This window comes from Brucella lupini (assembly GCF_002252535.1).
Taxonomy (GTDB): Bacteria; Pseudomonadota; Alphaproteobacteria; order Rhizobiales; family Rhizobiaceae; genus Brucella; species Brucella anthropi.
Map to the genome: position 1 here is coordinate 571,215 of NZ_NNRN01000062.1, position 53,347 is coordinate 624,561.

Consider the following 53,347-nt stretch of genomic DNA (forward strand, 5'->3'; position numbering starts at 1 on the left):
TCCACTGTTGCCTTGTCGGTCATGACGGCTGCGAGAAGATCGTCCTCGCGCACGACATCGCCAACCTTCACATGCCATTCGACCAATTCGGCCTCGGCAACGCCTTCACCAACATCGGGGAGTTTAATTGTAAAATGTGCCATCTTTCCTCCCCCTCAAGCTTCCATGATGGATGTTAGCGCGCGGCCCACCCGGTCGGGTCCGGGGAAATAGGCCCATTCCTGCGCATGCGGATAAGGCGTATCCCAACCGGTAACGCGGAGGATCGGCGCTTCCAGATGATAGAAGCAATCACGCTGCACGAGTGCGGCAAGTTCTGCACCATAACCGCAGGTCAGCGTCGCCTCATGCACGATTACGCAGCGCCCGGTCTTCTTCACAGACGCCATGATGGTGTCCGTATCGAGTGGAAGCAGCGTGCGAAGATCGATCACCTCAGCATCGACGCCGGTTTCCTCGGCGGCGGCAAGCGCCACATGGACCATGGTGCCATAGGCAAGCACCGTCACGTCGCTGCCCTCGCGGCGAATGGCAGCCTTGCCCAGCGGCACGGTATAATAGCCTTCCGGCACATCACCGAGATCATGTTTCTTCCAGGATGTCACCGGACGGTCGTGATGCCCGTCGAAAGGACCGTTATAAAGACGCTTCGGTTCGAACATGATAACGGGATCAGGGTCTTCGATGGCCGCCAGCAGCAGTCCCTTGGCATCGGCAGGCGTCGACGGCATGACCGTCTTCAGGCCCGATACATGGGTGAAAAGCGCTTCCGGACTCTGGCTGTGCGTCTGGCCACCATAGATGCCGCCGCCGGAAGGCATGCGGATCACGATAGGACAGGTGAACTCGCCCGCAGAGCGATAGCGTAGGCGTGCGGCCTCGGAAACGATCTGGTCGTAGGCCGGGTAGACATAGTCCGCGAACTGCACTTCGATGCAGGGGCGAAGACCGTAAGCGGCCATGCCGATGGCGGTGCCGACAATGCCGAGCTCGCTGATCGGCGCGTCAAAGCAGCGTTCCTTGCCGTATTTCTTCTGGAGGCCAGCCGTACAGCGGAAAACACCGCCGAAATAACCAACATCCTCGCCGAACACGACGACCTTCTTGTCGCGTTCCATGGCGATATCGTGGGCGTTCTGGATCGCCTCGATCATAGTCATTTTGGTCATGAATTATTTCCTCCGCATTTCCGAACGGAAAACCGCTTCACACTTTTCCTGGAAATGCTCAAAACCCCGCCTCCTGACGCTGGCGGATAAGATGCGGCGGCGTTTCGGCATAGACATCCTCAAACATGTCGCGCATCGACGGCTTGCGACCGTCATGCAGAGTGCCAATGGCTTCCGCTTCGCGCTGTGCAGCCACCACCAGATCCATCACTTCGGCTTCGGCCTGCTTGTGACGTTCATCCGACCAGACGCCGCGCTTGATAAGATGGTTCTTGAGCCGCAGGATCGGATCGCCGAGCGGCCATGCGTCGCTTTCGGCCTTCGGACGATAGGCGGATGGATCGTCAGAGGTTGAGTGTCCGCCAGCGCGATAGGTCACATATTCGATGATGGTCGGTCCGAGATTGCGCCGGGCGCGTTCCACAGCCCATTTGGCAACCGCATGAACGGCCAGATAGTCATTGCCATCGACACGCAGGGCAGGAATGCCGAAGCCGTGGCCGCGTGCTGCGAAAGTGCCGGAGCCGCCGCGCGCAATGCCCTGAAAGGTGGAAATGGCCCATTGGTTATTGACGATATTCATCACCACCGGGGCTTTGTAGGTCGAAGCAAAAACCAATGCGGCGTGGAAATCGCTTTCTGCGGTCGAGCCATCGCCGATCCATGCTGCCGCGATCTTCGTATCGTGGCTGATGGCCGAAGCCATGGCCCAGCCGACGGCCTGCGTATATTGCGTCGCGAGGTTGCCGGAAATGGTGAAGAAGCCATGTTCCTGTGACGAGTACATCACCGGAAGCTGACGGCCTTTCAACGGGTCCTGCTCGTTGGAGAAAATCTGGTTCATCATCGTGACGAGCGGATAATCGTCGGCAATGAGCAGACCGGCCTGACGATAGGTCGGGAAATTCATGTCGCCTTTGCGCAATGCCTTGCGGAAAGCACAGCTGACCGCCTCTTCACCCAAATGCTGCATATAGAACGAGGTCTTGCCCTGACGCTGGGCCATCATCATACGCGCATCGTAGGCGCGCAGGATCATCATGTGACGAAGCCCGTCTTTCAACTCATCATCGGTCAAGGTGCCCGCCCAGGGGCCGACCGCCTCGCCTTCGCGGTTCAAAACGCGGATGATGCTGAAAGCCAGATCGCGCATTGCTTCCGGCTTTTCGTCGATTTCCGGCCTGCGAACGCTTCCCGCACGCGGGATTTTGACATGGGAGAAATCCGGTGCATCGCCAGGCCGCCACTCCGGCTCGGGAACATGCAGGGATAGTACGACATCATCACTCATGCGGGTAACCCTCGAAACTGGCCTCGCAACTGGCCTAGGGAACTTACAAAATGTCGAACGGGAGAATATCGGATTGGTTCCGTGCGTTTCGGAAACCCTATCGTCGGCGTTGTTGGTCACATCTGCCGACCTTGTTCCTCCCATGCGACATGGCGCCGATTTCCTCCTTCGGCACCATCCGTTTTCAGGGTGGAACGGGTTCAAAAATAAAGCAAGATTATTTTTCGGCCGCTTCGGCACTCTTTTGTGAAACGGGTTCGCTCGTGCTTTGGCCGCAGCTAAGGTGCACCGGACGAAACAAGCTTATTCCCGTGATTTCGATGGGATTTTAAGTGGAATGTTTAACTATCTAGTACCGCAATAATATTGCTTTTGATTGACGAGAACGTCAGTACTTATTGGTACTCTTTCGGCCCTTTCGAGCACGGTTTTCGTTTCTCACAAACTCAGCATGAGGCGTTTTGTCCATGTATCCCAGCGAGAATTACGTCCATCAAACGACGCCGATTCTCCAAAAAGAAAAGCCGCACCCGAGGGCGCGGCTTGTGGGTAAGGCTTGGTAAGAAGCTGCGAAATGTTCGGTTCAGCGGATCGCTTTGCCGTTCGCATCGAACCGATGCGTCTTGCTATCATCAGGCGTAATGAAGATCATGTCGCCTTCGTTGTAGTGATGTTCGCCGAAGAGCCGCACCGTAATCAGGCCTGCAGCTTCGGTTTCGACGTAAAGGATCGTATCGGCACCGAGATGTTCGGCGTGGATGACTTTGCCTTTCCATTTGCCGCTGTCGCGGCTGACGGAAATGTGCTCGGGACGGATACCGACCGTCTTCGCTCCTGTGTCGCCAACACGGGTGCCGTCCACGAAATTCATCTGCGGCGATCCGATGAAGCCCGCGACAAACAGATTGTCAGGCTTGTTATAGAGTTCCATCGGCGAACCGACCTGCTCGATGCGGCCGGCATTGAGGACAACGATACGGTCCGCAAGCGTCATGGCCTCAACCTGATCATGCGTGACATAGATCATCGTCGCCTTGAGCTCGCGGTGTAACTTGGCGATTTCAAGCCGCGTCTGCACGCGAAGTGCAGCATCGAGGTTCGACAGCGGTTCATCGAACAGGAACAGTTCCGGTTCGCGCACCAGTGCACGCCCGATGGCGACGCGCTGGCGCTGGCCACCTGACATTTCAGCCGGACGGCGCCCCAGATAAGGGTCAAGCGACAGCATTGCCGAAGCTTTCGAAACGCGTGTTTCGATTTCAGCCTTGGCCGTGCCTGCCTGCTTGAGGCCAAGCCCCATATTGTCCTTGACCGTCAGGTGCGGATAAAGCGCATAGGACTGGAACACCATCGCGATGCCGCGCTTGGAAGGCGGCGTGACGGTGACATCATCGCCATTGATGAGCACCTGGCCGGAAGAAACATCTTCCAGACCGGCTATGGAGCGCAGCAGCGTTGACTTGCCGCAACCGGAAGGTCCGACGAAGATGATGAATTCGCCGTCCTGCACTTCAAGATTGATATCCTGCAGAACTTCCTGTGCGCCGTAGCGCTTGTGTACCGATTTGAGTAGCAGCGATCCCACGTAACTAATTCCCTTAGAGCATTTCCAGCAAAAGTGCGAAGCGGTTTTGCGTAGGATAATGCGTGAAAACAAAGAGATAGAGCGGTTCCACGAATCCGTTTTAACTGGAACCGCTCTAATTTCTACCGGCTTACAGTTTGACAGGCTGGCCCGAGCGCACGCTTTCATCTGCCGCAAGGCAGATGCGCAGCGATTGCAGCGCGTCATCCATATGTCGGTTGAGATCGATATCTTCGCGAATGGCCTTCAGCATGTAAGCCTGCTCGCGTTCACACAATTCCTGATGTCCGGGCTCGTCGGCCATGGAGAGATCCGTATCCGGTTTCAGGAACTTTCCATCTGCTCCGCGCTCGGCGCGGTGAACACGGATGGTCGAAGTCTTGGTATGGGCGTCCACATCGTCGGACTTGGTCACGGCCTCGTTCATGACGATCGAGACGCAGCCGTTCGGCGAGATGACGTCCTTCACGAAGAAGGCTGTTTCCGACATCATCGGTCCCCAGCCCGCTTCATACCAGCCGACCGTGCCGTCATCGAACAACACCTGAAGATGGCCGTAATTATACATGTCCGGCTTGATCTCGTCGGAGAGGCGCAATCCCATGCCGCGCACTTCCACCGGCTTGGCGTCAGTGATCTGGCACATGACGTCCACATAATGCACGCCACAATCGACAATGGGCGACGTGGTGTTCATCAGGTTCTTGTGCGTCTCCCAGGTTGCGCCACTGGATTGCTGGTTGAGATTCATGCGGAAGACGTAAGGTCCACCGAGCTGGCGTGCCTCGGAAATAAGCCGCATCCACGACGGATGATGGCGCAGAATATAGCCGATGACGAGCTTGCGCCCGTTGGCGCGTGCGCAGTCGATTACCCGACGCGCATCCTCAACCGTCGTTGCCAGCGGCTTTTCCACGAACACATGCGCGCCCTGCTCCAGCGCCGCGACGGCATAATCCGCATGGCTTTCCGAATAGGTGGCGACACAGGCGAGATCGGGCTTCAGTTCCTTCAATGCTTCATGGAAGGAAGGATGAGTTTCATAGCCTGCCAGTTCATCCGGAACGGCAACCTTGGTGCGATTGACGAGGCCGATGACCTCGAAGCCTGGATTGCGGTGGTAGGCGAGCGCATGGCTGCGGCCCATATTGCCGAGCCCGGCGGAAAGAACACGAACAGGATTTTGCATTGCAGAACTCATTTTACAGCCCCCGCGGTGATGCCGCGGATCAGCTGCCGCGAGAATATGACGTAAAGGACGAGGATCGGGAACATCGCCAGCGAAAGCGCTGACAGAACCGCATTCCAGTTGGTGACGAACTGACCGATGAACAGCTGCGAACCGAGCGTCACCGTCTTGGTGGCTTCACTTGGCGCAAGGATCAGCGGGAACCAGAGATCGTTCCAGATCGGGATCATGGTGAAGACGGCGACCGTGGCCATGGCAGGCCTGATCAACGGCAACACCAGCTTGAAGAAGATCGCATATTCCGACATGCCGTCTATTCGCCCGGCATTTTTCAAATCATCGGACACGGTTCGCATGAATTCCGACAGGATGAAGATCGCAAGCGGCAGGCCCTGCGCGGTATAAACGAGGATCAGCGCCGTCAGCGTGTTGACCAGACCTGCGGCTACCATGCCTTGCAGCAGTGCAACCGTGCCGAGCCGGATCGGGATCATGATGCCGATGGCGAGATAAAGCCCCATCAGCGTGTTGCCCTTGAAGCGATATTCAGCGAGCGCAAAGGCTGCCATCGCACCGAACAGGATCACAAGGAAGATGCTCACCACCGTGACGATGGTGCTGTTCTGAAAATAAGTCAGGAAGGAGCCCTGTTTCAGAACCGTTTCATAGCCGATGAGGCTGAAACTTTCCGGTGTCGGAAACTGCAACGGCGTGCGGAAAATCGCATTACGATCCTTGAACGAATTGATCAGCGTCAGCGCCACCGGGAACACGGCGATCAGCATGTAGAAGATCAGGGCCGCATGAACGAGAGTGGTGCGAATGGGCGATGTGCGTGCTTTCGACATGGTCTCGTCCTTCAGAACTGGTAGCGGCGCATGCGACGCTGGATGCCGAACAGGTAGAGCGACACACCTGCCAGAATGATGAGGAACATCACGGCGGCGATGGTTGCGCCCATGGACGGGTTGCCAAGCTGCAGCTGGAAGCCGAAGAAAGTACGATAAAGGAACGTGCCCAGAATATCTGTCGACTTGTCCGGTCCGGCAAGCGCACCCTGCATCGAATAGACGAGGTCGAACGCGTTGAAGTTGGCAACGAAGGTCATCACCGAGATCAGGCCGATTGAAGGCAGGATCAGCGGCAGCTTGATCTTGAAGAACTGGCTCCAACCGGTGATGCCGTCACATTCGGCCGCTTCGATGATTTCATCGGGAATATTCAGAAGAGCTGCATAGATCAGCATCATCGGAATGCCGACGAACTGCCAGACCGAGACGAGCGACACGGTGACAAGCGCCGTATCCGCCTTGCCGAGCCACGGGCCAAACAGCCATTTGAGACCGACAAGGTCCATCATCCACGGTGCGACGCCCCAGATCGGCGACAGGATCAGCTTCCAGATAAAGCCCACGATCACGAAGGACAGCAGCGTTGGGAGAAAGATTGCCGTGCGGTAGAAGGCAGCAAAATGCAGCTTCGGCAGGGACAGCATGGCTGCCAGCAGAATGCCGATCGGGTTTTGAACAAGCATGTGAATACAAAAGAATATAACGTTGTTTTTCAACGCATTCCAGAAATCGCGTGACCAGTTCGGATCACCGAAAAGTGCCTGGAAATTGGCGAACCCCACAAAAGCGCGCTGTCCGTCGACGACATTGAAGAATGCCTGCCGAAGTGTCTCGATCAATGGCAGCACCATCACCGCCGTATAGATCAGGACGCAGGGCAGAAGAAATACAAGTATATGCCAACGCCTTGGGCGCTTGTGCACAATACCTGTCATGTCGGCAGATTGGCTCATATAGGCATTCGCTCTTCAAGAGCATTTCCAGCAAAGGTATGAACCATTTGCGTTCGGAAATGCATAAAACCGATGGTTAGCGTTCTCGTTCACGAGAATGCGTGCAAACCGGGAAACAATATTTCCCATCCCTGCCCGCTCGCGTCATTTTAAACTGACACGGAATGCACCGATTGCAAAACTGCATGTCGATGCGACAGACGAAAAGATATGGGCGGCGCGCCCCCGCGATCGCCGCCCATATTGTCCCGCGTTTTTACTTCGCAGGCTTGTACCAGCTGTCCAGACCTTCCTGCAGCTTCTTCGCGGCATCTTCCGGCGTCACAGTGCCGTTGATGACGTTGGCCGACTGAACCCAGGTTTCATTTTCGAGGTTCGGCGTGCCACGCGAGAGAATCTGGTAGGTCGAACGAATGGTTGGCTTGCACTTTTCGCGCCAGGAAACGAATTCCTGTGCCAGCGGATCGCTCATCTTCACAGCCGTCGAATTGAGGCTGAAGAAGCCCGGCAGCGCATTGGCATAGATTTCAGCGAACTCAGGCGAAGATACCCAGTTCAGGAAAACCTTTGCCTGTTCTGCGTGCTTGCTCGAAGCGTTGAGGCCGAGGCCGATATCGTTGTGGTCGGAGATGTAGCAGGTATCGCCTGCATTCTTGACCGGTGGCGGGAATGCGCCCATCTTGAATTGCGCCTGCGTATTGAACAGGCCGATTTCCCACGAACCAGCCGGATAGATGGCGGCGCGGCCAAGCGTGAACAGGTTCTGGCTGTCCGGATAAGTCTGCGCTTCGAAACCGTCGCCCAGATAATCCTTCCACTTGGCAAGAACCTTGAACGGTTCGACCCACTGCGGATCGGTGAGCTTTTCCGTACCGGCGATCAGCGCCTTGCGGCCTTCCTCGCCTTTCCAGTAGGTTGGTCCGATATTCTGGTAGCCCATGGTCGCGGCTTCCCACATATCCTTCGTGCCCATGGCCATCGGGATGTAGGTGCCGTCTGCCTTGATCTTGTCGAGAGCTGCGAAGAATTCGGCTTCCGTGGTCGGAGCCTTGAGCCCCAGCTTGTCGAAAGCTTCCTGATTGTAGATGAAGCCGTGAATAACCGAAGCCATCGGCACGCAGAAGGTCTTCGAACCGTCGTCGGTGCTCCAAGCGGACTTGGCAACGTCGGAGAAGTTCTTCATGCCTTCAAGATCGGTCAGGTCGGAGAGCTTGCCCTTGTTGAACAGTTCGAGCGACGTGTCGAACGGACGGCAGGAAATAAGGTCGCCGCCTGAACCGGCGTCGAGCTTGGCATTGAGGGCCGCGTTATATTCGGTCGGCGCGCTCGGTGCGAAATTGATCTTGATGCCAGGATTCTTGGCTTCAAAAGCCGGAATGATTTTTTCCTGCCAGATCTGCAGATCGTCGTTACGCCAGCTTTCAACCGTCAGCGTGACATCTTCGGCAAGCGCAGCCGATCCCGACGCCAGAAGCGTGGAACCCAGCAGCATGAGTTTCAACGTATTACGAACCATTTGACCTTCTCCCGTTTTTTAGCGCGGATGCGCAACAGAGGCGAAAGTACGCCAGACCGCTTCAGTACGATCGCTCCTCGCGTTGCGGGAAAAGTACCGGCCCCCGCCGGTGATCTCCATCCCTATTCCGCGTGCTCCTCGCCCTCAGCGGCATTGCGCTCCCCTTCTGTTGAAATTAATGCCAAAAACGTACCAATTGTCCAGAGAAGTTTACAACTTTCGCGCATAAAAATTTAAAACAGTCGTTTTTCTCAAATTTTATCAACGAATTAATCAATTTTTTCAAAAGCCGACAAATCTGCTTGGTTAATGGTATTTTTTTGGTATCTTCAAGCCGGAGGTATCTTCATGACTGAATTCTTCATTGGCGTCGATGGTGGCGGCACGGGATGTCGCGCCGTGGTGGCGGGTAGCGATGGTGCGATTCTGGGTTCGGGGCGCAGCGGCTCCGCCAATATCGTCACCGATCCGCGAACGGCGCTGATCAATGTGATCGCGGCGATCGATAACGCTTTTGATGATGCCGGGCTGGACAAGACGCATTATGCGACCAGTCACGCAGTTCTCGGTCTGGCAGGCGGCAATGTCGTGGGTGCAGGCACCCCGATAGAACGCGGCCTGCCCTTCGCGCACTCCAATGTGGAGTTTGACGGCGTGATCGCCCTGCAGGGTGCGCTTGGCGATCAGGACGGCATCGTTGCCATTCTCGGCACGGGCACGGCCTATATCACACGCCGGAGCGGTCGAATTCATTCAGTCGGCGGATGGGGTTTTCCCCTGAGCGATCTCGGCAGTGGCGCGCGGCTCGGTCAAAGCTTGTTGCAGGAAAGCCTGCTCGTGCATGACGGCATTCATCCACGCACGCGCCTGACGACGGACCTTTTGAACGAGTTCGACAACAATCCGGATAATCTGGTCGAATTTGCCTGGACTGCGAAGCCGGGCGACTTCGGCAAATATGCTCCACGTATTTTCCAGTATGCGAACGAGGGAGACGAAACCGCACGGATGTTGCTGGAGCGTTCTGCCAGTTATGTGAGTGAAACGCTTGACGTACTGATCAAACAGGGCGCCGAACGCATCAGCCTGCTTGGCGGCATGGCACCGCTTTATGTGGAATGGCTGCCGCCACACCAGCAGAAGCTTCTGGTCAAACCGGCGGCGGATGCTTTGACAGGCGCTCTGCAACTGGCCCTCAAGCGATATGGGTCGCAAAATGGAAAGGCGCGCGAATGAGCGGAAATTTCAGCGCTTTCCTGCCCAAGAACCTGCAGGGTTCTGCTCCCTCTTCTGGTGGCCCACTCTATATGCAGCTGCGTCAGTCACTGGAGACTGCGATCCGCGCCGGGCAGCTGGTTGACGGTGAAGCCCTGCCGCCGGAACGCGACATTGCTGAATATGCCAATATCAGCCGTGTGACGGTGCGCAAGGCGGTTGATGATCTCGTCAAGGCCGGGCTTCTCGTGCGCCGTCATGGTTCGGGCACGTTCGTTGTGCGCCCGAGCGAGCGCGTGCAGCAGTCGCTCTCGATGCTGACTTCATTTACTGAGGACATGGCGCGCCGCGGCATCACCACGCAATCCAGATGGCTGGAGCGCGGCCTTTACTACCCTTCGCCTGAAGAGATGATGAAGCTGGGCGTTTCCTCGGAAACCCGCGTTGCCCGCCTCGGTCGTCTGCGCATTGCGAGTGACATGCCGTTGGCCATCGAGCGCGCAAGTCTTTCAAGCGAAATCCTGCCCGACCCGGATGCGGTCAAGGGCTCGCTCTATGCCGAGCTGAGCCGCACCGGATTTCGCCCTGTGCGTGCGGTCCAGCGCATAGCAGCCTGCAACATCAAGGACCCCGACGCACGCATTCTGGGCGTCAAGGAAGGCGATGCGGGCCTGTCCATCGAACGGATTTCCTATCTGTCGTCCGGTCGGGTGGTGGAGTTTACAAAATCACTCTATCGCGGCGATGCCTATGATTTCGTAGCCGAGCTGACAATACCGCAGCCTTAGAGCGCGTTTCGATCTGATTGGATCAGATCGGCGCTCTAACTTCTTCTGTTTTAAGCATAATCTTCTCGATCCTCGTTTCACTCCGGTCGGATTATGCTCTAAGCGACCTCTATCGACGAAAACGGCCCGTTTCCGGGCCGTTTTTATTTCATGTCAGTGATGTTTCTTGCCTTCACGAGCCAGATCCGCTGTTGGATCGGCCGCGAGACGCTTGCGTGCCCGGTCATCCATCAGCTCATACCACATGGCGTTGAGCACGGCGAAAGCCGCAGCAAGCGGAAGCCCCAACAACCAGGAAAAATACCACATATCGCTTTCCTTTCTCGGTTGTTCCAAGCGCATCCTGAAAAGTGTGAAACGGTTTTCAGGATGCGCGTTGAAACGAAACTCATAGAGCGCCGATCTGATGCAATCAGATCGAAATGTACTCTAGTAAGCGTGATTGCTGTCGTCTTCGATCATGTCCTTGTCGACCTTGCCCCACAGGACCTTGTAAACCCAGGACGTGTAGACAACGATTAGCGGCAGGAAGATGAGCGTCACAACCAGCATGATGAACAGTGTCATATGGCTGGAAGACGAATCCCATACCGTCAGGCTTGAGCGCGGATCGAGCGACGATGGCAGAATGAACGGGAACATCGACACGCCGACCGACGAAATAATGCCGAAGATCGACAGCTTTCCGAACAGCAGCGGGGCTAATTCACGACGGCTACGCAATGCGATGAAGACCGCCAGTGCCCCCAAAATGCCGAGCGCCGGAGCGATCAGCAGGACAGGATAGTTCACATAGTTGGTGAACCATGCACCGTGATCCAGTTCCACAGTCTTGCGCAGCGGATTGGATGGCCCGTCAGTGACGATGGCGCTCGTGATCCGGTAGCCCGAAACCCAGAACCAGCTGACGACGCCAGCCAGCACATAGAGCACGACAGTCAGAAGAGCTGCGATGCTGCCGTAGGACCGGGCACGCGCCTGAATATCCCCGGTCGTCTTCAGCATCAGCCAAGAGGCGCCATGCATGCAGAGCATTGTCACCGAAAGCACGCCGCAAAGCAGTGCAAACGGATTCAGCAGACCGAAGAACGAACCTTCATAGAATATCTGAAAGTCGTCGGCAATACGGAATGGAACGCCCTGTAGGACATTGCCGACGGCAACGCCGAAGATAAGGGCAGGAACGAAACCGCCGATGAAAAGCGCCCAGTCCCAGCCTCTCCTCCAGGCCTCACTCTCGCGCTTGGAACGATATTTGAACCCGACCGGACGCAGGATGAGTGCGAACAGGATGACAAACATCGCCAGATAGAATCCGGAGAAAGACACCGCATAGAGCTGTGGCCAGGCGGCGAAAATAGCACCGCCCCCGAGGATCAACCAGACCTGATTGCCTTCCCAGACCGGGCCGATCGTGTTGATGATGATGCGTCGCTCGACATCGGTTTTGCCAACGACGGGCATGAGTATGTCGACACCGAGGTCGAACCCGTCCATCGCGGCAAAAGCGATCAGCAATACGCCGAGCAGCACCCACCAGATGAGACGCAGGGTTTCATAGTCCAACAAATCGCTGAGTATCATGATCCTTACTCCGCAGGTGCGATGCTGGCCGGAGCGAGCATTGCTTCCGGCTTGCTGTCGGGCTCAGGTCCAGCCTTGATAGCACGGATCATCAGGCCCATCTCGATGATGAAGAGAACCGTATAGATCGCCACGAAACCAAGTATGGTCAGCAGCACTGTGGATGCTCCGAGATTGGAAACCCCGACTGCCGTCGGCAATATGCCTTCGATGACCCATGGCTGGCGGCCAAACTCCGCGACGATCCAGCCCATTTCGGCTGCGATCCACGGTAGCGGTATCGCAAACACGGCAATCCGCAACAGGAACGGATAACGGTCGAGTTTACGACGCGCAGACAGCACGAAGAATGTGCCCGTCAGCAGGATCAGGAAGAAGCCGATGCCGACCATGATGCGGAAGGCCCAGAACAGGGGCAGGACACCGGGAACGGTATCGTTTGCGGCCTGTGTGATCTGTGCGTCGGTTGCCTGACGCGGATCGTCGACATAGCGCTTCAGCAGAAGCGCATAGCCCATCCACTGACTGTTATCGGCAAAGACGTCCTTCACTTCCTGCGGCACGGCATTCGTGTCGCCAGCCGCACGGATTTTCTGCAAGGCGTCATAGGCGACGATGCCATTGCGGATATGGTTCTCCGCACTTTCAACAAGATCGTTGATGCCCTGAATTGGGGTGGTGAGAGAACGCGTACCGATCAGGCCCATGACCCACGGAATATGCACCGCGAAGTGGGTTTCGCGTGCTGCCTGATCCGGGAAACCGAATACGGTGAACGAAGCCGGAGCCGGTTCTGTTTCCCACATGGCTTCAATCGCCGCGATCTTCATCTTCTGATGTTCGTTGGCCAGATAGCCGCTTTCGTCACCAAGGACGACGACGGAAAGTGTCGCGGCAAGACCGAACGATGCTGCAATGGTCATCGAGCGCTTGGCGAGTTCTACCGAGCGTCCCTTGAGCAGATACCAGGCCGAAACACCGAGGACGAAAACAGACGCGGTGACATAACCGGCAGAAACCGTATGCACGAACTTGGCCTGCGCGACCGGGTTCATCAGCACTGCGAAGAAATCGGTGATTTCCATACGCATGGTTTCGGGATTGAATGCCGACCCGACCGGATTCTGCATCCAGCCATTGGCGATCAGAATCCACAGTGCCGAGAAGTTGGAACCTGCCGCGACCGCATAGGTCGCCATGAGGTGCCCGACTTTCGACAGGCGATCCCAGCCGAAGAAGAAAAGCCCCACGAAGGTCGCTTCAAGGAAGAAGGCCATAAGGCCTTCGATGGCGAGCGGTGCGCCGAAGATGTCGCCGACATAGTGGCTGTAATAACTCCAGTTCATGCCGAACTGGAATTCCATCACGATGCCCGTCGCGACGCCCATGACAAAGTTGATGCCAAACAGCGTACCCCAAAATTTCGTCATCTGCCGCCAGATGAGTCGCCCCGTCATCACGTAAACGGTTTCCATGATGGCAAGCAGCACGGAAAGACCCAAGGTCAGAGGTACGAAGAGGAAGTGATAAAGTGCCGTGATTGCAAACTGCAATCGCGACAGGGAGACAATATCGAGTTCCATCTCTTTAAGCCGGTAACCCGGCCCTCCTGGTGTTATGAGCGGCGCTTCAGCGCGGCCCCCTTTTGAATGCGGCGGCTTCCTGGAAACCGTACTCCGCTTCAATTTCAAATATCGGTCCAGATATGGACACGGACTTCAAATCATTTCCATGTCCGCGCAGCTCACCTCATGGTTTCGAGGATTTCGCCGAAGCGCGGCGAACTCTTACCTACAGACTCAACTAGAGCGCCTTGATTTAAAACAATGATCCGTTCGCAAATTCGCGCTTCGCGACTGATATGCGTTGCGATCAGCAATGCGCGAGAACCTGCTCTCGCCTTGAGGCGATCGAGAACATCCTGTGCGGTTGCGTTATCGAGACCTTCGGTCGGTTCATCCAGTAGCCAGAGCGGCGCATCGGTCAGGAAAAGCCGCGCCAGGGCCAGACGACGTGCTTGCCCGCCCGAAAGCCCCAACCCGCCCTCGCCCAGCATTGCGTCCAGTCCGGCAGGCAATTCATCGATAAACGCGCCAAGGCCCGCAGCCCGCAAAGCGTCAATCAGTTCCTCATCGCTCGCATCGGCACGCGCCAGCCGGAGATTGTCGCGAAGACTATCCTGAAATAGCTCTGTCCGCTGCGTGAGAAGGCGCGCGGGCAAAACCGAAACGCTGCCCTGATCAGCCGGAATTTCTCCGGCAAGGAGATTGAACAAGGTCGATTTGCCTGCGCCGCTTGTGCCGACGATGGCAATACGCTCGCCCGCTGCAATATCGAGATCGAGGTTTTTGAGGGCATCGTGATCCGCGCCCTCGTGACGAACCGACACGTTTTTCAGATGAACCGCTACGCCATTCTCAGGTTTTTTGGGTGCCGTTAGTTCAGCGTCATCGTTCAGTTGAGGTGCAACCCGCCTGGCAGCAAGTATCGTGCGCCCGAGTTCCATCGCGCCGCGCCGCAATGCTGAAAACGGCTCCATCGCACCAAGAATGATAAGCATTCCGAGCGCTGCGACGGGCGCACCGATCATTCCTGACTGCATCAGCAAACCAACGGCGACAAGGCCACCTGCAAGCAACGCAGCGTGAACAATGCCGAAACCAGCCCCGGTAGCGATCTCTATGCGATTAAGCTTGCGATCCGAAGCGGCGACATAGCCGTCTGCACGGACCAAAGCCAGCTTCTGATCTTCGAGGCGCCCAGCCATAAGAAGTTCAGTCTGCCCGGCAACGAGATCGACGGTACGGGCGCGCAGCGCTTCCGTGCCTTTTGCTCGTTGTCGCATGGATTTTTCGGAACGACGAGCCGCAGCAAGCGGAAGGCCCAGACCGGCAACAAGCAGGACAAGAGCAACCAGCAACCCGAAAAGGGGGCTCATCAGGCCGAGAGCGATGCCAGCCACAAGCGCGGTAGCGAGTGCAGCACCGACAGGCACCACCACGCGCAGATAAAGCGAGTCGAGTGCATCAATGTCTGCCGTCAGGCGGAACAGGAGACGCGCAGGGCGCTTCAATAGCGCGTTTGCAGCGGTCGGGCGCGCCCAGCTACGGAACAGCTTTTCGCGCAGTGCGGCAAGGATCGCAAGCGTTGCATCATGGGTGACGAGCCGCTCCAGATAACGCGAACCGGTACGCAAGATCGCCAGCAGACGAATACCGGCTGCAGGAGCGAACACATCGAACACAACCGCCGTCGCCATGCTCAAGCCCGCAATCGCCGTTGCCGTTATGAACCAGCCTGACAGACCGAGAAGAGCGATGCCGGCAAGGACCGTTACAGTAGCCGTCGCGATACCGGCAAGAAGTGCTGTCCCCTTGGTGCGGAAAAAGAGGCGCAGGATCGGTTGCAACGATTGAAAACCGTTCATTCTGCCGCCCTCCTCTGCCAGACAGGATCGTTATCCACGCTGCCGTCCAGACGGACGATACGGTCCATCCTGAGGGCAAGGGTTTCGTCATGGGTAGCGACGATGAGCGTCTTGCCTTTGGCTAGCCTGAGAAGGCTGTCGGCAATGACCTTCGCGGTTTCCTGGTCAAGATGGGCTGTAGGTTCATCGGCCAGGATAATATCGGCATTGAGATCAACTGCCGCTCGAGACAGCGCCAGCCGCAGGGCCTCGCCACCGGATATTCCCGCACCGTTCTCGCCGATGAGACTGTTGCCGGTGACACCCAGAACATGACCGAGCGCCATGTCATCAATAATGGCTTTGGTGGTTTCCACATCGGCTTGCCGACCGAGCGTGATGTTCTGACGAGCAGAACCGGCAAAGATATGTGGCTTCTGTCCGATCCAGCTCATCCTTGAGCGAAGCGCCTCTGCCGTATCGTCGGCCAGCCCGATTCCACCGATTTCGATTTGGCCAGTTTGAGGAGCCGTCAGCCCGGCAACAAGAGCCAGAACAGTCGATTTTCCATAGCCGCTCGGCGCCAGCAGAGCCACGTGCTCGCCTGCCGCAATATCGAGATTGAATGCGGTGAGAACCTTGCCCCCAGCCCCATAACCAAAGTCGATATTGTGTAGAGTTACGGTAGGAGCATCACCAGTTGCTGCGTGGCTTCCAACCTTGCCGACAATTGGTATCGGATGTTCAGCCAGCTTTTCCAGTGCATCAATTGAAGCTTCGCCCGATGCACGGTCGTGCCAGACCGCTGAAAGATCGCGCAATGGTTCGAAGAATGCAGGAGACAGAAGCAGGACGAAAAGGCCTTCTGCCAAAGTCAGCTTATGGCCCCACGCTCCGAAGTTGAGCTGGCCCAGCAGATGGAAGCCGATATAAACCGCGACCATGGCAACGCCGATAGCAGCGAAGAGTTCAAGCACAGCCGACGACAGAAATGCGATGCGCAGGACAGACATCGTCTTGGACCGCAAGGTTTCGGCGTTCTGGCGCAGCCGGTTCGCCGTCGCGTCCACGGCATGGAATGTGCGAATGGTTGCAAGGCCGCGCAGACGGTCAAGCAGAAAGCCGTTCATTCCGCCAAGGGCTGTGAGTTGCTTTTCGCTGGCGGCCTTTGCACGCCAGCCGATCAATGCCATAAAGATCGGTATCAGCGGTGCGGCCACCATCAGGACAAGTGCTGCAGCCCAGGAATACCAGAGTACGACGGCAAGTATTGCGAATGGGATCAGCATCACGCGGATGCGGACCGGCACAAAGCGCGAAAGATAGGGAACGACCATTTCCGCCTGTTCGGCAAGAATGCTTGCCGCCTCACCGGATGACGGGCGCGTCACATCAAGCGGTGAACGTTGCGCAAGCGCTGAAACAGCATTGGTTCGAAGTCGGGAAAGTTCCAGTCGGGCGGCGTCGAAAGCTTTGGTAGCGCCTGCACTATCGAGAAGGCTGCGCAGACAGCCGAGAACGAATATGCCCGCCGCGCTGTAATAGATGGAATTATCGAAGCCAGTGTCGGCCAGTCGTCCGATTGCGTATGCGAGAATGCCCGCTTGCGGCAGCCACAAAAGTGCGGCTAACGCCTGAAGATATGCCCCCCGCTTCAGCAAAGACGGAACAGGACGACGCTGCGAGCGGCGCGAACCTTGTTGGTCGCTTGCCGCTTCGCCGTCTTCTGCCGTCAAAGTTTCCGTTCGGGGGACAACGGATGTCACTCTCTCTTAGGCTCCTTTTTGGCCGATGTTCGCCCGCGTCCGAGCGCCACGATCCTGTCCGTGGTTTCAAGGAAGCGGGTCACCTTGGCGCCAAGCGCCAGAAGACTTGTCAAACGGTCGGTATCGAGTCGCTTGACGTCGTCGTACCAGTTGGTCAGCCTTTCGATCAGGCCGTACATGTCCTTCATGCGATCCTGCGCATAAAGATCGCTGTCGCCTTTCGGCTGCTCCATCAGGATTTCACGCAGAACCGAGAGCGTGGGATCGATCTCGCGCTTCTTGCGCTCTTCAGCGAGCGTGCGCAGAATCTGCCACACATCGTCGGGCGTCGTGAAGAAATCGCGGCGATCACCGGGAATGTGCTTCAGCAGCACCAGATTCCAGCCCTGCAATTCACGAATACCCATGGACACATTCGAACGTGACACACCGAGAGCATCGACGATCTGGTCAGCGCAAAGAGGCTCAGGCGACACGTAAAGCAGTGCATAAATCTGCCCCACCGTGCGGTTGATGCCCCAACGGCTGCCCATTTCTCCGAAGTGGAGCACGAACGACTGAACGATTGGCGACAATTCCAAAATTCTCTCTCCCGTAAATTCTGAATTTTCAGAAATTACTGAAATTCAGATAATTCAAATGGCTTGAACCTTCAATCCGTTTGTCCCGGGCGAAAGCCCGAATGGACAATTGGCCGCAGCCCCGGACACTCCTCCAAATGCCCGAAAACACGATAGACCACCGCTTCCGCTCCGCAGTCGGTGGGCAGTCAGGCCAGAGATTCGGCAAATGGCAGATAATGTTTCCGATCGGCAGGATAGCCGGTCTTGAAGCGAACTCCAAAACAGGTCTCCGGTCAGCCCGGAAGCAACAGCCGCCGCTTCCATGACGGAGCAGCGAATTTCCCCATTTGGTGCGACGGAAAACGCAAGCTTTCCGCCCTCTCCGCACCCTCAAGCATGATACCTACAGACCTATAGCGGGTCGGAAGATGAAGGCAGCTCCTTGCTGTCCTGCGTTCTGTCGCGATGGATCACGGCGCGGCTGAGCAGCATGAGCGTTACCGGCGTTGTGATGACCACAAAGACGGTAATCAGCACTTCATGCAGAATCGGCTTCGATTGCAAGATGGAGAAAAATATGATCGAGGCGATCAAGATTCCGCCAGCACCAAACGACGAGCCAAGCGTGGGGGCGTGAACACGCTCGTAAAAGCTTTTGAAGCGGACGAGTCCGATGCATCCGACGAGTGTCAGGAAGGCGCCGGAGACCAGAAAAAACGCAATGATCACAGCGGCCCATACGGGAAGTTCACCTGCATTGATCATTCGATCACCTCCCCGCGCATGAGGAATTTTGAAAGTGCCACGGTGGCAACGAAACCCAGAAGAGCGATAATCAGCGCCGTCTCAAAATAGATGATGCTGCCCGTACGTATGCCGAACGTGATCAGGAGAAGCAGCGCGTTGAGGTAGAGCGCATCGGCCGCAAGAATGCGATCCTGCGCACGCGGGCCTACAAGCAGCCGATAAACTACACAAGCCAGAGCGCCAAGAAGCATCAGCTGAGCAGCAAGCAGGGACCAGAAGATAATGACTGCACTCATGCGGATTTCTCCTCTTCCATGACGTCCGCCGCTCCGAATATCTTGATGAGCGGCTGCTCATATCTTCCCTTGATCGTGTCCCGCCACGCCTGCGCATCATCCAGATCGAGTACGTGGATGGTCAGTTCGTGCCTTGCAGCGTTGTAATCCACCCAGGCCGTGCCCGGCGTCGCTGTGATTATGCAGGCGAGAACGGCAAGAGCGGTCCGGTTTTCCAGATCAAGCTGGATAACGACAAAGCCCGGACGTCGCTTACGCTTGCGTGACAGAATGATGCCAGCCACCGCGATATTGGATTGCAGGATGTCATAGCTCATGGTGCCGAACAGCAAGAGCATCGTCGGGATCGAACGAATATGGTTCTTCTGCGGTTGCAGGGCCGTCATGATGAGACAAGCCACGAGCGCGATGATCGCACCAAGCAGGAGCTGTGCCCGTGTGAAGCCGTTCAAAAGCAGCCAGAACAGAAGCAACGAGGCGAACAGAAGCGGGTAAGGCAGGATCTTTTTCACTGTGCCCCCTCCGTTTCGGTGCCTGCACGGGGCGCATTGAGGACACTGCTGATATAAGATGCGGGATTGTGCAGCGAACGCGCCGTTTCATCCATATAACGCATCGCCGGGCCGGCAGCGATTGTCAGCGCCAGACAGATTGCCAGAAGCCCCGCAATCGGAACGACTTCCCGGACCAGAACGCGTGGCACGTTGCCTTCGAGCGATGCCCAAAACGTGCGAATGCCGGTACGTGTCATCGCGATCAGTGCTGAAAGACCAGACAGCAGAAGGAGCGCGACCAAAGCCCAGCTTGCCGGACTGACTGGCATTGCGAGCTGCGGTGTCGGACTGTCGCCGTTGAAAACCGCTGCCAGAATCAGGAATTTGGCAATGAATCCAGAGAATGGCGGCAGGCCGATCAGCAATATCGCACAAATGCCGAAAAACGTTCCCAGGACGGCAAGGGTTGCAGGCAACACAGCCCCGACTTCGTCTTCGTCTTCTTCCTCCTCATCGTCACCATAGGCTTCCATGGTAACGGCGAGAACGTTTGCAGCCGCATCCTGACCGCGTTCGATCAGTTCGATCAGCAGGAAAAAAGCCGCGATGGTAAGCGTGGAACTCACCATATAGAACAGCGCGGCGCCGGTCATGGCGGTGTTACCGCTGCCAATGGCAGCCAGCAACGTGCCAGAGGATACGAGGATACTATAGCTGGCAAGACGTCCCATTGCTTGCGATGCGACCACCCCGATCAGGCCGAAGGCCAGTGTGACCATTCCACCGAAATAGAGCCAGTCATTGCCGAAACCATAGGAAGAACCGGCACCGATGCCGAACATCAGAGGCGACAGGCGCAAAAGGACGTAAATGCCGACCTTGCTCATGATGGCGAAGACCGCCGCCACCGGTGCTGCTGCTGCCGTATAGGTTGGCGCAAGCCAGAAATTGAGCGGCCACATGCCTGCCTTGACGAGGAAGGCAACGCCCAGAACCGCAGCACCTGCTTCAAGCAGCATACGATCTTCAGCTGCGACCTGCGGAATTCTCTGTGCAAGATCGGCCATATTCAAGGTGCCGGTCACGCCATAGATCAGGCTGACGCCGATCAGAAACAGAGACGACGCGACGAGATTGACGGCAATATAATGCATGCCGGCCTTTACGCGCGCCGGACCTGATCCATGCAGCGCCAGGCCGTAGGATGCCGCCAGCATCACTTCGAAGAACACGAAGAGGTTGAACAGATCACCAGTCAGAAATGCGCCGTTCAGCCCCATCAGCAAAAGCTGGAAGATTGTATGGAAATGCGGGCTGGCTTTGTGCCAGTGCGCGAGTGCGAAGCTGAGTGAAGCCATGCCGAGCAGGCTGGTCAGCACAAGCATAAGGGCCGCGAGACGATCCAGAACCAGCACGATGCCAAACGGTGCGGGCCAGTTGCCGATCAGGTAAACCAGAGCGTCAGGGGCCTTGTCGCTCGCCATGCCAGCAAGCGTGATGGCAATCGCGATCAAACCCAATGTCGAGATGGAGTTGATGGCCATCTTGAGCTTGCGCTTGCGCTCATCGAACAGCAGCAAGACAGCTGCCGTGACGAGCGGCAGAATGATTGGAGCAACGATGAGGTGCGTTTTCCAGTCCAACATCAGTTCTCCTTGCCGTCCACGTGGTCCGTACGCGTCAACCCGCGCGAAGCGAGCAGCACGACAAGGAAAAGTGCGGTCATTGCGAAACCGATGACGATGGCGGTCAGTACGAGCGCCTGTGGTACCGGATCGGTATATTGTGCGGCCTGAACGTCAACACCGCTATCGAGCACCGGGGCAGCATTCGTGCGCAAGCGTCCCATCGAAAAGATGAAGAGATTGACCGCGTAGGAAATCAGCGACAGGCCGATTGCCACCTGGAAGGTACGCGGGCGGAGAATGAGCCAAACGCCGGATGCCATCAACACGCCGATTGCCAGAGCAAGAACGAGTTCCATCAGTTCTCCTCCTTCGTTGCGGCCAGCTTCTCGACACGGTGTTTACGGAGTGATTGGTGTGCGAGTGCAATCAAAACCAGCACGGTAGCGCCAACCACGAGGGTGAAGACGCCAAGATCGAACAGCAGGGCGCTGGCTGTCGGCATTTTTCCGATATGCGGTATTTCCGTATATTGGAAGAATGTGGTGAGGAACGGATAGCCAAAGAACCACGACCCCGCGCCTGTTGCCGCTGCAAACAGCAGTCCGAGCCCGATCCAGCGCAATGGCAGAATGCGTAAGCGGTCCTCGACCACGCGTGCACCAGACGCCAGATATTGCAGCAAAAATGCAATTGCGAGCGTAATACCGGCCGCGAATCCGCCGCCTGGCAGATCATGACCGCGCAGGAACAGATGCACTGCCAGCACAATGATAACCGGGAACAACCATTGCATGATGACGGACGGCACGGCCAGATAATCGGCCAGTGTTTCACCTGCCTTGCGGTCAGGCGCTGCCTCGTCATAGGCGTCCTGGATTTTCTGCTGGGCTGTCGATCCGGTTGTGTCAGGGGCAGGACGGAAACGACGCAGGAGCGCAAAAACCGTGAGGCCCACAATACCGAGGACGGCAATTTCGCCAAACGTATCGAAAGCACGAAAGTCGACCAGAATGACGTTTACGACATTCTTGCCACCGCCGCCTGAATAGGCGTTTTCGAGGAAATAGTCGCCGATGCTGCTGGGCGAAATACGCGTCATAACAGCATAGGCGATGACAGCGACCCCTGCCCCGCTGCCGATTGCAAGCAGCAAGTCGCGATAACGGCGGATGCGCGGACCTATCTGCACCGGGAGCGGATCAGGATCCTCCCAACGCTTCGGCAGCCAGCGAAGCCCGAGCAGCAGCAGAACAGTGGTGACGATCTCGACCAGCAACTGGGTCACAGCAAGATCGGGCGCGGACAGCCAGACGAAGGTGATGCAGGTAACGAGCCCCGCCCCTCCGAGGAGGATCAACGCCGCAAGTCGGTGGTACTTGGCCTGATAGGCCGCGCCGATAGCACAGGCGCCACCAAGTATCCAAAGTCCGGCAAAAATCGGGTCCACGGGCTGGGCGCCAAGCGAACCTGACTGCAAGCCGGAAACGAAAATCGGCCAGGCAGCTGCAAGGACGGCCACCGCAACCACGATACGGAGCTGCGGCTGCAGACGACGCGTGCTGAGGAAGGATTCTGCCTTACGTGCCCAGTTCCATGACAAGGTCACGAGAACACGTTCGAAAATGCGCTGCCCTTGCAAATGTCGGAATAAGGGGGGGCCGTCTTCACTGGTGGCAAGATAGTTTTTCAGCATCCAGTGCAGAAGAATACCGCCGATCATGGCGACGATACTCATCATCAGCGGCAGGTTGAATCCGTGCCAGACCGAGAGACTATATTCAGGCGTCGCCTTGCCCAGCACCGACAGAACTGCCGAATGCAGGAACGGTCCGATGGAAAGGCCCGGAATGATGCCTATCAACAGGCAAAGCAGCACCAGAAGTTCAATGGGACGACGCATCCAGTGCGGCGGTTCGTGCGGCTCATGCGGCAGGTCATGCGGTGGTGGTCCGAAGAACGTCGAATAAATAAAGCGCACCGAATAGGCGACCGTAAAGATACCGGCAATCGTGGCGACATAGGGCGTGATCGTATCAAGCCACGACGCCATGTGCGTTTCCACCGCCTCAGCGAAGAACATTTCCTTGGAAATAAAGCCGTTGAGCAACGGTACGCCTGCCATTGCCGCACTCGCGACCATGGCGAGCGTTGCTGTATAGGGCATGGGACGCAACAGCCCGCTCAACTTTCGCATGTCGCGCGTGCCGGTCTCATGATCGATGATGCCCGCAGCCATGAACAGCGATGCCTTGAAAATCGCATGGTTGACCATGTGAAAGATCGCGGCAACCGCAGCAAGTGGGCTGCCAAGAGAAAGCAGAACGGTAATCAGACCAAGGTTACTGATGGTCGAATAGGCAAGCAGCCCTTTGAGGTCCTGCTGGAAAACTGCGAAGAAGCTGGCAATCAGAAGCGTGATCAGCCCTGCCGAACCGACGATCCAGAACCACTCTTCTGTTCCGCTCAGAACCGGCCACAGGCGCGCCAGCAGGAAGACGCCAGCCTTCACCATGGTGGCCGAATGCAGATAGGCCGAAACGGGCGTTGGCGCTGCCATCGCATTGGGAAGCCAGAAGTGGAACGGAAACTGCGCGCTTTTCGTGAATGCTCCGAGCAGGATCAGAATGAGCGCCACGCTATAAAGCGGATGTGTCCGAACGATGTTCCCCGCCGCCAGAACTGTGTCGAGATCGTAGCTTCCGACAATATGGCCGAGGATCAGAACGCCTGCCAGCAGACAGAAACCACCGATACCCGTCACGGTCAGCGCCATGCGTGCGCCGTCGCGGGCACTGGCATTATGATACCAATAGCCGATCAGCAGGAACGAGAAGATGCTGGTCAGCTCCCAGAACACGGCGAGCAATATCAGATTGCCGGATAGAACTACGCCGAGCATCGATCCCATAAAGGACAGCAGGAACGAGAAGAACCTCGGCACGGGATCTTCGGGCGACATGTAATAACGCGCATAAATGACGACCAGCAGGCCGATACCCGTAATGAGCATCGCGAAAAGCCAGGCGAAGCCATCCATTCGGAAGGTGACATTGAGGCCATAGGCCGGAAGCCATTCCACAGTGCCATGAAGCACCTTGCCGTCCGACACGATGGGATAAAGGCTGGCGGTGACAATAAAGGCAACAAGCGCAATCGCTGCCGTAAACCAGGCCGAACCGCTACGATCCGCCCCCCTGAATAAGCCGGTTATGGCGCTGCCAAGAAATGGTAGAAGGACAAGCAGGAAAAGCATTCTGCCGTCCATCGTCATGCGCCACAGGCCTCCTAGCCGAAATCAAGGTTGATCCGAAGCAGGCACCGCTCGAGAAAACAGCAACAGAATCGCTCCGGCAAGTTGTAGTGAGGAATCATATATTCCGATGGCCTTATTATGACCGGCCACGGAACATTATGGCAATAGCTTTCAATGGCTTATCGCATAGATTTGAATTATTTTATCGTTCCCTGCGCCGGAAAATCTATAATTTGTCGACTGCTGCGAACCTCGATACCTGATTGTCGACCATACTGACCTGAAAATCTTTCAGCCGGATGACACAAAACTTGCCATGAATTTTACCGCAGATGCGGCTTCATCCTTCAAGCAAAATCGCCGATAGCCGTTCGGCCTGAACACGAATGTCCGGTACGGCAGTAACCTCCCAGAACGCGCCTTTCGTAACAGGTCCGATACCGAAAAACGGACCGGATGGCTCTCCTCGCTTATTGAGAAGCTGCAGATCCCGTGTGACATCAAAACCGAGATCGAGTGCATCCGGTCGGGCCAAGCCATGCTCCATGAGACCAATCAGTGCCGCATTGCGGGTTGTCGAAAAACGTGGATTGCCGCCACGACAATCAATAACCGTCGATACCTGCAGTTTTTCGACATGCTCACTACGCCGAGGGCGATAACGGACTTCAATCTCGTCGCCTTGGTCGCGCACCGAAACCAGATGGCCTGCTGCGACTTTAAGCTGGCCGCTGTTCACGGCAGCTTCGATACGTTCTGCGACAGCCGGTGCCATGCGATGCCGGTGCACATCCCACCAAGGACGCAGATGACGGAGGAAGCTGCGGCGTTGCGACGTCGGCAGGCTCGCCCAGATGTGTTGTGCATGCGGACGCAGACCATCCATCACGCCACGCCAGCCGGAACCGGTTTTTTCCGCTTCCGTCATCATGGCACGCACGTGCTGCACAAGCTTGGAAAGGCCCAGCGATACCGGCAGATCGTCCGCCGCGATTGGGAAAGCTTGCGTGGGGGCATGAGACGCAGGAAGCAGTCCACGGCGCGAGATCGCATAGATTTCCGCACGATGCCCGTTGTCGAGCAGCGACAGGACGCTGTCGATCATCGACAGACCTGTGCCGAATATAGTCACCGGCGCATCTGTCGGCACATCGAAATAGCCATTGCTCGACCAGTATTCCGTAACGTGATTGCCGGATTTCGCGATGGCGGCCTCATTTCCCGTGGCCACAATCACCGCATCGGCAATGAACGTGTCTCCTGTCTCAGCGGTAACGGCTGCTCTGCCGTCCTTCAGTGCGACATCGACGACGCCGGTCTTTTCAACCCTCAAACGTGTATCATCGTCAGAAAGATAAGGCGCGATAAGATGCTTCATATAGGAGCGGTAGAGTTTGCGTGGTGCAAAACTGTGTGGCTCCCACAAATGGCCGGGAGCGGCAATGTCGCTCGACTGCAACCAGTTCAGGAAATGATCCGGCTGATCGGGATATGCGCTCATATTGCTGGCGCGGACATTGAGAAGATGGCTCGGATTTTCCGTCGCGTATGCGATGCCTGCCCCTAATTGACCTGAACGCTCGAAAATCCGCGCAGTCGAATCTGGTGAGCGCCGAAGCAATTGTGCAGCCAGGATGATGCCGCTTGCGCCCGCTCCGATGATAATGAATGACTTCAAACTATCGTGACCTCGTCCCTTTTCACGACAACGATAAGAAAAGCGCGTCGTCAAACTATCGTTTTTAAATCCCACTGTTTTAGTTAGATTCCGATAAACAATCGCTCTTGTAAACCCCATAAAGCTGGGATGTTGCGCTGTTCAGATGCCTGCAGGGCGCGGACAGCACATGGACGCAACGATCAAAACGTAAACAATAAAACCCGGCTAACAACGGATCGTTGACAGTGTGTTTCAGAAACACGGGCTGGCTTCGACAGCCAAAATAACAATATTTCCCTCAACATCATTCATGAGGTTGTCTTGAAAATCCCAAGCCAGACAGCCTGTTGGACCGCTGAAAAACAGGACAGAATAATGAACAATTCTCTGCTGAATTCCATCAAGAAGCGCCGCACACAGTACGCTCTGGGCAAGTCCCTTCCGCTGTCGAATGAAGACACCGCCGAGCTGATCCGTGAAGCGGTCAAGCACACGCCGTCTTCGTTTAATTCGCAGAGCTCGCGCGCTGTGATCCTGTTTGACGCCGAGAGCGACAGGCTGTGGAACATCGTGAAGGAAACACTTCGCAAGATCGTTCCTGCCGACGCTTTCGCCCAGACCGAAGCCAAAATCGACAGCTTCTCCGCCGGTGCAGGCACGGTTCTGTTCTATGAAGACCAGAACGTCGTTAAGGGTCTTCAGGAAAACTTCCCGCTTTACGCTGACAACTTCCCGGTCTGGTCCGAACAGTCGGGCGGTATGGCGCAACATTCGGTCTGGACCGCGCTCGCCAACGCCGGCATTGGTGCCAGCCTTCAGCACTACAACCCGCTGATCGACCACGAAGTCGCCAAGGCTTGGGACGTTCCGGCTTCGTGGAAGCTCCGCGCACAGATGCCGTTCGGCTCGAACGAACAGCCTTTTGCTGAAAAGGCTTTCATGGACGATGGCGACCGCTTCAAAGTGTTCTTCTAATCGCCTGATTGTACTGTATGAATTGAGCCGGGGGAATTTTCCTCCGGCTTTTGCATTTCCGCGGAAAAATATTTCATCAGACCGTTGTCCCCTCCCCAAAAGCTGGCCTCAAGGACGGTTTCAAGGTGACGCTCGATGTACGTAACAGCCAGCCATTCGTCGGCATAGCGGAAAGCATTCAGCAGACGATGGGTAAGGCAGGCGTTCAGGTGGAAGTCCTGCAGGGTGACGGCAAGCTGACCACCACCAAGGTTCGCGCACGCAAGCACCAGTTGGCGCTGGGTATATGGGGACCGGATTATTGGGATCCGCATACCAATGCGGTCACGTTCATCAACAATCCAAACAATGGCGAAGATGTCTCAATGCGCACCAACGCCTGGCAGGCGCATTGGGAAATTCCGGAACTGACGGCGGAAACAATGGCTGCTGTTGAAGAGCGCGATACAGCCAAACGTGAGACGATGTATCATGATCTTCAAAAGAAGTTTCAGGAAACAAGCCCGTTCGCGATCATCTATCAGCAAATTGAAACGGCTGTGACGGGTCCGAATGTGCACGATTTCAACATGGTGGCCGATGCCAACTATGTTCAGACCGTAACCAAGGACTGATGCGATACGAAAAGGCCGGGCAAAGTGCCCGGCCTTTTTACTCGTCGTCGAAACTGAACGGCGGCAATTTTTCCAGTGCGGATTTCAGCGCTTCCGACCAGCTTTCCGATACGGTTTGATAGTAAGGATCGGTGGCCTCGAACCGTCTGCGAGCGCCAGTTACAAAACTGTCCGCTTCATAAATCTGCATGTCGAGCGGAAGCCCAACTGAAAGGTTGGCTTTCAGTGTGGAATCGAACGAAACCAGCAGCAGCTTCACCGCTTCCTCGAAACTCATCTGCTCCTGATAAGCGCGCACGAGGATCGGTTTTCCATATTTGTTCTCGCCAATCTGGAAAAAAGGCGTATCGGCCGAGCTCTCGATAAAATTGCCTTCGGGATAGATATAGAAAAGGCGCGATTGTCCGCCCTTGATCTGTCCGCCGAGAATAAACGATGCGCCGAAAGCATCGGCATTCTGTCCACCGGTAGCGGAGTTCTGGATCACTTCCTTGACGGTGTCGCCGACAAGACGCGCAACCTGAAACATGGAAGGCGCGTCGAAAACCGAAGGGTGCCTGTCTGCCGGAGCTTTCATCCGTTCTTCCAGAAGACTTGCAACGGCTTGCGTTGTCGCGAGGTTTCCCGCCGAAAGCAGAACAATCACGCGCTCGCCGGGCTCTGACCAGCTTCGCATTTTTGAGAAGACAGAAATATTGTCGAGCCCGGCATTCGTCCGTGTATCGGACATGAACACAAGGCCACGATCGATTTTCATTCCAACACAATAGGTCATAAGCAATATCCGGCAGGCAACTCGCTATCCAGAAAGATCACTGCCCTACATTGATGTGAACCGCAAGGCTTTCCACCGTGCCGCCCAGACGAACGCCGGAAATCGGGGCCGCATCACGATAGTCGAGGCCGGTTGCAATCCGCACGTAACGGTCATTCGGACAAATATTGTTGGCGGCATCGAACCCCACCCATCCCAGACCATCAATATGGGCTTCAGCCCATGCGTGACTTGCGGTTTGTTCTTCCACACCTTCCATCATCAGATATCCCGATACGTATCGCGCCGGAATGCCGATCAATCGGGCTGTGGAAAGGAAAACATGCGTGTGATCCTGGCAAACGCCCTTCCCACTTTCCAGAGCGCTTTCAGCATCCGTTGAAACGCTCGTCGTCCCCGGCATATAGGCGACCGCCTTGTGGATGGTGTTCATCAGATCGTGCATCAGGGCAAGCCGTTCCTGCCCGGTCGTGAGATCAGCTGCCAGCGCCTTGATGCGTTCGCCCGGCGCAGTCAGCGGCGTCTCGCGCTCGAAGAGCCAGAGCGGCGCATAACCATAGACTGATCCAAGCACTCCGGCCCGGTCTTCCATCTCGACGCTGCCGCTGGCGGTTATGACAATTTCATTGATATTGCGAGAATGCTGGACCAGATCGGTCTTGTTGCCGAAGCCGTCGACATAGGAAACCTCCGGCTCACCGCCTTCGATTTTTAACTCCCAGTGCTTGACCATCTGGCCCGGCACCGTTGGCGGACGCAGCCGCAACCTTTGCACCGCATAAGGAACCGGATGCTCATAGCGATAATGTGAAACGTGCCGGATGTTGAGCAGCAAGCGAAGACCTCAATAGAAATTATAGGTTTCAGCAATCTCGTTGCCGAGCCGGTTGTTGCGAGTGATGAATTCGGTCAGAAACTCATGTAAGCCCACATCGAAGATCGCGGATATGTCCTGATTTTGCAGGCTTGCATAGATTTTGTCCGCTGTCGCGTGGCAGGCAGCACGATTGCCATAATCTTTCGACAGGTAATCCAGATGTTCGGCGATGCTGCGATAACAGTAATGGAGTGAACGCGGCATACGGCCGTTCAGGATCAGGTAGTCCGCGACTTGCGCAGGACGGTAATCACCATCATAGACCCACCGATAAGAGCGGTGCGCGGAGACCGACCGCAGGATCGATTCCCATTGATAATTGTCCAGCGTCGTGCCGACATAGGATATCGCAGGCAGCAGGACATAATATTTCACATCGAGAATACGAGCCGTATTATCAGCGCGTTCGATGAAAGTACCAAGGCTTGCAAAGTCGAAGATTTCGTTGCGCAGCATCGTGCCATGGAAAGAGCCGCGAATGAGCGCCGTCTCGCGCTTGATCTGGTCGAGAAGCTGCGGAAGGTCACTTTCCTTCAACGGCTTACACAGCGACTTTTTCAGTGACATCCATGCTTCGTTTACGCTTTCCCACGCCTCGCGCGTCAGCGCCGTGCGCACCATGCGGGCATTGGAACGCGCGGTTTCAATGCAGGTCATCACGCTTGATGGATTGTCTGCATCGCGCAGCAGGAAGTCCGCAACATTGGCGGCGTTATAGACGTCGTATTTTGCAGAGAAGCCCTGACTTGCACCCGCTGAAACCGCGACCGAAGACCACTCCTCGGGTGCGTCAGACGTTTTCGTCAGCGCCATGCGAAGCCCCGCATCGACGAGACGTGCCATGTTTTCGGCACGCTCTATGTAGCGGAACATCCAGTAAAGTCCGTTTGCCGTACGGCCAAGAAGCATAAATCATTCCCCTTTTCGCGCCCTGATCTTGTCGTCAGTTGCAGCACGTTAATGCAGTTTCAGTCGTCGAGTACCCACGTATCCTTGGTTCCGCCGCCCTGGCTGGAATTCACGACAAGCGATCCCTCCTTCAATGCCACACGGGTGAGCCCGCCGGGTGTGATGCGGATGCGATCCGAAACCAGAACAAATGGGCGCAGATCGACATGGCGTGGCGCCAGCCCGCTCTCGGTAAAGATGGGCGTCGTTGAGAGCGCAAGCGTGGGCTGCGCGATATAGTTGCGCGGCCTTGCCTTCAGTTTCTCTGAAAAAGCATCGCGTTCGGCCTTTGTCGACGCGGGGCCTACCAGCATTCCATAACCACCGGAGCCGTGCACTTCCTTGACGACAAGCTCGGCAAGATTGTCGAGCACATAAGCAAGGCTATCTGGTTCGGAACAACGCCAGGTCGGAACATTTTCGAGAATGGCCTTGCGACCCGTATAGAACTCCACGATCTCCGGCATGTAGGAATAGATCGCCTTGTCGTCGGCGATGCCGGTTCCGGGCGCATTGGCAATCGTGATATTCCCTGCCCGGTAGACATCCATGATGCCTGCAACGCCGAGCGTCGAATCCGGCCTGAATGTCAGCGGGTCGAGAAACGCATCGTCCACACGCCGATAGAGCACGTCGATAGCGCGATAACCTTGTGTGGTACGCATCGCGACACGTCCGTCAACGACGCGCAGATCGCTTCCCTCGACCAGTTCGACGCCCATCTGGTCGGCAAGGAATGCGTGTTCAAAATAGGCTGAATTATAAATGCCGGGTGTCAGCACCGCGACGGTCGGCACATCCTGCGTGCCGGGAGGCGCAACACTTGCCAGCGACTGGCGCAACAATTGCGGATAATTCTCAACCGGGCGAACCTTGACGTTCTGAAACAGCTCGGGAAAGAGTTGCATCATCGTCTCGCGATTTTCCAGCATATAGGAAACGCCGGATGGCGTGCGGGCATTGTCCTCCAGCACATAGAACTGGTTCTCGGCGGTGCGCACGATATCGACGCCGATAATATGGGTGTAGACATTGCCCGGAGGACGGAAGCCGATCATCTCGGGCAAGAAGGCTTCATTCTTGGAAATCAGGTCTTTCGGAATGCGCCCTGCCCGGACAATCTCCTGACGGTGATAAATGTCATCGAGGAAGGCGTTAAGCGCCATCACACGCTGTTCGATGCCCTGCGACAGACGCCGCCATTCCTGACCTGAAATGATACGCGGGATGATATCGAAGGGAATGAGGCGCTCGCCCGCTTCCTGATCGCCGTAGACAGCAAAGGTGATGCCCGTCTTGCGGAAAACGCTTTCGGCGTCATCGCTTTTCTGCAGAAGTTTGTGCGGGTCTTGGCTGTCGAGCCACTGCTTGAGAAATTCATATGGTTGGCGGACATTCCCGCCATGGTTGAGCATCTCGTCAAATGGCTTCACTTAATTCCCCTTCTTTTTCCCTATTATTCAGTCCTGACTCAGGGAAAAGCAAGCATGGAAATTATGCAAAAGCGCAAAGCTGGGTTGCGCAATTTCGTCGCGACATGAGCCCCGAGGTGCGTTCTACTACGCCCGCAAACACAGCTCTGGCGAAAATTCAACCCGGTCGATGGGCTTTCACGACTGCCGGATCGGTGTCGATACGCCCGGCTTCGATGAGGTCGAGACAATAAGGCACTGCCGGAAAAATTGCCTGCAAGGTCATGGCAATTGAAGCTGGTTTACCGGGAAGATTGAGGATGAAGCTCTTGCCGCGACTGCCTGCCGTTTGGCGGGATAGAATGGCGGTCGGGGTTTGTTCCAGGCTGACGCGGCGCATCAGTTCGCCGAAACCGGGTAGTTCCTTATGCAAAACGGCCTGCATGGCTTCCGGTGTTTCATCGCGCGGGCTTGGTCCCGTGCCACCCGTGGTCAGGATCAGATCGCAGGCTTCGTTGTCACAAAGATCGATAAGCGTGTCGCGTACCGATTCCATGCCATCGGGAATGACACGGCGAATTGTTTCATAAGGCGTGACGACAGCGCTTTTCAGCCATGCTTCCATGGCTGGGCCACTCAGATCTTCGTATTCCCCACGACTTGCGCGGTCGGAAACAGTCACGAAACCGATCTTTACCATCATACCCTCTCAGCAAATCTCTGGCTTTCATCAAATGTCCGGCGATCTTATAGGCGCTCGCCGGTTTGATGTGAAGGTTTGCATACTCCCAAATGAAAACGCCGCCCGAAGGCGGCGCTTTGCTTATGATGTCACTCGAAAATTACGGCGTAACGTCGAAGCCGAACCACTTTTCCGACAAACGTTTGATCGTGCCGTCAGCCTTTGCAGCTTCAATGGCAACGTCGAACATCTTCTTCAGTTCGGTATCGTCCTTGCGCAGACCGACAGCAACGCCACGGCCCAGAATGCCGCCCTTGAAGAACGGACCGGTCATGACGATGTCTTCGTTGCCCGGCTTCTTGGCCGCATCCGTGAGGTAAGCGAGCGAAGCCACGATCAGATCTACGCGGCCAGACTTCAGGTCGAGGTCGTGCTGTTCCGTGGTCTTGTATTCACGGATGTCGATGCCATCCTTGAAATACTTGTCGAGCAGCGACAGGCCGAGCGAAGCGGTCTGGACGCCGACGGTGCGGCCCTTGATTTCAGCCGATACTTCGTCGATTGCTTTCTGGGCAGCCGCTTCATCCTTGGCGAGATAAAGGGTTTCGCCGGTATGCGGCAGCTTGGCGTAAGGGCTGTCCTTCAGCGTCGCAAAGGTCTGCGGCGTCAAGCCATAGGAAATCGAGAAGCTGATAGTTTCTTCGCGCTTCGGCGTAGCAGTAAGGCCAGCCATGATCGCATCGAACTTGCCGGCATTGAGCGCCGGAATGATGCTGTCGAAAGGCTGCGCAACCATCGTGCACTCAACCTTCATGCGGGCGCAGAGGTCCTTGTAGAGATCGACTTCATAGCCATCCAGCGAGCCATCGGGCTTGGTGAAGTTGTAAGGGCGGAAAGCACCTTCCGTGGCGATGGTGATCTTTGTCCACTTCTTTTCCTCGGCATGGGCCGAGACGCTCGTCAGAGCGAGAGCGGAAATGAACACGGCTTTGAAAAGTCCGGTGGTCTTCATTGCAGATATCCTGTTGCGGTTATTTCTGTCCGGCTTACGCCGGAACACAGAATTTCGGTAATTAGGCAGCGTTTTCGTGGCTGATAAACTTGCGGAAACGTTCCGACTTCGAGTTGCCGAACACGTCTTCCGGCGCACCGTCTTCTTCCACCAGACCCTGATGGAAAAATACGACGCGGTTGGAGACGTCGCGCGCGAAGCCCATTTCGTGGGTCACGACCAGCATGGTGCGGCCTTCTTCGGCAAGGCCGCGCATGACGCGCAACACTTCACCGACCAGTTCCGGATCGAGTGCTGAAGTCGGCTCGTCAAAGAGCATGACTTTCGGCTTCATCGCCAGTCCGCGGGCGATTGCGGCGCGCTGCTGCTGTCCGCCCGAAAGATGGGCCGGATAGAAATCGCGCTTGTCAGCAATGCCGACCTTTGCCAGCAAAGCTTCCGCTTCTGCCACGCATTCCGCGCGCGGGCGTCCCTGCACATAGATCGGCGCTTCGATGATGTTTTCCAGAATGGTCTTGTGCGACCACAGATTGAAGCTCTGGAACACCATGCCCAGTTCCGAACGAATGCGCGAAACCTGTTTCTTGTCGGTCGGGTAGGCTTCACCCTTCGAATTCTTCGCCATACGGATGGTTTCGCCCGAAACCGTCACAGTGCCTGACGTCGGTGTTTCCAGAAGGTTGATGCAGCGCAGGAAAGTCGACTTGCCGGAACCCGACGAACCGAGGATCGAAATGACCTCACCTTCACGTGCTTCAAGCGAAATGCCTTTCAGCACTTCATTCGCACCAAAGCTCTTGCGCAGGTTTTCGACTTTCAGCGCCACCGGTGCATTGGGGGAAACGATTTTGCTCACGATGTTTGTCCTTCGGAGGAAAGCTTGACGACCGGCTGGCGCAGATAAGGGGTCAGCTTATATTCTGCGAACATCAGCGCACGTGTCAGAACGAAGTTGATGGCAAGGTAGATCGCTCCGGCGATCACGAAGATTTCTATGGCTCGATAGCTCTCGGCGATCAGCTTTGCTGCGATACCAGTCACTTCCATGAGTGTGATGATCGACGCAAGCGAGGTTGCCTTGATCATCGATATCATCTCGTTGCCGTAACCCGGCAATGCCTGACGGACCGCAAGTGGCATGACGATGCGACGGAAGCAGGTGAAGGACGACATGCCACAGGCTTTTGCAGCTTCGATCTGGCCATGCGGCACCGACAGCAGGCCACCACGGATGATTTCGCTCGCATAGGCGGCGTTGTTCAAAGTCAGCGCAATGATCGCACACCAGTAAGGCTCGCGCAAAACCGGCCACAGGAACGAGTAACGGATGGCCGGAAACTGGCTGAGACCGTAATAGATGATGAATATCTGCACCAGAAGCGGTGTTCCGCGGAACACGAACACATAAAGGCGGGCAATCCAGTCCAGCACCTTGATGCCCGACAGGCGCATCAAGGCGAAAAGCAAGGCAAGTATGGCGCCAAACACGATGGAAGTTGCCGCAAGCTTCAGGGTCAGCGGCACGCCGCCCAGCATCTGGAGGAATGCATCGGAATAGAATTCAAGGTTCATTTTGCCCTCCGGACGCCACGCGAGAAGTGACGCTCGGCAAACTGCAGAAGCCCGCCGGAAACAGACGAAATCAGCAGGTAGAGCGCACCGGCAATGAGGAAGAAGTTGAAGGGCAGTCCGGTCGAGCCAGCGCCGATCTGTGCCTGACGCAGAAGCTCAACCACACCGGCAACCGACACCAGAGCGGATTCCTTGAGCGAAACCTGCCAGACATTGCCAAGACCCGGCAATGCATGTCGCAGCGCCAGCGGCGCAATGATGCGGCGGAATTTCAGCATCTGGCCCATGCCGCAAGCAGTAGCGGCTTCGAGTTCACCTTTGGAAACGGCCCGGAATGCACCACGAAACACTTCGGTGTGGTGCGCACCACAGGAAATGGCAATTGCCAGCACACCCGCAAGAAAGCCCGGAAAGCCAATGAAGCCTTCCGCGCCGAAATATTTGCCAAGTGCTGTGACTGCCGCACTGCCACCGAAGTAAAACAGATAGATGACGAGGAGATCCGGAATACCGCGAATGATCGTGGTGTAGCCATCGGCGACAGCGCGAAGCGTGCGCCCGCCGGAAATCTTCGCCCAGGCAGCAAAAACGCCGATGGCAGCGCCAAGAAGGAAGCCCAGGACGGCGAGCGCCACGCTCACCAGTGCACCCATCATCAGCACGTAGCCCCAGCCGTCGGGCCCGAAGCTCAAAATATCGAGAAAGCCCATCTGCTTCATGATGCGTCAGGCCCTGTTGGAATTGGGGGATTGAATGTCATTTCTATTTTCAGATTCTGTCTGCCCGCCCGCGTCATTTCGCGGTTTCGGGCAGAGCGGGTTGAACGCTGTCTGGAATCGGATTGACGAACACGGTTCCGTCGAGCCGTTTTTCGTGATCCTGCTTGGCTTTCTTGATCTGCTCCGGATTACGGAACAATTCGATGGCCGTGCTGCCTATGATCTTTGCAGCATGGGCCATGCCTTTATGCGCCGCGGGCAGCTTGCCCTGCGCCACCATCTGCCACGAATGAAGCGGCGTGCCAATTGCGCAGGTCGCGCCGCGCATCTGCACGGTGGGCACGACCCAGCTCACGCTGCCGACATCGGTAGAGCCGACGAGGGTATTATCGCCTTTATAGGGCGTATAGATATCTTCACAAAGCGCGAGGCCATCTTTCGGCTCGACGCCGAAGCGGCGGAAAGCATCTGAAATGTCTTCCCTGGACAGTGTCTTCTGGAAACGGCTTGCAGTTTCACGGTCCTGCTCATCGAAGTCCGGAGGTCCGAGTCGCTCGAGCTGAAGCTGCATCATCTGTTCCAGCGGCGTGTTGCCAATCAGATCGGCATCGCCGCTGACGATTTCGCTGCGGACCGTCGTTTCGGTCATCAGCGCCGCGCCGTCGGCAATCTTCTTGACGCGTTCCAGAAGGGTCTGCATTTCCGGCAGGCTGCGGGCGCGAACGAGATAACGCACCGTTGCCTTGGCCTGCACGACATTCGGCGCAAAACCACCTGTATCGGTCACAGCGTAATGAATGCGCGCCGTGGACGGCATATGCTCACGCATATAGTTCACGCCGACATTCATCAGTTCAACTGCGTCCAGCGCACTGCGCCCCAGATGCGGGGCTGACGAAGCATGGGCTGCGCGACCGCTGAAGTGAAAATTGATTTCGTTGCAGGCAAGCGAAACCGGATCGTTTACACCAGCAAAAGGCGCCGGGTGCCAGCAAAACGCGATATCCACATCGTCAAAAAGTCCTTCGCGGACCATGAACCCCTTGGCTGAACCGCCCTCTTCCGCCGGGCAACCGTAATAGCGCACGCGGCCCTTGATGCCCTGTGCGGCAAGATAATCCTTCACTGCCGCAGCAGCGAGCAACGACCCTGAGCCCAACAGGTTATGACCGCAGCCATGTCCATGGCCGCCGGCCTCGACTGGCTGCTCTTCAACCAGTCCAGATATCTGGCTGAGGCCCGGCAATGCATCGAACTCACCAAGGATGGCGATGACCGGTCCTTCGTCGCCAGCTTCGCCCATCACCGCAGTCGGCAGGCCCGCAATACCACGCTCGACGCGAAACCCTTCGGCTTCCAGCATCGCCGCATGGGCATCGCTCGATTTGTACTCTTCGTAGTTTGTTTCAGGATTATCCCAAACCGTATCGCTCAGTTCGAAATATGCGGCGCTCTTGGCGTCGACGATATCCCAGATATCGTGATGGTTTTTCAACTCGGCTCCATCGATCATTTCACCGACGCCATACAAGATGGCGGCGGGCATCAGGACATTCAGGCAATGCAATTGCCGAACCTTCCTCAGACTGCATTTTTTGATGATGCTGATAGAACTCAGGCCCCGCTCTCGCAAGGGCAGATCGGAGAGTTGATGCGAAATTGCTCATTTTCAGGCAGTTTTCTGCCCTCAACAAGCTGTTTCGGTCAATTCGTCCGATTGAAGTTAGCTGTTAGCCTCCCACACGCCTCAATATTCCTCGCACCTGTACTCAGCAGTACCCGAGACAAATGGCGGGGAGTAGCCATGATATTGGTCAAAATTATTGTGAGTTTTTGCAATATGAGAGGTTCCTCCTGACAAATTGCCAACAAGTTCGTAGAAGCGCTGCGATCGCCACTTCTGCTCCCCCTTGAGTGCCTATCGATGAAACGATAATTCATCGTACAAATGAAATTTCGAAGGCGGCGCTCATGGTACACGAAAAGAAGCATGCGGATTTCATCATACGTCCACTGCAGCGCAGCGAAGTGACTGACATCTGGCAAATCGATCGCAGCGAGATCATCGAGGAAATGTATCGCCTCGAAGGAGAGCAACTCCTGCTGGAGCCGCAATTCTACGATGTGCAGGGCTGGCCGGAGGGCGAAGCGGAAATCTACACACATATCCTGCTCGACTGTTACGACCATGGCGGCGTATTTCTTGGCGCCTATCTCGATGGCACCCTGGTGGCCGTCGCAGTTACGGATGTACGCCCTGTCGGTGCCTATCCCGAATTGTACCAGCTCGGCTTCATGCATGTGGGGAAGACAGTCCGGGGATTGGGACTTGCTGGTGAACTTTATCGTCGCAGCGTGGCCATTGCGAAGGAGGCCGGAGCAGAAGGTTTCTATATTTCTGCGACACCCACACGGCGGACCATCGATTTTTATGTGAAGCAAGGTGCAAAAGTCACCACGACGCCTGATCCATTGCTCTTCAAGCGCGAGCCGGAAGATATTCATCTCATCCATCGTTTCAACGCCCAAGCTTCTTGACGCGGAACAGAAACCACTATCATCGTCACTCATGCGAATTCTGCTCGTCGAAGACAATCTCACCCTCGCAAACTGGCTGGCAAAAAGCTTGCAGCAGTCGAACTACAGCGTCGATACTGTGCACGACGCGGCGGATGCGGAACAGGCGCTCGCCTTCACGGAGTATGATCTCGTGGTTCTCGACCTCGGATTGCCGGACAAAACCGGGCTCGACGTGCTGGAGCACATCCGCGGCAGAGGCAATGAGGTGCCTGTCATCATCCTGACGGCCAATGCAAGTCTTGACGGACGTATCCGCGGATTGGATGCCGGTGCTGACGATTATCTGGCAAAGCCGTTCGAACTCAGCGAACTTGAAGCGCGCATCCGTGCGCATCTTCGCCGGTCCAGTCAGCGGACAGCGCCTGTTGTGACCTGCGGCCTTTTGCGTTTCGACACCAACACCCGGCTGTTTTCACTCGGAGACGATCCACTGTCACTTGCACCCAAAGAACATGCAGTTCTGGAACAGCTTCTGCGGCGCATCGGAACCACCGTCAGCAAGACAACACTTGTTCAAGGTATTTACGATTTCGACAGCGAGACTGATGAGAACGCCATCGAGATTTACATTCATCGTCTGCGCAAAAAGCTGGAGGGCAGCAAAGCCGAGATCGTAACCTTGCGCGGCCTGGGCTATCTGCTGCGTGAGGCGAGTTGAGATGAAACGGCTGTTCACTCGCCTCTCCCAAAGCCTGCGTGCACAGCTCGTTTCCTGGATCGTGATTCCGCTGATTGTCGTGGCCGGGATCAACCTTTGGACCGCATGGCGTGCGTCGGAAAATATGGCCGGGATCGTGTCAGACAGAATGCTGACAGCGTCAGCACGCGCCATTGGCGAAGCGACTGCTGCCTCGCATAATGCCATCGATGCTGTCATTCCGCCGGTAGCGCTGGAGATGTTTTCGACGGGAAATGGCGACCGGGTCTATTATCGGGTCGAAACTTCTGACGGACGCCTGCTTGCAGGGTTTCCCGACTTGCCGAAACCGGCTGAAATCGCGAATTACGACCCACTCCATTATGAGGGCAGCTATCGCGACCATCCCTTGCGTCTGGTTGTCTTGCGCCATCCCGTTGCAGCACCGTCCAACCTGCCACAAGCTGTCGACGTGGTCGTGGGTGTCACCCTTGCAGGATACACCGCCATGCAGCGGGAGCTTTGGCTGAACTCTGTGCTGGAACAATCGCTGCTCATCATCGTCGCGGGTGCCCTTTCGTTAATGGGCTTGCGCTTTGTATTGCGCCCGTTGATCCGGCTCCGCAACGAAGTTCGCAATCGCACATCCGAGCTGGAACCATTCGATCCACAGACAGTTCAGACCGAACTTCGACCGCTCGTCACAGCGCTGAACCAGTATATGGAACGCGTGCGCAAGCAGATGTCGGCGCAGCACCGTTTCATCCAGAATGCAGCACATCAGTTGCGCACGCCACTTGCTACACTATCAACGCAGGCCAGTTTCGCAGAACGGACAACCTGCGAAAGTGACCGCAAAGACGTTCTGGCAGGTATCAAGAATACCACCATGCAGCTGTCGCGGCTTGCTGGACAATTGCTGACGCTTTCGCGTGCCGAACCAGGCAGCAGGCGTCCTCGCGCTGACCGGGTTGATCTGGCGGAAGCGGGACAACAAATTCTGGAAAGCCTCTCGGGCAAGGCGTTCGACCGCAAGATCGATCTCGGGTTCGAGCTCAAAGCAACCAAAGCCATCATTTCTGGCGACGGCACCATGCTGCGAGAAATGATCGTCAATCTGGTGGACAACGCCCTTACCTACACGCCCGAAGGCGGCACAGTAACGCTTGTGATTGATCAGGATGGGCCCAAAATCGACATACGGGTCGAGGACAACGGACCCGGAATCCCCGCAAATGAATATGAACACGTTTTCGAGCGTTTCTATCGTGTTCCGGGCACTGTCGTGGATGGAAGCGGATTGGGCCTTGCCATCGTGCGCGAAGTTGCCGACACGGCGGGCGGCCATGTCGAGCTTTCCCAAACGAAAGGCGGCGGGCTTACGGTGACTGTCACCTTGCCCGCCGCCTGACTCGTTTGCATCTATCCGACTATCAGCTTCCCTGTTCGGAAAGCGCCTGTGGACGCCATTTCACCAGATGGTTTTCGACCAGTGTGATGATGTATTCCACGACGAGCGCCAGTACCGCCAGAATGACCATGGCCGCAAAGACGCCGTTGGCATTGAATGTGCCCTGCGCCGTGGAAATCATCAGTCCAACGCCTTTCTTGGCGCCGAGGAATTCACCGACGACCGCACCGACGAGCGCGAAACCGAAACTGACGTGAAGGCTTGCCAGAATCCAGCTCATGGCCGACGGCACGATGACGGTGCGCGTGATCTGCGAACGGGATGCACCCAATATCTGCGCATTGGCGATCAGCGCGCGGTCGGCTTCGCGCACGCCCTGAAACGCATTGGCGAACACGACGAAGAAAACCATGACGACGGCCAGCGCCACCTTGGATGCCATGCCGAGGCCAAGCGCGATGATGAAGATCGAGCCCAGCACGACACGCGGGATGGAATTGGCGATCTTGATGTAAATCGAGAACACATCGGCGAGGAACTTGTTGCGACCCAGCAGGATGCCGCAAATGACGCCGCCGACCGCACCGATAAGGAAACCAAGCGCGGTTTCCTCAAGCGTTACGATGATCTGCTCCGAAAGCGGTCCCTGTGACGTGCCTTCCGTGACCCAGATCCATATCTGGTCGGCAATGCCGGAGGGGCTCGCAAAGAAGAATGGATCGATCAGGCCGGTCCGTGCGCCGAGTTCCCAACCGCCCAGAACGGCGACCAGAATGGCGAGGCGTACAAGAATAACGACCGCTCGGCGGCGGCGCATATCGGCACGAAATTTCGCTTCGGTGCGGGCAAGTTCGTCGGCACTTGCATTGACCTGCAAGCTTGGTGACGCGGAGAGAGCTTGTGTTGTCATATCATTTTCTCCGATTAGTTTCCGTTTGCCAGCGCGCGCTTCTGGCCGATCTGCACTTCCTCGCGCAAATCGTCCCAGATGACCTTGGCGATATCCACAAACTGGCTGTCGTAGCGGATGTCTTCCATGACGCGCGGGCGCGGGATGTCGATATCGTAGACACTCTTGACCGTGGCTGGACCGGCGGTCAGCACATAGACTTTATCGGCCAGCGCAATCGCTTCTTCGAGATCGTGCGTGACGAAGATGACGGACGCGCCAGATTGTTGCCAGAGATCGAGCAATTCACCCTGCATCAGCGTGCGCGTCTGTACGTCAAGCGCACTGAACGGTTCGTCCATGAGCAGGATTTTCGGTTCGTTGATGAAGGTCTGTGCCAGCGCCACGCGCTTGCGCATGCCGCCAGACAATTGGTGCGGATAGTGCTTTTCAAAACGGGCCAGACCAACACGGGCGATCCAGCTACGCGCTTTCTCATAGGCTTCTTCCTTGCCCATACCGCGATAACGCGGACCGGCACTCACATTGTCGATGACATTAAGCCACGGAAAAAGCGCATCGGCCTGAAACACGAAGCCGATATCAGGGCTGATACCTTCGATAGGCTTGCCCATCAGGCGGACTTCGCCGGCACTTGGCTTGGCGAGACCGGTTACGAGATTAAGCGTCGTTGACTTGCCGCAGCCGGTCGGACCGACAACACAGGCAAACTCGCCCTGTGCAACATTCATGGTGAAGTCGCGCAATGCGGTCATCATCTTGCCGTCGGGGGTGACGAAACGGCGAGTTACATTGTTGAGCGCGATTGCAGTAGCTTTCTCACGCGCAATGGTTCTGGGGGCTTCCATCAGCATGGGTTCCTCGCGGGTATGCGGCACCGCTCGCGCGCGATAGTTTCGTTATCAAAGATCTCCGAGCGCAAAACCGTCTTACACGTTTGCTGGAAATGCTCTGTCGCGCGCCTGCAATGCGGTTGAATCTTTGGAGGACAGCGGGACTGACGTTCATGTTTGAACGCCAGTCGAAGGCTGTTTATTTCGCAGCGTCAAGCGTTGCGTTGGCCTTGTCCACGAACTCGGTCGTGAAGGTCTTCGAAAGATCGACCTGCTTCTCCTGAAGCGGCTTCTTGAAGGTTGCGAGAACCTTGAGAACGGTTTCAGGTCCATCCTTCGGCATCCGGCCGTCCGGCGTGTACTGCGCCTTGCCCTCGGCAAGTCCCTTTACGTAAAGGTCCTTGTCACCGACGTAATAATCCTTGGGCATCTGGTCGGCGATTTCTTCGCCACTGTGCGAAGCGATGTAACGCATGGTCTTGACCAGAGCATTGGCAAGCTTCTGCGCGTCTTCCTTGTGCGTCTCAAGCCATGCGCTTTGCACATAGAACGACGCAGCCGGGTAAGGTCCACCAAGCGCTTCGATGGTTTTGTCGGGCGTGCGCATATCGACCAGCACCTTGGCATCGCCGCTCTTCAGCATATTGGCGACGGTCGGTTCCGTGGTCATGCCTGCCTGAACGGCATCCTGCTTGAAGGCGGCAATGAAAGTATTGCCCGCTCCGACAGGAAGCAGCGTGTAGTCGCCCTGCTTGAGGCCATTGCGCATGGCAAGGTATTGAGTCAGGAAGTCCGTCGAGGAGCCGAGCCCGGTGACGCCAAGCGTATGCCCCTTGAAATCGCCCGGCGACTTGATCTGGTCGGCATATTTGCTGGAAACGAGTTCCACTTCACCCGGAGCCTGACTGAACTGGACGATGGACTGAATAAACTTGCCCTTCGACTGCAGGTCGATCGTGTGATCGTAAAAGCCGACCACAGCCTGAGCCGCACCGGCCAAAAGTTCGTTTTCAGCATCCACGCCGGCGCGGCTGTTGATCAGCTCGACATCAAGGCCTTCATCCTTGAAGTAACCCAGCTTTTCCGTCAGCACTGCCGGAAGGTAAATCTGCTTTTCCATACCGCCGACAATCACTGTCAGCTTTTCGGCATGGGCAACGCCTGCACCAAGTACCATTGCGCCGCCAATGAAGGCCGCGCCAAATAGATGGCGGCATGAATCGATAGAGATTTTCATCTACGCTCCTCCGAGAGCTCCTGTTGGCCCGGCAATGCCAGACCCCTCCTGATATGCAGCCGATTCCTCAATCGGTTTTGAATGGTTAGCGCAGGCAAGCTTTCAACCAGCTTTCAACAAACTCGCGGCGAGATTTCGAACGCCGTAAACCGGTAGCCAGAGATTATCGCTATTTATATTCGGAAGAACCGGATCACCAAGAACACTATCGTGATGCGTCTGATATCGCTGTCATAAAACGATCTGTTGCTTTCCCTCTGAATTAGAGGTTCAATCAATCAAACGGGGAGGCGTCCATGCCATTTCGCGGCAACAAATATCAGGGAACATATGCGCCAAACGATCTCCAAGTGCTGCAGATTGCCTATAATCGCTGCTGCGCACTGCTTGATCGATGTTCAACGACGCACGAAAGCAAAGAAGCGCTTGCACGCGCAATTATAAGAACATTTGAATCCGGTGAACAAAATCCGGACAAGATCGCTGAAATAGTAGCCAAACTGGAACTTGATCGCGTTTAACGGCATTGGTTGGAAAAGAGTCTGCTTACGATCCCTCAGCAAATTTTAACTCTCTAATGCTTTCGGTTTTGCAACTGATTGAATATTTTACATAAACTAAATAATTCTGGATTATAATGCTTTGCAATCAGCTATGTTTTAGTATAGCGGGTCGCAAGAATTTTCAGGCTTTCAGATCGGATTATCTGTCTGTCGCCATCTGCGGAATGCATAAAATGCCATTTTCGAGAGATTACTACTTCGGGCGTTTCAAGCCCATTGAGTTGGAGGAGCTGCAAGCGGCTTATGTCAAGTCGTGTGAAGCGATGGCTCGTTGTCCAATCACTTCTCCCCAGAAAGACGAAATGGCGCGCGAAATCATCCAGATTTATGAATGCGGCGTCATGGATGCCGAGAAGATCGCCGAACTCATGGTGCAGATCGAAGCGGTCAAACCACGTCCGTTGAGCGAACAGATGCTCGACCGTGTGACGACGATCCAGCCCAAGATTGCCTGAGCAAAATTACTTCATGAAAAACACCCGGATGCAAAATCGCATCCGGGTGTTTGTTTGTTCAGCGCTGAGCCACCGGGCGGACAAGCGGAGTCACACGGCGGATCGTGACACGACGATTTTCCTGTTCAGCTGCTTGCGTGCGAATTTTCAGGAAGCGTTCGCCATAGCCTTGCGTGACAAGGTTTTCTGGTGGAATTTCATAGACTTCCGTCAAAAGGCTTGCAACTGATTCAGCACGTTTATCGGACAGGACGAGATTTGAACGGTCCGATCCAACCGCATCCGTATGCCCTTCAATGAAGAAGGTTTCGCCCGGATCCTTTGCCAGTACCTTCTGCATGGCGGTTGCAACCTTGCGTAGCGTCTTCGCCTGCGAAAGCGAAATCTCGGCGCTGCCCGTCGCGAAGTGGATTGTATCCAGATCGATACGACGCACCTTGTCGCGCAGGCGGGCTGAATGACGAACCTCGTCGATCGTATAGACACGCTCCACACGTTCTACCGGAGGCATGGCAAGGAAGTCATAGAAATCGCGATCCGGATCGTCCGCGACGTCGATGATGTAATCTCTTACCGGAATGGTCAGACGCATCGGCGGCAGTTCGTAACCAACATCGATAATCGAAGCGCGCGGATTGTCGTCATATTCCGGCGCATATATCATCAGATATTCATTGCCGTCCCGGTCGATACGGGAACGCTGAAGAATATCGCCGTAGCGATCATAGACTGTGACGATCTGGTTGCCACCCGGGCGGACAATGGTTTCACGGGTGCGCCCGCGCGGCAGTTCATCGTAATAGGTTTCCTCGGCATCACGGCGCAACCTTGGGCGATCATCGCCGCGAACGAAGATACGGTCGCCCACGTCCAGAATGACACGATTATCCACCTCCTCGATCACTTTGACGTTGGTGACATTGTTGGTCACGTTATTGACCGTCGTATTATTGATGACCGTATTGTTCACCACCGTGTTGTTGATGATATTGGTGGTTTCCGGCACGGCAAAAACCGGCGCTTCCTTGATACGGGTGCCCTCTTCCTTGAGATTGGCTTCGATCTTCTGCGGCAGCGCTGCCTTCACTTCCTCTGGAATCGCAACCTGTGCCGCCGCATCATTTACGGGCGGTGGTGCACTTTCCTCAGCGGAACGTTGCTGTTCGCGCTGCTTGCGACGCTCTTCACGCGACTGGCTTCCGCCGGAATTGTCGGCGTCCTTGTCGCTGTCGAGAATGGCAGCGCCATTTTCGACTGGCAAGACAACCGTATCGTCCGTCTTCGCAGGGTCTTTCGCAATCTCCTGCTTTTCCTCGGTCGAACGCTGATCGACTATCTCTGGCGCTGGCTCCGAAGACGGTTTTTGCTGGTCTTCGGTTGATTGCGGCTGTTCGACCGGCTGTGCAGGCTGAGCCTCATTCTGTGGCTCTTCCTTTGCTTTCGGTTCTTGCGGTTGAGCTTCTTCGGGATGCTCAACAGCGGATTCTTCCGCTGGTTCTTTCTGAGGAGGCGAGACCGGAGATGCGTCTGCCGGTTGTTCGGCTGGCTTTTCCGGTTCCTGCGCCGGAGCTTCCTTGGCAGGTTGCTCGGCCTGCTTGGCCGGTTCTTTCGCCGCCGGCTGCTCAGGTTTCGCTTGCGGTTCCTGTGCAGGCTCTTCCTTCACCGGCTTTTCAGCGGGAGCGGTCTGTTCCTGCGTCTCATTGGCCTTGCGAGCCGCCTCTTCATCAGCCTTCTTCTGTTCTTCAGCGCGACGCTGAGCTTCCTCTTCGGCGGCCTTCTGCTGCTGTTCGCTCTGACGCTGTGCCTCTTCGTCAGCCTTTTTCTGTTCGGCAGCCTGCCTGGCCTGCTCTTCGGCCTGTTTCTGCGCTTCGCGCTCGGCTGCCTTTTGTTGTTCCTCGGCTTGCTTCTGTACTTCGCGCTCGGCGGCTTTTTGCTGCTCTTCAGCCTGGCGTTGCGCCTCTGCCTCCGCAGCGCGCTTCTGTTCCTCCGCTTGACGCTGGGCTTCCTCTTGAGCAGCCTTCTGCTGCTCTTCGGCCTGACGACGATTTTCTTCCTCGGCAGCGCGCTGTTGTTCCTCAGCCCGACGCGCTTCTTCTTCCGCTGCCTTTTGCTGTTCTTCAGCCTCGCGCTGTTGCTGCTGCAACTGCTCGTCGGATGGCTGGTCTCCGTTCTCCTGTGCCAGCAGGATTGGAGCCATCAATGAATCCGCCAGTACGGGTTGCGCTAGAATGGAGGCCGACAGAACCGGCACGGCAACAGTGGCAAGAAGCTTCGAACGAATAGACATAAATCCTTCTCCTTCTGGAAGGCAGAATTGATATGCGTCTCATCCACAGAATCGCGGGCAAAAACGCCGTAGAACCGCCAGCGATATCCATCGAATTGGGACAAATTCCGGCAACTTCACAAATCCGTTATCGTAATCCACATGAACGCAGCCTGAACCCAAGCGTTCCAAAACTACGAGATTTGCCGCATTCTTTTGGCCAGAAGCTCGATGCCTTCCGCAATCCGATTAATCGGAATGGAAGAATAAGCGATGCGAAAATAGCGGCATGGCCTGTCATCGCTCCAGAAGAAAGGGGACCCCGACTCGATCAGCACGCCATCCTCGCGCAGATCACGTGCGAGTTTGTCGGCATCCATGCCCTCCGGTCCTTCGATCCAGAATGCCGTACCGCCAAAGGCCGATTTACCAGCGATTTTCAATCCTTCGCGATTAAGGGCCTCGATCATGACAATATGGCGCTTGTGATATTCAATCCGCATACGATGAATAACCGCATCGTAGTGACCAAGAGCCAGAAAATAGGCCGCTGTTCGCTGCAAATGTCCGGGCGGATGACGAAGCATGAGCGCGCGTAGCGCCCTCGCCTCACGGATGACAGGTGCCGGAGCAACCAAGTAGCCAAGCCGAAGCCCCGGAAACAGCGACTTTGAAAAACTGCCCACATAGAGAACGCGGCCATACTGGTCGAGCGACTTTAACGCTGGCGTCGGCGGCTGCAAAAAGCTCATCTCGAATTCGTAATCATCCTCGACAATGACGAAATCGCGCTCGGCTGCAGCCTCCAGAAGTGCGATACGCCGCGCACGTGGCATAGTGGCAGCCGTGGGTGACTGGTGGCTCGGCGTGACGAAGACCGCGTCGATCTCATCTGGCAGCAACTCGGGTGGCAAGCCGCCTTCATCGACGTCAAGCGCCGTTACATTGGCCCCTGTCAGATGGAGCGTAGCGCTGATATCGGGATGTCCGGGATTTTCGCACACGACATGCGAGCGCCGTGTCAAAAGCAGATGACTGATGATCCAGAGCGCGTTCTGCGCGCCAACGGTAACAAGTATCTCGTCTGGCTCCGCGTGTATTCCGCGGCTAGGCAGCGTGCGCGAACGGATATAATTGACAAGTTCCACATCATCGGCAGCGGCGAAATCACCCGCCATAAGGATAAAGTCTTCTCTGGCCAGCGCGCGCCGTGCGCAATCGCGCCATGCGGCGAGATCAAACAAGGTCTGATCCATCTGGCCATAGAGAAAGGGGTAGCGATACTTCCGCCAATCCAGAGGCTTGCGAATGGTCTTGGCAATGTTGAAGCCGAGACGCAACTTGGATGACCAATCGACGGCGGTGTCAGGCGCTTGCAAAAAATCCTTGTCTGGACGGCTGATGGGCGGCGCTGCAGCCACGTGATAGGCACTGCGGGAATGCACTTCCAGATAACCTTGGGACACAAGCTCCTGATAGGCCAGCGTTACCGTGAGGCGCGAGACTTTCAGATAATCCGCCAGCCGCCGCGTGGAGGGCATGCGGGCACCGGGCAAAACAGCGCCGGAAAGAATGGCTGATACCGTTGTTTCCCGGATTTGCGACTGCAATCCGGTATTTCTGCTGCCATCTATGAAGAAGATCGTCGGCGAGATGGCATCCAAAACGCTGCTCCATTAGTGAATCTGCGATTACACCCAAGTTCGCGTCAGTTTTTCCGCTTCGTGCTCTACTTAGCAATAGCGTTTCTTCTTTCTGTTTCTCCTCGTGGAATAATTTCGACGGTAAAGTGAGCACGAACCCCAATTCCCGGGTAGCGCCATCTTTAATGCCAAACTGGACTTATTGACTATTCCAACTGGATATAAGGCAAATTTCATGAGATGGCTATCGTTTGTAACTGGAACTGCAGATTGGCGAAAAACGTCAACAGTCGTGACCAAGTCAGGCATGGTTCTTAAATGGAAGGGGAACTCCATGAACTATTTCAATAGCATAAAACGGGTGGTGTTATTTTCGGCCGTAGCAGCGCTTTCAACGTCTGCGGCCTATGCCGAAACCACGGTCGTGGTCGGTTATCAGCAGATCGTCGGGCCGTTTCTGACCGCAATCGCTAACGGAAAATTCGATGCGGCAGCCAAGGAAGCCGGATACAAGATTGACTGGCGCCAGTTCGCATCGGGTGGCGATATTTCGACGGCACTTGCTTCCGGCAACGTGCCGATAGGCGTTATCGGTTCAACGGGCATCGCAGCAGCCGCCACACGCGGTGTTGACCTTCAACTCTTCTGGATTCTCGATAATATCGGCAAATCGGAAGCACTGGTAGCGCGCGAAGGTTCGGGCATAGAGAAGCCGGAAGACCTCAAGGGCAAGAAGGTCGGCGTGCCTTTTGTCTCGACCTCGCATTTCCATCTCCTTGTCGGCATGAGCGACATCTGGAAGATCAATCCGCGCGACGCGGAAATACTCAACATGACACCGCCGCAGATCGTTGCCGCCTGGCAGCGCGGCGATATCGACGCAGCCTATGTCTGGCCTCCTGCTCTTTCCGAAATCCTCAAGACCGGCAAGGAAATTGCCAATTCCGAAGAAATCGGCGCGAAAAGCGTCCCGACTTTCGACGGCCTTGTGGTGGATAAGAGCTTCGCCAGCGAAAACCCCAAATTCATGACCGCCTTCACCACGGTGCTGAAGGATGCCTATGCCGACTACAAGGCCAATGGCGGCCAGTGGACAGCAGACTCCGAACAGGTCAAAGGCATGGTCAAGCTGATCGGTGGCAATGCCGCTGACATACCGGGCGCACTCGCGCTGTTGTCCTTCCCCACAGTGGAAGAACAAGCCTCCCCGACATGGCTCGGCGGTGGCAAGGACAGCGGAGCGCTCAAATCCGTCACCCAGAGTGCAAAATTTCTTGTCGACCAAAAACAGCTCGACCAAGCTCTGGATGACTATAGCGGCAACGTGAATGGCAGTTTTGCCGAAGCCGCAGCGAAGTAATTACGTAAAGTAATTCAAGCGCCTCCGCCAGCGGCATGCCTTCGGGCAAGCCGCTGAACCGAGACGGTTCCTGCAATGTTGTGTGTGCCTTCTGGCTTTTGCCGGAACCGCTTCTTCGTTCCCGAAAGGTGACGTAATGGAAACCTTGAACGTATCGAATGTCAGTCTGACCTATCCCGGTCTTTATGTGGAAGAAGCCGTGATTGCGCTGAAGGGCGTTAATTTGCGGATCGACAGCGGGGATTTCGTGGTGGCGCTTGGTGCGTCCGGCTGCGGCAAGACCACGCTTCTCAATCTGATGGCAGGGTTCATGATCCCGTCATCCGGCGAAATCACGTTGGGCGGAAGGCAAGTGCGTGGTCCCGGCGCCGACCGGGGTGTCGTGTTCCAGAAACATGCTCTGCTTCCCTGGCTCAATGTCGTTGACAACACCGAGTTTGGCCTGAAGCTTCAAGGTGTACCGAAGGCAGAACGCCGGGCGCGTGCCACGAAAAATCTGGCGCTGGTCGGCCTGCAGGATTTCCACAATCACAAGATTTACCAGCTTTCCGGCGGTATGCAGCAGCGTGTCGGCATTGCTCGCGCACTGACCTGCGACCCGGCGATGCTGCTTATGGACGAGCCCATGGCAGCGCTTGATGCCCTCACCCGCGAAACAATCCAGGAATTGCTTTTGCGGGTATGGCAAGTGACCAACAAAATGTTCTTCTTCATCACTCACAGCGTCGAAGAGGCCTTGTTCCTCGGTTCGCGGCTGATCGTCATGTCGCCGCGCCCCGGACGGATCACCCATACCTATGATCTGGATTTCAACCGACGCTTTCTGGAATGCGGTGACGCGCGCGCCGTCAAGTCCAGTCCCGACTTCATCAAGATGCGTGAGACAATTCTGGGGATTATCTATGGCGATGAACGTGCATCAGGAAACCCGGAACTGGTCCATGCTTGAGTTCGTAACTCGGGCAAGACCAGTCAAACCCGGTAAAATCTATGGCGCCCCCGGCGACGGCAATAGCGGCTTCATCAGCCTTGTAACCGCACTGATTTTGCTGGGGCTCTGGTTTCTCGTAACGGGAATGGGCTGGGTCAAACCGCTGTTTCTCCCCTCTCCCTTCGCTGTCTATGGCAAGTTCATGGTTGCCATGACAGACGGCGTGGCAAACTCCACTCTGGCCGAACATACGCTCGCCAGCCTTGGACGTGTATTGGGTGCCTTCGCGATTGCCTGCATCACGGCAATTCCCATCGGCATCATGATGGGTATGAGCAGCTTTGTTCGTGGCGTGCTGGACCCGATTATCGAGTTTTACCGACCACTGCCGCCGCTTGCCTACCTGCCGCTGATCATCATCTGGCTTGGTATTGGCGAGTTCCCGAAGGTGTTCCTCATCTTTCTCGCGATCTTTGCGCCAATGGCGATCGCAGCGAGAGCTGGCGTGCGCTCGGTCTCAACCGAACAGATCCATGCCGCCTATGCGATGGGCGCATCCCGGACGCAGGTAATAACGCAGGTCATCATGAAAGCGGCCATGCCGGAAATCTTCACCGGCATGCGCATCGGGATCGGTGTGGGCTGGACGACGCTGGTAGCGGCGGAAATGGTGGCGGCGCATCGCGGTCTTGGCTTCATGGTACTCAATGCAGCGCAGTTTTTGGCCAGCGACACCGTCATCATGGGCATCATCGTCATCGGTGTATTCGCTTTCGCCTTCGACCTTTTGATCCGTTACATGGAAAAGGTCCTCATCCCGTGGAAGGGTAAAGTCTGATGGCGCTACAACCGCTTTAACCAGCCCGACCGAAATCCAATTCGCAATATCAATCGCGCGGCAACTCTGCCGTGCCACAGGGAAGCTTTGCCCGAAATCAGGGCAGATTTCAGACGTATCAAGGAGCATTCGAATGTCCGCCGGACAACTCACAGAGAAGCATTTTTCCGACCTCTTCGACGCCTTTAATCGGCACGACATCGACGCGATCATGGCCTTCTTTGCCGACGATTGCGTGTTTTACACCATCGGTGGTGAGGAAGTTTACGGCACCCGTCTCGAAGGCAAGGATGCGATTGCCAAGGCTTTTTCCGGCGTCTGGGCCGCGATGCCCGACGTGAAATGGGACGGACACAGACATTTCGTGAGCGGCGACCGTGCCGTGTCGGAATGGACCTTTCGCGGAACGGATGCCAACGGCGCACGCGTCGAGGCAGAAGGCTGCGATCTCTTCACACAGCGCGACGGCAAGATCGTCCGCAAACAGGCATTCCGTAAGAACCGGCCATTGCTGAAGGCGTAAGCCCCAACATCGCCAGTCGGTGTTTTGGAGGACCGACATATGGATACCCACACTCTCAACAGTTTCTCGGCCACCCAGCCATTCGACCCCGCTTATGATCCGGTGGTTTCGAAGACGCCAGGACAAGGCCGCGACTATGCCCCGACTTACTGGATAGGCACTGCCGGACCGGCGCCGGAAGACGATGGCCCTATTCGCGGAGACGTCGATGCCGATGTCGTTATCGTCGGCTCAGGCTATACCGGTCTTTCGGCGGCAATCCATCTCGCTCGGGATCATGGCGTCAAGGCCGTGGTGCTGGAAGCAAATGGCGTCGCCTGGGGCTGCAGCACCCGCAATGGCGGTCAGGCGCAGATTTCAGCCGGCCGGCTCAAGCGTTCACAATGGATCGAGCGCTGGGGTGTGGACATCGCCCGGAAATTGCATAAGGAAATTGCCGAGGGTTTTGATCTCTTTCGTTCACTCATTGCCGAACCGGAAATTGATTGTGATCCGCAGGATGGCGGTCATCTCTACATCGCCCATCGCGACAAGGTCATTCCTTCGCTGGAAAAAGAATCCCGCCTGCTGAATGACGTATTCGGCTATCGGACGCGCATGGTCGGTCGCGACGAGATTCACCGCGATTTCATCCGGGATCAGGAAGCTCGCGGAGCTATGTATGAGCCAGACGGCATTGGCATTCACGCCGCGAAACTCGCCTTCGGCTATCTCCGGCTTGCACGCAAGCTGGGCGCAAAGGTGCATACCGCAAGCCCGGTTCTCAGCTGCCGCAAGAACGGCAATGTATTCCATCTCAACACGCCGAACGGTACGGTCACGGCGCGACAGGTTTGCTTCGCGACAGCGGGTTACACCTCACCCGGCCTCCATCCTCTCACCCGTTACCGGCTGATGCCGGTGCTGTCTAACTCTGTCGTGACACGCCCACTGACGCCCGATGAAATTGAAGCATGCGGCCCCAAGACCGGCATTCCGCTAACCGACACGCGCACGCTTCGTCACTATTATCGTTTTCTGCCCGACGGGCGGATGCAGATCGGCAGCCGCAGCGCCATTACCGGGGCTGATGCACCGAACCCTAAACATTACGATCTGCTGCTTTCGGGCCTTTACCGGAAGTTCCCGGCTCTGAAAGGCATCAAGATCGATTATTCCTGGTGGGGGTGGGTTGATGTCAGTCATGACATGATGCCCCGCATCTATCGTCCTGATCCGACGCAGGAAATCTACTATGCCATGGGCTACGGCGGCAACGGCGTGATGTATTCAGCGCAGGCCGGACGCCGGGTTGCCCAACTGATGACGGGTCGGGGACAGGAACTCGACCTGCCGATCTTCACCTCTGAATTGCCGAGTTACGGCATGCTGACGCCATTCAGGCGCATAGGCCAGCGCGCAATGTATCACTGGTATGCGCTGAAAGACGAAGTTCTCTGAATTCCAAGGAAAGGTACGCGCCATGAAAATGACGACGGAAGAAGCATTTGTTAAGGTCTTGCAGATGCATGGGATAGAACATGCATTCGGGATCATCGGCTCCGCGATGATGCCGGTATCGGATTTGTTTCCGAAGGCGGGCATTACCTTCTGGGATTGCGCCCATGAGACGAATGCGGC

The 53,347-nt window shown here is 56.1% G+C and carries 51 protein-coding genes (1 of these 51 running past the window's edge); 15 read left to right on the top strand and 36 right to left on the bottom strand.

Annotation, left to right across the window (positions count from 1 at the left end; genetic code table 11):
* The 8 genes from CES86_RS26120 to CES86_RS26155 all read right to left on the bottom strand — a co-directional run.
* Positions 1–143 carry the start of a dihydrolipoamide acetyltransferase family protein gene (locus tag CES86_RS26120; protein WP_094515804.1) on the bottom strand. The gene continues 1,171 nt to the left of window position 1, outside the view, so the window shows 143 of its 1,314 coding nt (coding positions 1–143); it begins with the start codon at positions 141–143; the stop codon falls past the left edge of the window.
* A gap of 12 nt (positions 144–155) precedes the next feature.
* Positions 156–1,169, bottom strand: a complete 1,014-nt coding sequence (locus CES86_RS26125) for an alpha-ketoacid dehydrogenase subunit beta (protein ID WP_010658750.1) — start codon at positions 1,167–1,169, stop codon at positions 156–158.
* A 58-nt stretch (positions 1,170–1,227) separates the two neighbouring features.
* Positions 1,228–2,460 (bottom strand): 3-methyl-2-oxobutanoate dehydrogenase (2-methylpropanoyl-transferring) subunit alpha, encoded by a 1,233-nt coding sequence (locus CES86_RS26130; RefSeq protein ID WP_012092949.1) that lies wholly within the window; start codon positions 2,458–2,460, stop codon positions 1,228–1,230.
* Between the two features lie 583 nt (positions 2,461–3,043).
* The gene (locus CES86_RS26135; protein WP_094515805.1) at positions 3,044–4,045 is read right to left on the bottom strand and encodes an ABC transporter ATP-binding protein; all 1,002 of its coding nucleotides are present in this window, start codon (positions 4,043–4,045) and stop codon (positions 3,044–3,046) included.
* A 130-nt stretch (positions 4,046–4,175) separates the two neighbouring features.
* On the bottom strand, positions 4,176–5,246 hold the full coding sequence (locus CES86_RS26140; RefSeq protein ID WP_094515806.1) for a Gfo/Idh/MocA family protein: 1,071 nt from the start codon (positions 5,244–5,246) through the stop codon (positions 4,176–4,178).
* On the bottom strand, positions 5,243–6,082 hold the full coding sequence (locus CES86_RS26145) for a carbohydrate ABC transporter permease (protein WP_010658746.1): 840 nt from the start codon (positions 6,080–6,082) through the stop codon (positions 5,243–5,245). The genes CES86_RS26140 and CES86_RS26145 overlap by 4 nt, the downstream gene beginning before the upstream one ends.
* Before the next feature lie 11 nt (positions 6,083–6,093).
* Positions 6,094–7,038, bottom strand: a complete 945-nt coding sequence (locus tag CES86_RS26150) for a carbohydrate ABC transporter permease (protein ID WP_094515807.1) — start codon at positions 7,036–7,038, stop codon at positions 6,094–6,096.
* 256 nt (positions 7,039–7,294) lie between these two features.
* Entirely contained in the window at positions 7,295–8,554 is a 1,260-nt protein-coding gene (locus tag CES86_RS26155; protein WP_094515808.1) for an ABC transporter substrate-binding protein, read from the bottom strand.
* A gap of 348 nt (positions 8,555–8,902) precedes the next feature.
* Here CES86_RS26155 and CES86_RS26160 point away from each other — a divergent pair, with 348 nt between their 5' ends.
* Both CES86_RS26160 and CES86_RS26165 read left to right on the top strand, forming a co-directional pair.
* Positions 8,903–9,790 (top strand): N-acetylglucosamine kinase, encoded by an 888-nt coding sequence (locus CES86_RS26160; RefSeq protein ID WP_094515809.1) that lies wholly within the window; start codon positions 8,903–8,905, stop codon positions 9,788–9,790.
* Entirely contained in the window at positions 9,787–10,557 is a 771-nt protein-coding gene (locus CES86_RS26165; protein WP_012092945.1) for a GntR family transcriptional regulator, read from the top strand. The genes CES86_RS26160 and CES86_RS26165 overlap by 4 nt, the downstream gene beginning before the upstream one ends.
* 153 nt (positions 10,558–10,710) lie before the next feature.
* On the opposite strand, the gene cydX is transcribed toward CES86_RS26165, so the two are convergent.
* The 13 genes from cydX to CES86_RS26235 all read right to left on the bottom strand — a co-directional run bounded on the left by cydX (position 10,711) and on the right by CES86_RS26235 (position 25,972).
* The gene (cydX, locus tag CES86_RS26170) at positions 10,711–10,866 is read right to left on the bottom strand and encodes a cytochrome bd-I oxidase subunit CydX (protein WP_029375948.1); all 156 of its coding nucleotides are present in this window, start codon (positions 10,864–10,866) and stop codon (positions 10,711–10,713) included.
* 120 nt (positions 10,867–10,986) lie between these two features.
* Positions 10,987–12,141, bottom strand: coding sequence for a cytochrome d ubiquinol oxidase subunit II (cydB, locus tag CES86_RS26175; RefSeq protein WP_010658740.1), 1,155 nt, complete (start codon positions 12,139–12,141; stop codon positions 10,987–10,989).
* 5 nt (positions 12,142–12,146) lie between these two features.
* Entirely contained in the window at positions 12,147–13,724 is a 1,578-nt protein-coding gene (locus tag CES86_RS26180) for a cytochrome ubiquinol oxidase subunit I (RefSeq protein WP_012092944.1), read from the bottom strand.
* 161 nt (positions 13,725–13,885) lie between these two features.
* Positions 13,886–15,568: a thiol reductant ABC exporter subunit CydC gene (cydC, locus tag CES86_RS26185; protein WP_094515810.1), complete on the bottom strand. Its 1,683-nt coding sequence runs from the start codon at positions 15,566–15,568 to the stop codon at positions 13,886–13,888.
* Positions 15,565–17,313: a thiol reductant ABC exporter subunit CydD gene (cydD, locus tag CES86_RS26190; protein ID WP_094515811.1), complete on the bottom strand. Its 1,749-nt coding sequence runs from the start codon at positions 17,311–17,313 to the stop codon at positions 15,565–15,567. Before cydD ends, cydC begins: the two co-directional genes overlap by 4 nt.
* Positions 17,310–17,894, bottom strand: a complete 585-nt coding sequence (locus tag CES86_RS26195; protein ID WP_012092941.1) for a GbsR/MarR family transcriptional regulator — start codon at positions 17,892–17,894, stop codon at positions 17,310–17,312. The genes cydD and CES86_RS26195 overlap by 4 nt, the downstream gene beginning before the upstream one ends.
* Positions 17,895–18,287: 393 nt before the next feature.
* The gene (gene mnhG / locus CES86_RS26205; protein ID WP_012092939.1) at positions 18,288–18,641 is read right to left on the bottom strand and encodes a monovalent cation/H(+) antiporter subunit G; all 354 of its coding nucleotides are present in this window, start codon (positions 18,639–18,641) and stop codon (positions 18,288–18,290) included.
* Positions 18,638–18,919, bottom strand: a complete 282-nt coding sequence (locus CES86_RS26210) for a K+/H+ antiporter subunit F (protein WP_010658733.1) — start codon at positions 18,917–18,919, stop codon at positions 18,638–18,640. The genes mnhG and CES86_RS26210 overlap by 4 nt, the downstream gene beginning before the upstream one ends.
* Entirely contained in the window at positions 18,916–19,431 is a 516-nt protein-coding gene (locus CES86_RS26215; protein WP_010658732.1) for a Na+/H+ antiporter subunit E, read from the bottom strand. The genes CES86_RS26210 and CES86_RS26215 overlap by 4 nt, the downstream gene beginning before the upstream one ends.
* Positions 19,428–21,056 carry a monovalent cation/H+ antiporter subunit D gene (locus CES86_RS26220; RefSeq protein WP_029927494.1) on the bottom strand — a complete coding sequence of 543 codons (1,629 nt, stop codon included), beginning with the start codon at positions 21,054–21,056 and terminating at the stop codon, positions 19,428–19,430. Before CES86_RS26220 ends, CES86_RS26215 begins: the two co-directional genes overlap by 4 nt.
* 2 nt (positions 21,057–21,058) lie before the next feature.
* Complete coding sequence (locus CES86_RS26225; RefSeq protein ID WP_010658730.1) at positions 21,059–21,397, bottom strand: Na+/H+ antiporter subunit C; 339 nt, start codon at positions 21,395–21,397, stop codon at positions 21,059–21,061.
* On the bottom strand, positions 21,397–24,312 hold the full coding sequence (locus CES86_RS26230) for a monovalent cation/H+ antiporter subunit A (protein WP_010658729.1): 2,916 nt from the start codon (positions 24,310–24,312) through the stop codon (positions 21,397–21,399). Before CES86_RS26230 ends, CES86_RS26225 begins: the two co-directional genes overlap by 1 nt.
* A 322-nt stretch (positions 24,313–24,634) precedes the next feature.
* Entirely contained in the window at positions 24,635–25,972 is a 1,338-nt protein-coding gene (locus tag CES86_RS26235) for an FAD/NAD(P)-binding protein (RefSeq protein ID WP_094515813.1), read from the bottom strand.
* Between the two features lie 357 nt (positions 25,973–26,329).
* Between CES86_RS26235 and CES86_RS26240 the strand changes: the two genes are divergently transcribed.
* Entirely contained in the window at positions 26,330–26,929 is a 600-nt protein-coding gene (locus CES86_RS26240; RefSeq protein ID WP_012092935.1) for a nitroreductase family protein, read from the top strand.
* 50 nt (positions 26,930–26,979) lie between these two features.
* Positions 26,980–27,543: an ABC transporter substrate-binding protein gene (locus CES86_RS26245; protein WP_255411954.1), complete on the top strand. Its 564-nt coding sequence runs from the start codon at positions 26,980–26,982 to the stop codon at positions 27,541–27,543.
* A 37-nt stretch (positions 27,544–27,580) separates the two neighbouring features.
* Here CES86_RS26245 and CES86_RS26250 read toward each other — a convergent pair whose 3' ends face one another.
* The 10 genes from CES86_RS26250 to CES86_RS26295 all read right to left on the bottom strand — a co-directional run bounded on the left by CES86_RS26250 (position 27,581) and on the right by CES86_RS26295 (position 37,086).
* A complete protein-coding gene (locus CES86_RS26250; protein ID WP_012092933.1) occupies positions 27,581–28,318 on the bottom strand; it encodes a proteasome-type protease in 738 nt (245 codons plus the stop codon).
* Positions 28,319–28,355: 37 nt separating this feature from the next.
* The gene (locus CES86_RS26255; protein ID WP_012092932.1) at positions 28,356–29,153 is read right to left on the bottom strand and encodes a transglutaminase family protein; all 798 of its coding nucleotides are present in this window, start codon (positions 29,151–29,153) and stop codon (positions 28,356–28,358) included.
* Positions 29,154–29,162: 9 nt separating this feature from the next.
* Entirely contained in the window at positions 29,163–30,104 is a 942-nt protein-coding gene (locus tag CES86_RS26260) for an alpha-E domain-containing protein (protein ID WP_010658723.1), read from the bottom strand.
* Positions 30,105–30,163: 59 nt separating this feature from the next.
* Entirely contained in the window at positions 30,164–31,576 is a 1,413-nt protein-coding gene (locus CES86_RS26265; RefSeq protein ID WP_012092931.1) for a circularly permuted type 2 ATP-grasp protein, read from the bottom strand.
* Between the two features lie 157 nt (positions 31,577–31,733).
* The gene (gene mog, locus CES86_RS26270) at positions 31,734–32,255 is read right to left on the bottom strand and encodes a molybdopterin adenylyltransferase (RefSeq protein ID WP_010658721.1); all 522 of its coding nucleotides are present in this window, start codon (positions 32,253–32,255) and stop codon (positions 31,734–31,736) included.
* 142 nt (positions 32,256–32,397) lie between these two features.
* On the bottom strand, positions 32,398–33,249 hold the full coding sequence (locus CES86_RS26275) for a transporter substrate-binding domain-containing protein (protein WP_010658720.1): 852 nt from the start codon (positions 33,247–33,249) through the stop codon (positions 32,398–32,400).
* A gap of 61 nt (positions 33,250–33,310) precedes the next feature.
* Positions 33,311–34,105 carry an ABC transporter ATP-binding protein gene (locus tag CES86_RS26280; protein ID WP_012092930.1) on the bottom strand — a complete coding sequence of 265 codons (795 nt, stop codon included), beginning with the start codon at positions 34,103–34,105 and terminating at the stop codon, positions 33,311–33,313.
* Positions 34,102–34,821: an ABC transporter permease gene (locus CES86_RS26285; RefSeq protein WP_094515814.1), complete on the bottom strand. Its 720-nt coding sequence runs from the start codon at positions 34,819–34,821 to the stop codon at positions 34,102–34,104. The genes CES86_RS26280 and CES86_RS26285 overlap by 4 nt, the downstream gene beginning before the upstream one ends.
* Entirely contained in the window at positions 34,818–35,540 is a 723-nt protein-coding gene (locus CES86_RS26290; protein WP_010658717.1) for an ABC transporter permease, read from the bottom strand. The genes CES86_RS26285 and CES86_RS26290 overlap by 4 nt, the downstream gene beginning before the upstream one ends.
* A gap of 73 nt (positions 35,541–35,613) precedes the next feature.
* On the bottom strand, positions 35,614–37,086 hold the full coding sequence (locus tag CES86_RS26295) for a M20 family metallopeptidase (RefSeq protein ID WP_012092928.1): 1,473 nt from the start codon (positions 37,084–37,086) through the stop codon (positions 35,614–35,616).
* Positions 37,087–37,511: 425 nt separating this feature from the next.
* On the opposite strand from CES86_RS26295, the gene CES86_RS26300 reads away from it, so the two are divergent.
* Genes CES86_RS26300 through CES86_RS26310 form a run of 3 tightly spaced genes read left to right on the top strand, consistent with a single transcriptional unit; the run spans position 37,512 to position 40,168 of the window.
* Complete coding sequence (locus CES86_RS26300; protein ID WP_094515838.1) at positions 37,512–38,078, top strand: GNAT family N-acetyltransferase; 567 nt, start codon at positions 37,512–37,514, stop codon at positions 38,076–38,078.
* A gap of 31 nt (positions 38,079–38,109) precedes the next feature.
* Positions 38,110–38,778: a response regulator gene (locus CES86_RS26305; RefSeq protein WP_010658714.1), complete on the top strand. Its 669-nt coding sequence runs from the start codon at positions 38,110–38,112 to the stop codon at positions 38,776–38,778.
* Between the two features lies 1 nt (position 38,779).
* Positions 38,780–40,168, top strand: coding sequence for a sensor histidine kinase (locus tag CES86_RS26310; protein WP_094515815.1), 1,389 nt, complete (start codon positions 38,780–38,782; stop codon positions 40,166–40,168).
* A gap of 22 nt (positions 40,169–40,190) precedes the next feature.
* Here the strand turns inward: CES86_RS26310 and CES86_RS26315 are convergent, their stop codons facing one another.
* The 3 genes from CES86_RS26315 to CES86_RS26325 all read right to left on the bottom strand — a co-directional run bounded on the left by CES86_RS26315 (position 40,191) and on the right by CES86_RS26325 (position 43,148).
* A complete protein-coding gene (locus CES86_RS26315; protein ID WP_010658712.1) occupies positions 40,191–41,078 on the bottom strand; it encodes an ABC transporter permease in 888 nt (295 codons plus the stop codon).
* Between the two features lie 14 nt (positions 41,079–41,092).
* Complete coding sequence (locus tag CES86_RS26320; RefSeq protein ID WP_010658711.1) at positions 41,093–41,932, bottom strand: ABC transporter ATP-binding protein; 840 nt, start codon at positions 41,930–41,932, stop codon at positions 41,093–41,095.
* A 178-nt stretch (positions 41,933–42,110) separates the two neighbouring features.
* The gene (locus CES86_RS26325; protein ID WP_029927513.1) at positions 42,111–43,148 is read right to left on the bottom strand and encodes an ABC transporter substrate-binding protein; all 1,038 of its coding nucleotides are present in this window, start codon (positions 43,146–43,148) and stop codon (positions 42,111–42,113) included.
* 296 nt (positions 43,149–43,444) lie between these two features.
* Here CES86_RS26325 and CES86_RS26330 point away from each other — a divergent pair, with 296 nt between their 5' ends.
* Together CES86_RS26330 and CES86_RS26335 are read left to right on the top strand one after the other, a co-directional pair.
* Positions 43,445–43,669, top strand: a complete 225-nt coding sequence (locus tag CES86_RS26330; protein WP_010658709.1) for a hypothetical protein — start codon at positions 43,445–43,447, stop codon at positions 43,667–43,669.
* A gap of 215 nt (positions 43,670–43,884) precedes the next feature.
* Entirely contained in the window at positions 43,885–44,166 is a 282-nt protein-coding gene (locus CES86_RS26335) for a hypothetical protein (protein ID WP_010658708.1), read from the top strand.
* A 58-nt stretch (positions 44,167–44,224) separates the two neighbouring features.
* On the opposite strand, the gene CES86_RS26340 is transcribed toward CES86_RS26335, so the two are convergent.
* Complete coding sequence (locus CES86_RS26340; protein ID WP_094515816.1) at positions 44,225–46,453, bottom strand: OmpA family protein; 2,229 nt, start codon at positions 46,451–46,453, stop codon at positions 44,225–44,227.
* 173 nt (positions 46,454–46,626) lie between these two features.
* Positions 46,627–48,096 (bottom strand): MocR-like pyridoxine biosynthesis transcription factor PdxR, encoded by a 1,470-nt coding sequence (pdxR, locus tag CES86_RS26345; RefSeq protein ID WP_029927517.1) that lies wholly within the window; start codon positions 48,094–48,096, stop codon positions 46,627–46,629.
* Positions 48,097–48,409: 313 nt separating this feature from the next.
* Here pdxR and tauA point away from each other — a divergent pair, with 313 nt between their 5' ends.
* The 6 genes from tauA to CES86_RS26375 all read left to right on the top strand — a co-directional run.
* A complete protein-coding gene (gene tauA / locus CES86_RS26350) occupies positions 48,410–49,435 on the top strand; it encodes a taurine ABC transporter substrate-binding protein (RefSeq protein WP_029927520.1) in 1,026 nt (341 codons plus the stop codon).
* Between the two features lie 136 nt (positions 49,436–49,571).
* Positions 49,572–50,384, top strand: coding sequence for a taurine ABC transporter ATP-binding protein (locus CES86_RS26355; RefSeq protein ID WP_010658704.1), 813 nt, complete (start codon positions 49,572–49,574; stop codon positions 50,382–50,384).
* Positions 50,377–51,204 (top strand): ABC transporter permease subunit, encoded by an 828-nt coding sequence (locus CES86_RS26360; protein ID WP_010658703.1) that lies wholly within the window; start codon positions 50,377–50,379, stop codon positions 51,202–51,204. The genes CES86_RS26355 and CES86_RS26360 overlap by 8 nt, the downstream gene beginning before the upstream one ends.
* Positions 51,205–51,337: 133 nt before the next feature.
* On the top strand, positions 51,338–51,727 hold the full coding sequence (locus CES86_RS26365) for a nuclear transport factor 2 family protein (protein WP_012092921.1): 390 nt from the start codon (positions 51,338–51,340) through the stop codon (positions 51,725–51,727).
* Between the two features lie 39 nt (positions 51,728–51,766).
* Positions 51,767–53,167: an NAD(P)/FAD-dependent oxidoreductase gene (locus tag CES86_RS26370; protein ID WP_094515817.1), complete on the top strand. Its 1,401-nt coding sequence runs from the start codon at positions 51,767–51,769 to the stop codon at positions 53,165–53,167.
* Positions 53,168–53,189: 22 nt separating this feature from the next.
* The coding region (locus CES86_RS26375; protein ID WP_143851111.1) for a thiamine pyrophosphate-binding protein at positions 53,190–53,347 on the top strand (158 nt) is incomplete at its 3' end.

What these genes read in the sequence shown, in the direction of transcription:
- mog (WP_010658721.1), bottom strand. Translation starts at nt 32,255, where the DNA reads ATGGTAAAGATCGGTTTCGTGACTGTTTCCGACCGCGCAAGTCGTGGG.
- CES86_RS26275 (WP_010658720.1), bottom strand. Translation starts at nt 33,249, where the DNA reads ATGAAGACCACCGGACTTTTCAAAGCCGTGTTCATTTCCGCTCTCGCT.
- CES86_RS26165 (WP_012092945.1), top strand. Translation starts at nt 9,787, where the DNA reads ATGAGCGGAAATTTCAGCGCTTTCCTGCCCAAGAACCTGCAGGGTTCT.
- CES86_RS26225 (WP_010658730.1), bottom strand. Translation starts at nt 21,397, where the DNA reads ATGGAACTCGTTCTTGCTCTGGCAATCGGCGTGTTGATGGCATCCGGC.
- CES86_RS26180 (WP_012092944.1), bottom strand. Translation starts at nt 13,724, where the DNA reads ATGGAACTCGATATTGTCTCCCTGTCGCGATTGCAGTTTGCAATCACG.
- CES86_RS26310 (WP_094515815.1), top strand. Translation starts at nt 38,780, where the DNA reads ATGAAACGGCTGTTCACTCGCCTCTCCCAAAGCCTGCGTGCACAGCTC.
- CES86_RS26365 (WP_012092921.1), top strand. Translation starts at nt 51,338, where the DNA reads ATGTCCGCCGGACAACTCACAGAGAAGCATTTTTCCGACCTCTTCGAC.
- CES86_RS26150 (WP_094515807.1), bottom strand. Translation starts at nt 7,038, where the DNA reads ATGAGCCAATCTGCCGACATGACAGGTATTGTGCACAAGCGCCCAAGG.
- CES86_RS26355 (WP_010658704.1), top strand. Translation starts at nt 49,572, where the DNA reads ATGGAAACCTTGAACGTATCGAATGTCAGTCTGACCTATCCCGGTCTT.
- CES86_RS26250 (WP_012092933.1), bottom strand. Translation starts at nt 28,318, where the DNA reads ATGACCTATTGTGTTGGAATGAAAATCGATCGTGGCCTTGTGTTCATG.
- CES86_RS26300 (WP_094515838.1), top strand. Translation starts at nt 37,512, where the DNA reads ATGGTACACGAAAAGAAGCATGCGGATTTCATCATACGTCCACTGCAG.
- CES86_RS26140 (WP_094515806.1), bottom strand. Translation starts at nt 5,246, where the DNA reads ATGAGTTCTGCAATGCAAAATCCTGTTCGTGTTCTTTCCGCCGGGCTC.
- CES86_RS26125 (WP_010658750.1), bottom strand. Translation starts at nt 1,169, where the DNA reads ATGACCAAAATGACTATGATCGAGGCGATCCAGAACGCCCACGATATC.
- CES86_RS26315 (WP_010658712.1), bottom strand. Translation starts at nt 41,078, where the DNA reads ATGACAACACAAGCTCTCTCCGCGTCACCAAGCTTGCAGGTCAATGCA.
- CES86_RS26325 (WP_029927513.1), bottom strand. Translation starts at nt 43,148, where the DNA reads ATGAAAATCTCTATCGATTCATGCCGCCATCTATTTGGCGCGGCCTTC.
- CES86_RS26335 (WP_010658708.1), top strand. Translation starts at nt 43,885, where the DNA reads ATGCCATTTTCGAGAGATTACTACTTCGGGCGTTTCAAGCCCATTGAG.
- CES86_RS26290 (WP_010658717.1), bottom strand. Translation starts at nt 35,540, where the DNA reads ATGAAGCAGATGGGCTTTCTCGATATTTTGAGCTTCGGGCCCGACGGC.
- CES86_RS26260 (WP_010658723.1), bottom strand. Translation starts at nt 30,104, where the DNA reads ATGCTTCTTGGCCGTACGGCAAACGGACTTTACTGGATGTTCCGCTAC.
- CES86_RS26145 (WP_010658746.1), bottom strand. Translation starts at nt 6,082, where the DNA reads ATGTCGAAAGCACGCACATCGCCCATTCGCACCACTCTCGTTCATGCG.
- cydC (WP_094515810.1), bottom strand. Translation starts at nt 15,568, where the DNA reads ATGAACGGTTTTCAATCGTTGCAACCGATCCTGCGCCTCTTTTTCCGC.
- CES86_RS26130 (WP_012092949.1), bottom strand. Translation starts at nt 2,460, where the DNA reads ATGAGTGATGATGTCGTACTATCCCTGCATGTTCCCGAGCCGGAGTGG.
- CES86_RS26155 (WP_094515808.1), bottom strand. Translation starts at nt 8,554, where the DNA reads ATGGTTCGTAATACGTTGAAACTCATGCTGCTGGGTTCCACGCTTCTG.
- CES86_RS26230 (WP_010658729.1), bottom strand. Translation starts at nt 24,312, where the DNA reads ATGACGATGGACGGCAGAATGCTTTTCCTGCTTGTCCTTCTACCATTT.
- tauA (WP_029927520.1), top strand. Translation starts at nt 48,410, where the DNA reads ATGAACTATTTCAATAGCATAAAACGGGTGGTGTTATTTTCGGCCGTA.
- CES86_RS26160 (WP_094515809.1), top strand. Translation starts at nt 8,903, where the DNA reads ATGACTGAATTCTTCATTGGCGTCGATGGTGGCGGCACGGGATGTCGC.
- CES86_RS26240 (WP_012092935.1), top strand. Translation starts at nt 26,330, where the DNA reads ATGAACAATTCTCTGCTGAATTCCATCAAGAAGCGCCGCACACAGTAC.
- CES86_RS26285 (WP_094515814.1), bottom strand. Translation starts at nt 34,821, where the DNA reads ATGAACCTTGAATTCTATTCCGATGCATTCCTCCAGATGCTGGGCGGC.
- cydX (WP_029375948.1), bottom strand. Translation starts at nt 10,866, where the DNA reads ATGTGGTATTTTTCCTGGTTGTTGGGGCTTCCGCTTGCTGCGGCTTTC.
- CES86_RS26360 (WP_010658703.1), top strand. Translation starts at nt 50,377, where the DNA reads ATGCTTGAGTTCGTAACTCGGGCAAGACCAGTCAAACCCGGTAAAATC.
- CES86_RS26210 (WP_010658733.1), bottom strand. Translation starts at nt 18,919, where the DNA reads ATGAGTGCAGTCATTATCTTCTGGTCCCTGCTTGCTGCTCAGCTGATG.
- CES86_RS26370 (WP_094515817.1), top strand. Translation starts at nt 51,767, where the DNA reads ATGGATACCCACACTCTCAACAGTTTCTCGGCCACCCAGCCATTCGAC.
- cydB (WP_010658740.1), bottom strand. Translation starts at nt 12,141, where the DNA reads ATGATACTCAGCGATTTGTTGGACTATGAAACCCTGCGTCTCATCTGG.
- CES86_RS26305 (WP_010658714.1), top strand. Translation starts at nt 38,110, where the DNA reads ATGCGAATTCTGCTCGTCGAAGACAATCTCACCCTCGCAAACTGGCTG.
- CES86_RS26295 (WP_012092928.1), bottom strand. Translation starts at nt 37,086, where the DNA reads ATGCCCGCCGCCATCTTGTATGGCGTCGGTGAAATGATCGATGGAGCC.
- CES86_RS26340 (WP_094515816.1), bottom strand. Translation starts at nt 46,453, where the DNA reads ATGTCTATTCGTTCGAAGCTTCTTGCCACTGTTGCCGTGCCGGTTCTG.
- mnhG (WP_012092939.1), bottom strand. Translation starts at nt 18,641, where the DNA reads ATGATCAATGCAGGTGAACTTCCCGTATGGGCCGCTGTGATCATTGCG.
- CES86_RS26330 (WP_010658709.1), top strand. Translation starts at nt 43,445, where the DNA reads ATGCCATTTCGCGGCAACAAATATCAGGGAACATATGCGCCAAACGAT.
- CES86_RS26320 (WP_010658711.1), bottom strand. Translation starts at nt 41,932, where the DNA reads ATGCTGATGGAAGCCCCCAGAACCATTGCGCGTGAGAAAGCTACTGCA.